Annotated in this window: 55 protein-coding genes and 1 tRNA gene (2 of these 56 running past the window's edge); 25 read left to right on the top strand and 31 right to left on the bottom strand. The window is 70.4% G+C overall.

The genetic code is table 11. The features are described from left to right. Positions 1-925 carry the 3' portion of an MBL fold metallo-hydrolase gene (locus tag ASG51_RS05465; protein WP_056212488.1) on the top strand. 152 nt of this gene lie to the left of the window's left edge, so 925 of the gene's 1,077 nt are visible here — the last part of the coding sequence; its start codon lies off the left edge, out of view; its stop codon occupies positions 923-925. A 212-nt stretch (positions 926-1,137) separates the two neighbouring features. Here the strand turns inward: ASG51_RS05465 and hslU are convergent, their stop codons facing one another. From hslU to ASG51_RS05410, 11 genes are all read right to left on the bottom strand, one after another. After that, positions 1,138-2,451, bottom strand: a complete 1,314-nt coding sequence (hslU, locus tag ASG51_RS05460) for an ATP-dependent protease ATPase subunit HslU (RefSeq protein ID WP_056212486.1) — start codon at positions 2,449-2,451, stop codon at positions 1,138-1,140. Further along, entirely contained in the window at positions 2,451-3,521 is a 1,071-nt protein-coding gene (locus tag ASG51_RS05455) for a hypothetical protein (protein WP_244480069.1), read from the bottom strand. Before ASG51_RS05455 ends, hslU begins: the two co-directional genes overlap by 1 nt. A 129-nt stretch (positions 3,522-3,650) precedes the next feature. Next, positions 3,651-5,321, bottom strand: coding sequence for a methyl-accepting chemotaxis protein (locus tag ASG51_RS05450; protein ID WP_056379588.1), 1,671 nt, complete (start codon positions 5,319-5,321; stop codon positions 3,651-3,653). Positions 5,322-5,400: 79 nt separating this feature from the next. After that, positions 5,401-5,937, bottom strand: coding sequence for an ATP-dependent protease subunit HslV (hslV, locus tag ASG51_RS05445; RefSeq protein ID WP_156389583.1), 537 nt, complete (start codon positions 5,935-5,937; stop codon positions 5,401-5,403). A 112-nt stretch (positions 5,938-6,049) separates the two neighbouring features. Beyond that, complete coding sequence (locus ASG51_RS05440) at positions 6,050-6,445, bottom strand: GFA family protein (protein WP_056379586.1); 396 nt, start codon at positions 6,443-6,445, stop codon at positions 6,050-6,052. Between the two features lie 82 nt (positions 6,446-6,527). Then, positions 6,528-7,649 carry an AAA family ATPase gene (locus ASG51_RS05435; protein WP_056379584.1) on the bottom strand — a complete coding sequence of 374 codons (1,122 nt, stop codon included), beginning with the start codon at positions 7,647-7,649 and terminating at the stop codon, positions 6,528-6,530. After that, entirely contained in the window at positions 7,649-8,239 is a 591-nt protein-coding gene (locus tag ASG51_RS05430; protein WP_056270778.1) for a suppressor of fused domain protein, read from the bottom strand. The genes ASG51_RS05435 and ASG51_RS05430 overlap by 1 nt, the downstream gene beginning before the upstream one ends. Continuing rightward, a complete protein-coding gene (gene hemF, locus ASG51_RS05425; protein ID WP_200927184.1) occupies positions 8,236-9,156 on the bottom strand; it encodes an oxygen-dependent coproporphyrinogen oxidase in 921 nt (306 codons plus the stop codon). Before hemF ends, ASG51_RS05430 begins: the two co-directional genes overlap by 4 nt. Before the next feature lie 67 nt (positions 9,157-9,223). Next, complete coding sequence (locus ASG51_RS05420) at positions 9,224-9,493, bottom strand: YiaA/YiaB family inner membrane protein (RefSeq protein ID WP_055948388.1); 270 nt, start codon at positions 9,491-9,493, stop codon at positions 9,224-9,226. A gap of 232 nt (positions 9,494-9,725) precedes the next feature. Then, positions 9,726-10,415 (bottom strand): PspA/IM30 family protein, encoded by a 690-nt coding sequence (locus tag ASG51_RS05415; protein ID WP_056379581.1) that lies wholly within the window; start codon positions 10,413-10,415, stop codon positions 9,726-9,728. A gap of 85 nt (positions 10,416-10,500) precedes the next feature. Continuing rightward, positions 10,501-10,968, bottom strand: coding sequence for a tRNA (cytidine(34)-2'-O)-methyltransferase (locus tag ASG51_RS05410; RefSeq protein ID WP_056270768.1), 468 nt, complete (start codon positions 10,966-10,968; stop codon positions 10,501-10,503). Between the two features lie 105 nt (positions 10,969-11,073). Here ASG51_RS05410 and ASG51_RS05405 point away from each other — a divergent pair, with 105 nt between their 5' ends. The 4 genes from ASG51_RS05405 to ASG51_RS05385 all read left to right on the top strand — a co-directional run bounded on the left by ASG51_RS05405 (position 11,074) and on the right by ASG51_RS05385 (position 16,822). Next, complete coding sequence (locus tag ASG51_RS05405; protein ID WP_056379579.1) at positions 11,074-12,945, top strand: ABC transporter ATP-binding protein; 1,872 nt, start codon at positions 11,074-11,076, stop codon at positions 12,943-12,945. A 313-nt stretch (positions 12,946-13,258) separates the two neighbouring features. Then, entirely contained in the window at positions 13,259-13,468 is a 210-nt protein-coding gene (locus tag ASG51_RS24730) for a hypothetical protein (protein ID WP_056379577.1), read from the top strand. Positions 13,469-13,660: 192 nt separating this feature from the next. Further along, positions 13,661-15,646 carry a right-handed parallel beta-helix repeat-containing protein gene (locus tag ASG51_RS05390; protein ID WP_056379573.1) on the top strand — a complete coding sequence of 662 codons (1,986 nt, stop codon included), beginning with the start codon at positions 13,661-13,663 and terminating at the stop codon, positions 15,644-15,646. Positions 15,647-15,856: 210 nt separating this feature from the next. Then, entirely contained in the window at positions 15,857-16,822 is a 966-nt protein-coding gene (locus tag ASG51_RS05385) for a UDP-glucuronic acid decarboxylase family protein (RefSeq protein ID WP_056379571.1), read from the top strand. Between the two features lie 18 nt (positions 16,823-16,840). Here the strand turns inward: ASG51_RS05385 and ASG51_RS05380 are convergent, their stop codons facing one another. Then, entirely contained in the window at positions 16,841-18,952 is a 2,112-nt protein-coding gene (locus ASG51_RS05380) for an exopolysaccharide transport family protein (RefSeq protein ID WP_056379569.1), read from the bottom strand. A 155-nt stretch (positions 18,953-19,107) separates the two neighbouring features. Beyond that, on the bottom strand, positions 19,108-20,505 hold the full coding sequence (locus tag ASG51_RS05375) for an O-antigen ligase family protein (protein WP_056270752.1): 1,398 nt from the start codon (positions 20,503-20,505) through the stop codon (positions 19,108-19,110). A gap of 427 nt (positions 20,506-20,932) precedes the next feature. Here ASG51_RS05375 and ASG51_RS05370 point away from each other — a divergent pair, with 427 nt between their 5' ends. Then, on the top strand, positions 20,933-21,220 hold the full coding sequence (locus ASG51_RS05370; protein WP_056379567.1) for a hypothetical protein: 288 nt from the start codon (positions 20,933-20,935) through the stop codon (positions 21,218-21,220). 3 nt (positions 21,221-21,223) lie between these two features. Further along, on the top strand, positions 21,224-21,994 hold the full coding sequence (locus tag ASG51_RS05365; RefSeq protein WP_347379727.1) for a helix-turn-helix domain-containing protein: 771 nt from the start codon (positions 21,224-21,226) through the stop codon (positions 21,992-21,994). Between the two features lie 40 nt (positions 21,995-22,034). Here the strand turns inward: ASG51_RS05365 and ASG51_RS05360 are convergent, their stop codons facing one another. Then, positions 22,035-23,339, bottom strand: coding sequence for a lipopolysaccharide biosynthesis protein (locus ASG51_RS05360; protein WP_056379562.1), 1,305 nt, complete (start codon positions 23,337-23,339; stop codon positions 22,035-22,037). 22 nt (positions 23,340-23,361) lie between these two features. Continuing rightward, on the bottom strand, positions 23,362-24,363 hold the full coding sequence (locus ASG51_RS05355) for a GNAT family N-acetyltransferase (RefSeq protein ID WP_056270742.1): 1,002 nt from the start codon (positions 24,361-24,363) through the stop codon (positions 23,362-23,364). 201 nt (positions 24,364-24,564) lie between these two features. Between ASG51_RS05355 and ASG51_RS05350 the strand changes: the two genes are divergently transcribed. After that, positions 24,565-25,344, top strand: coding sequence for a polysaccharide deacetylase family protein (locus ASG51_RS05350; protein ID WP_056379561.1), 780 nt, complete (start codon positions 24,565-24,567; stop codon positions 25,342-25,344). A gap of 8 nt (positions 25,345-25,352) precedes the next feature. Next, the gene (locus ASG51_RS05345; RefSeq protein ID WP_056379624.1) at positions 25,353-26,477 is read left to right on the top strand and encodes a glycosyltransferase family 4 protein; all 1,125 of its coding nucleotides are present in this window, start codon (positions 25,353-25,355) and stop codon (positions 26,475-26,477) included. Between the two features lie 13 nt (positions 26,478-26,490). Here the strand turns inward: ASG51_RS05345 and ASG51_RS05340 are convergent, their stop codons facing one another. Further along, complete coding sequence (locus ASG51_RS05340) at positions 26,491-27,315, bottom strand: WecB/TagA/CpsF family glycosyltransferase (RefSeq protein WP_056379559.1); 825 nt, start codon at positions 27,313-27,315, stop codon at positions 26,491-26,493. A gap of 56 nt (positions 27,316-27,371) precedes the next feature. Next, the gene (locus ASG51_RS05335; RefSeq protein ID WP_244480068.1) at positions 27,372-28,637 is read right to left on the bottom strand and encodes a glycosyltransferase family 4 protein; all 1,266 of its coding nucleotides are present in this window, start codon (positions 28,635-28,637) and stop codon (positions 27,372-27,374) included. Positions 28,638-29,309: 672 nt separating this feature from the next. On the opposite strand from ASG51_RS05335, the gene dps reads away from it, so the two are divergent. Next, on the top strand, positions 29,310-29,864 hold the full coding sequence (gene dps / locus ASG51_RS05330; RefSeq protein ID WP_056270740.1) for a DNA starvation/stationary phase protection protein Dps: 555 nt from the start codon (positions 29,310-29,312) through the stop codon (positions 29,862-29,864). 188 nt (positions 29,865-30,052) lie between these two features. On the opposite strand, the gene ASG51_RS05325 is transcribed toward dps, so the two are convergent. From ASG51_RS05325 to arsH, 3 genes are all read right to left on the bottom strand, one after another. Then, entirely contained in the window at positions 30,053-30,934 is an 882-nt protein-coding gene (locus tag ASG51_RS05325; protein WP_056379557.1) for a hypothetical protein, read from the bottom strand. Positions 30,935-31,045: 111 nt separating this feature from the next. Continuing rightward, positions 31,046-31,297 (bottom strand): DUF2171 domain-containing protein, encoded by a 252-nt coding sequence (locus ASG51_RS05320; RefSeq protein ID WP_056212438.1) that lies wholly within the window; start codon positions 31,295-31,297, stop codon positions 31,046-31,048. A gap of 84 nt (positions 31,298-31,381) precedes the next feature. Beyond that, entirely contained in the window at positions 31,382-32,179 is a 798-nt protein-coding gene (gene arsH / locus ASG51_RS05315) for an arsenical resistance protein ArsH (RefSeq protein ID WP_056379555.1), read from the bottom strand. A 47-nt stretch (positions 32,180-32,226) separates the two neighbouring features. Here arsH and ASG51_RS05310 point away from each other — a divergent pair, with 47 nt between their 5' ends. The 4 genes from ASG51_RS05310 (at position 32,227) to ASG51_RS05295 (ending at position 34,831) form a co-directional block, all read left to right on the top strand. Next, the gene (locus tag ASG51_RS05310) at positions 32,227-32,574 is read left to right on the top strand and encodes a metalloregulator ArsR/SmtB family transcription factor (protein ID WP_056212433.1); all 348 of its coding nucleotides are present in this window, start codon (positions 32,227-32,229) and stop codon (positions 32,572-32,574) included. Then, complete coding sequence (gene arsC, locus ASG51_RS05305) at positions 32,574-32,999, top strand: arsenate reductase (glutaredoxin) (RefSeq protein ID WP_056353059.1); 426 nt, start codon at positions 32,574-32,576, stop codon at positions 32,997-32,999. The genes ASG51_RS05310 and arsC overlap by 1 nt, the downstream gene beginning before the upstream one ends. Before the next feature lie 129 nt (positions 33,000-33,128). Then, a complete protein-coding gene (locus ASG51_RS05300) occupies positions 33,129-34,424 on the top strand; it encodes an arsenic transporter (RefSeq protein ID WP_056379553.1) in 1,296 nt (431 codons plus the stop codon). A 113-nt stretch (positions 34,425-34,537) separates the two neighbouring features. Next, complete coding sequence (locus tag ASG51_RS05295) at positions 34,538-34,831, top strand: hypothetical protein (protein WP_156389581.1); 294 nt, start codon at positions 34,538-34,540, stop codon at positions 34,829-34,831. A gap of 2 nt (positions 34,832-34,833) precedes the next feature. On the opposite strand, the gene ASG51_RS05290 is transcribed toward ASG51_RS05295, so the two are convergent. Both ASG51_RS05290 and ASG51_RS05285 read right to left on the bottom strand, forming a co-directional pair. Continuing rightward, positions 34,834-35,214, bottom strand: coding sequence for a TonB family protein (locus tag ASG51_RS05290; RefSeq protein ID WP_056379550.1), 381 nt, complete (start codon positions 35,212-35,214; stop codon positions 34,834-34,836). Positions 35,215-35,468: 254 nt separating this feature from the next. Beyond that, positions 35,469-35,894: a DUF3291 domain-containing protein gene (locus tag ASG51_RS05285; RefSeq protein WP_244480067.1), complete on the bottom strand. Its 426-nt coding sequence runs from the start codon at positions 35,892-35,894 to the stop codon at positions 35,469-35,471. A 747-nt stretch (positions 35,895-36,641) separates the two neighbouring features. On the opposite strand from ASG51_RS05285, the gene msrA reads away from it, so the two are divergent. Next, positions 36,642-37,160 (top strand): peptide-methionine (S)-S-oxide reductase MsrA, encoded by a 519-nt coding sequence (gene msrA / locus ASG51_RS05280; protein ID WP_056379546.1) that lies wholly within the window; start codon positions 36,642-36,644, stop codon positions 37,158-37,160. Positions 37,161-37,557: 397 nt separating this feature from the next. Here msrA and ASG51_RS05275 read toward each other — a convergent pair. After that, positions 37,558-37,633: transfer RNA gene (locus ASG51_RS05275), tRNA-Thr, on the bottom strand. A gap of 225 nt (positions 37,634-37,858) precedes the next feature. On the opposite strand from ASG51_RS05275, the gene ASG51_RS05270 reads away from it, so the two are divergent. From ASG51_RS05270 to ASG51_RS05260, 3 genes are read left to right on the top strand one after another with little or no spacing between them, the layout of a single operon-like run. Next, positions 37,859-38,332, top strand: a complete 474-nt coding sequence (locus tag ASG51_RS05270) for a TerB family tellurite resistance protein (protein WP_056218101.1) — start codon at positions 37,859-37,861, stop codon at positions 38,330-38,332. Positions 38,333-38,345: 13 nt separating this feature from the next. After that, entirely contained in the window at positions 38,346-38,744 is a 399-nt protein-coding gene (locus ASG51_RS05265) for a CidA/LrgA family protein (RefSeq protein ID WP_056353085.1), read from the top strand. Beyond that, positions 38,741-39,457: an LrgB family protein gene (locus tag ASG51_RS05260; RefSeq protein ID WP_056353088.1), complete on the top strand. Its 717-nt coding sequence runs from the start codon at positions 38,741-38,743 to the stop codon at positions 39,455-39,457. Before ASG51_RS05265 ends, ASG51_RS05260 begins: the two co-directional genes overlap by 4 nt. A gap of 3 nt (positions 39,458-39,460) precedes the next feature. Here the strand turns inward: ASG51_RS05260 and ASG51_RS05255 are convergent, their stop codons facing one another. Further along, positions 39,461-41,572, bottom strand: coding sequence for an ABC transporter ATP-binding protein/permease (locus tag ASG51_RS05255; protein ID WP_056379544.1), 2,112 nt, complete (start codon positions 41,570-41,572; stop codon positions 39,461-39,463). Positions 41,573-41,709: 137 nt separating this feature from the next. Continuing rightward, a complete protein-coding gene (locus ASG51_RS05250; RefSeq protein ID WP_156389580.1) occupies positions 41,710-42,003 on the bottom strand; it encodes a hypothetical protein in 294 nt (97 codons plus the stop codon). Between the two features lie 195 nt (positions 42,004-42,198). Between ASG51_RS05250 and ASG51_RS05245 the strand changes: the two genes are divergently transcribed. After that, positions 42,199-42,831, top strand: a complete 633-nt coding sequence (locus ASG51_RS05245; RefSeq protein WP_055956504.1) for a 2OG-Fe(II) oxygenase — start codon at positions 42,199-42,201, stop codon at positions 42,829-42,831. 645 nt (positions 42,832-43,476) lie between these two features. Here the strand turns inward: ASG51_RS05245 and groL are convergent. Both groL and groES read right to left on the bottom strand, forming a co-directional pair. Beyond that, entirely contained in the window at positions 43,477-45,120 is a 1,644-nt protein-coding gene (gene groL, locus ASG51_RS05240; RefSeq protein ID WP_056273599.1) for a chaperonin GroEL, read from the bottom strand. Positions 45,121-45,205: 85 nt separating this feature from the next. Beyond that, positions 45,206-45,493 (bottom strand): co-chaperone GroES, encoded by a 288-nt coding sequence (gene groES / locus ASG51_RS05235; RefSeq protein ID WP_018042554.1) that lies wholly within the window; start codon positions 45,491-45,493, stop codon positions 45,206-45,208. Positions 45,494-45,706: 213 nt separating this feature from the next. Here groES and ASG51_RS05230 point away from each other — a divergent pair, with 213 nt between their 5' ends. The 4 genes from ASG51_RS05230 to ASG51_RS05215 all read left to right on the top strand — a co-directional run bounded on the left by ASG51_RS05230 (position 45,707) and on the right by ASG51_RS05215 (position 51,095). Next, complete coding sequence (locus ASG51_RS05230) at positions 45,707-46,717, top strand: magnesium transporter CorA family protein (protein WP_056379542.1); 1,011 nt, start codon at positions 45,707-45,709, stop codon at positions 46,715-46,717. Positions 46,718-46,805: 88 nt separating this feature from the next. Continuing rightward, a complete protein-coding gene (locus tag ASG51_RS05225; RefSeq protein WP_056211496.1) occupies positions 46,806-48,260 on the top strand; it encodes a lipopolysaccharide biosynthesis protein in 1,455 nt (484 codons plus the stop codon). Between the two features lie 101 nt (positions 48,261-48,361). Next, positions 48,362-49,549 (top strand): FAD-binding protein, encoded by a 1,188-nt coding sequence (locus ASG51_RS05220; protein ID WP_056379541.1) that lies wholly within the window; start codon positions 48,362-48,364, stop codon positions 49,547-49,549. Between the two features lie 163 nt (positions 49,550-49,712). After that, positions 49,713-51,095, top strand: a complete 1,383-nt coding sequence (locus ASG51_RS05215) for a heterodisulfide reductase-related iron-sulfur binding cluster (RefSeq protein ID WP_056273589.1) — start codon at positions 49,713-49,715, stop codon at positions 51,093-51,095. Positions 51,096-51,102: 7 nt separating this feature from the next. On the opposite strand, the gene ASG51_RS05210 is transcribed toward ASG51_RS05215, so the two are convergent. After that, a complete protein-coding gene (locus ASG51_RS05210; RefSeq protein WP_082513888.1) occupies positions 51,103-52,086 on the bottom strand; it encodes an MBL fold metallo-hydrolase in 984 nt (327 codons plus the stop codon). Between the two features lie 87 nt (positions 52,087-52,173). Between ASG51_RS05210 and ASG51_RS05205 the strand changes: the two genes are divergently transcribed. Next, positions 52,174-53,013, top strand: a complete 840-nt coding sequence (locus tag ASG51_RS05205; protein ID WP_156389579.1) for a helix-turn-helix domain-containing protein — start codon at positions 52,174-52,176, stop codon at positions 53,011-53,013. On the opposite strand, the gene ASG51_RS05200 is transcribed toward ASG51_RS05205, so the two are convergent. The 3 genes from ASG51_RS05200 to fumC all read right to left on the bottom strand — a co-directional run bounded on the left by ASG51_RS05200 (position 52,963) and on the right by fumC (position 54,954). Then, positions 52,963-53,181: a ribbon-helix-helix domain-containing protein gene (locus ASG51_RS05200; protein ID WP_056211508.1), complete on the bottom strand. Its 219-nt coding sequence runs from the start codon at positions 53,179-53,181 to the stop codon at positions 52,963-52,965. The two genes, ASG51_RS05205 and ASG51_RS05200, sit on opposite strands and share 51 nt — an antisense overlap. A gap of 154 nt (positions 53,182-53,335) precedes the next feature. Further along, positions 53,336-53,527 carry a DUF4169 family protein gene (locus ASG51_RS05195; RefSeq protein ID WP_056273581.1) on the bottom strand — a complete coding sequence of 64 codons (192 nt, stop codon included), beginning with the start codon at positions 53,525-53,527 and terminating at the stop codon, positions 53,336-53,338. Between the two features lie 14 nt (positions 53,528-53,541). Next, a complete protein-coding gene (gene fumC, locus ASG51_RS05190) occupies positions 53,542-54,954 on the bottom strand; it encodes a class II fumarate hydratase (RefSeq protein WP_056379537.1) in 1,413 nt (470 codons plus the stop codon). A 143-nt stretch (positions 54,955-55,097) separates the two neighbouring features. On the opposite strand from fumC, the gene ASG51_RS05185 reads away from it, so the two are divergent. Then, on the top strand, positions 55,098-55,125 hold the 5' portion of the coding sequence (locus ASG51_RS05185) for a cytochrome P450 (protein WP_056273578.1). 1,382 nt of this gene lie beyond the right edge of the window; only the first 28 of its 1,410 coding nucleotides appear in the window; it begins with the start codon at positions 55,098-55,100; the stop codon falls past the right edge of the window.

Raw genomic sequence — 55,125 nt, 5'->3', positions numbered from 1 at the left:
CCAGCCGCCGGACAAGACGCTGGCCGACATCGCCCGCTGGCGCTCCCGGCGCGGGGTCGACAGCCCCCTGCGCCAGGCCTGGCCGGCCTTCCACCCAAGCCCCTACGCCGCCGAGGTGCCGCCGGAGCGGGTCTCGGGCCTGCGCGTCACCCTGATCGGGCATGCGAGCTACCTGTTCCAGGTCGCCGGCCGCAACATCCTGGTGGATCCCGTCTATGCCCGCCGGGCGAGCCCGGTGGCATTCGCCGGCCCCAAGCGGGTGAACCCGCCGGGGATCGCCTTCGCCGACCTGCCCCCGATCGACGCGGTGCTGATCACCCACAACCACTACGACCATCTCGACGGGGCGACGGTCGCACGGATCTGGCAGGCGCATCAGCCGCTGGTCCTGGCGCCGCTCGGCAACGAGGCGATCCTGCGCGCCTACGACGACACCATGCACGTGGAGACCCGCGACTGGGGCGAGTCGGTGGATCTCGGCGGCGGCCTGACCCTCCACGTCACCCCCGCCCATCACTGGTCGGCCCGCGGCCTCAACGACCGGCGCATGGCCCTGTGGTGCTCCTTCGTCCTGACGACCCCGGCGGGCGTGCACTACCATTCGGGCGACACGGGCCTCCGCGACGGGGCGACCTTCCGGGAAGCCCGCGCCCGCTTCGGGCCGCCGCGCCTCGCCACCCTGCCGATCGGGGCCTACGAGCCGCGCTGGTTCATGAAGGACCAGCACATGGACCCGGGCGAGGCCGTCGAGGCGGGGCTGCTCCTCGGAGCCGACCAGATGCTCGGCCACCACTGGGGGACCTTCCAGCTCACCGACGAGGGCATCGAGCAGCCGGTGGACGCCTTGGCGGAAGCCTGCGCCGCGCAGGGCCTCGCCCCGGAGCGCTTCCTCGCCATGCGGCCGGGCCAGGTCTGGGAAGCCTGACGCGGTCCGGGGCCACCGCCGCGGCTGGGCACCCCGTCACGGCGATTCATCCGGGGCCCGCCTTCGGCGCCTCGCGGAGACGAAGGCCGCCGGCCATCCCGTGACGGGCGCCCCACCAGCCGGCCCGGTCCACGGGCGCAACGCACCCCGGGGCAGGTCCGGGACCCTCCGGCGCCGCCGGGCCGCGTCTGCGGTCCGGGCGGCGACCCGACCTACAGAATGAACCGGCTCAGATCCGCGTTCGCCGCCAGGCTCTCCACCCGCGACCGGACGTAGGCGGCGTCGATCGGCACGGTCTCGCCCGACCGGTCGGTGGCCGTGAAGGAGATCTCGTCGATGACGCGCTCCAGCACGGTCTGGAGCCGGCGGGCGCCGATGTTCTCCACCGAGTTGTTCACGTCCACGGCGACGCGGGCCAGGGCGTCCACCGCATCCTCGCTGAATTCGAGGGTGACGCCCTCGGTCTGCATCAGCGCCACGGTCTGCTTCAGCAGGCTCGCCTCCGTCGAGGTCAGGATCTGGCGGAAATCCTCGACGGTGAGCGGCTGCAGCTCGACGCGGATCGGCAGGCGGCCCTGCAGCTCCGGCAGCAGGTCGGAGGGCTTCGAGACGTGGAAGGCGCCGCTGGCGATGAACAGGATGTGGTCGGTCTTCACCGGCCCGTGCTTCGTCGCCACGGTGGTGCCCTCGATCAGGGGCAGCAGGTCGCGCTGCACGCCCTCGCGCGAGACGTCGGCCGAGGAGCGGCCCTCGCGGGCGCAGATCTTGTCGATCTCGTCGAGGAAGACGATGCCGTTGTCCTCGACCTCGCGGATCGCCTCCTGCGTCAGGGATTCGGCGTCGACCAGCTTGTCGGATTCCTCCGCCAGCAGGGGGGCGTAGGCGTCCGTCACCGTCATCCGGCGCGGCTTGCCCTTCTGGCCGCCGAGGGCCTTGCCGAGCATGTCGCCGAGATTGACCGCGCCCATGGACGCGCCCGGCATGCCGGGGATGTCGAACATCGGCAGGCCGCCCGGCGCCCCGCCGGAGAGCTCGAGTTCGACCTCCTTGTCGTCGAGCTCGCCCGCCCGCAGCTTCTTGCGGAAGCTGTCGCGGGTGGCCTGGCCCGCGGTCGGGCCCACCAGGGCGTCGAGGATGCGGGCTTCCGCCGCCGCCTCGGCCTTGGCCTTCACCGAGCGGCGCTTCTCCTCGCGCTTGAGGCCGATGCCGACCTCCACGAGGTCGCGCACGATCTGCTCCACGTCGCGGCCGACATAGCCGACCTCGGTGAACTTGGTGGCCTCGATCTTGAGGAACGGCGCTCCGGCGAGGCGTGCGAGGCGGCGGGCGATCTCCGTCTTCCCGCAGCCCGTCGGCCCGATCATGAGGATGTTCTTCGGCGCGACCTCCTCGCGCAACGGGCCGGTGAGCTGCTGCCGGCGCCAGCGGTTGCGCAGCGCGATGGCGACCGCGCGCTTGGCGTCGGCCTGCCCGACGATGAAGCGGTCGAGTTCCGAGACGATCTCGCGGGGAGAGAAGGTGGTCATCACGCTCCGATCGGATGCGGCAGCCGGGCTGCCAGGGGGCGGGGGATGGCGCGCAGCAGGGCGGCGCGCAACGGGTGCCACCCGGCGCTGAGCGCCAGGATGAAGGCCCCGAGGGTGAGGAGGCTCAGCGGGATCGTGCTGCCGGCGAACCCGGCCTCCCGGACCAGGGACCCGAGGGCGATCCCGGCATAGACGAGGCCCGAGACCAGCAGCGCGCGCCGGTCCACCGCGAGCGCGATGCCCGCGAGGCCGAGCACGATCGCCAGCACGCCGAGGGTCGCGGCCTGTCCGCCGCCGGCCGTCAGGGTGCCGAGGATCGGATGCACGATCAGGGGGGCGGCCAGGAGATGCAGCCAGAAGGCGATGTCGGTGCGCCGGGTGACGCGGGCCGGGTCGGACAGGTCGAAGCGCATCGCCAGGGCGAAGACGCCGAGGCCGGCGGCGATGAACAGGGCGTTGCGCGCCGCCAGGGTCAGGTCCGGCGCCACGACGAGCAGGAGGCCGAGCAGCACGGCGCAGAGGGCGGCCGCGCCCGCCGCCACGGTGATCGGCACGGCGAAGCGTCGGTAATGCAGGGTCACCAGCCCGAGGGTCGCCAGCCCGCTGCCGATCAGCGGGCCTGGGCCCAGGCGGTCGGTCGCCATCAGGTCGAACAGGGTCGGCCAGCTCGCCCCTGTCGTCCCCGCACCGGCGAGTCCGAAGGCCGCCGACGACTGCACCGCGAGGGCGAAGAGGACCAGCAGAACGATGCTGGGCAGAGCCATGCGGCGCCGGCGGGTGAAGAATTCGGCGAGCCCCCAGGCGAGGGCGGCGATCAGGGGGTAGCCGGGCGCAGGGCCGAGGGCCGACAGGCCGAAATGCGCGCAGGCGCCGAGGAATAGGAACAGCCCGAGGGTGACGAAGATGTCGGCGAAGCCCGAGACGAAGCGCAGGCGCTCGTCGTCGCGCGGCGCGTCGAGGCCGGTGTCCGGCCCCGGGTTCGCCCGCGCCAGACGATCGAGGGAGGCGGCCTGGATCTCGGTGATGATGCCCTCGGCCACGGCGCGGCGGAGGTGGTCGGTGGTGATCACGACGGAACCTCGCGGTGGGTCGCCCCGCACAGGGCGAGGGCGATGCCGCGTCGGGCGGGACAGGGGGCTGGGCGACGCACGTCCCCGACTTAAGCGCGCCGCCCCGCCCTTTCCAGACGGTCCCGTGTCTCAGGCGGCGCGGATCGACCCCACGAAGTGCGTGACCTCGTCGTCGAGAGCGCTGGAGCGGCGGGCGAGCTCCGCCGCCGAGGCGAGAACCTGCGCCGCCCCGGCGCCCACCTCCACCGCCGCGCCCTGGACCTCGGCCATCGTCTCGGTGACGTCATGGGTGCCGCGGGCGGCGTCGCTGACGCTGCGGGCGATCTCCTGCGTGGCGACCTGCTGCTCCTCCACCGCCGCCGCGACGCCGAGGGCGATGCTGTGCACGCTGCCGATGGTCGTGCCGATCTCGCGGATCGCCTCGACGGTCTCGCGGGTGGCGGCCTGGATCATGCCGATCTGCGCCGTGATCTCGTCGGTGGCCTTGGCGGTCTGAGCCGCGAGGGTCTTCACCTCGGTGGCGACCACGGCGAAGCCCCGGCCCGCCTCGCCGGCCCGCGCCGCCTCGATCGTGGCGTTGAGCGCCAGCAGGTTGGTCTGGCCGGCGATGTTCGAGATCAGGGCGACGACGTCGCCGATGCGGGCGGCGCCCTCGGCGAGGGCCTCGACGCGGGCGTTGGTCTGGCGGCTGCTCTCGACGGCGTTGGCGGCCGCCGCCGAGGTCTGGCCGACCTGCTGCCCGATCTCGTTGGCGGTGGCGGCGAGTTCCTCCGTGGCGGCGGCCACGGCCTGGACGTTCTGCGTTGTCTCCTGGGCGGCGCGCATCACCGCGGCCGATTGCCGGTTGGTGCGCTCGGCCTGGGCCGACATCGAGCGGGCGGTCTCCTCCATGGCGGCGGCGGCATCGGAGAGGTCGCCCACGAGGGCGCCCACGCTGCCCTGGAAGCGGTCGGCCAGCTCTGTCCGATCGGTGCGGCGGCGGGTCGAGGCGAGCCCGGCGGCCTCGTCCTGCGTCGCCCGCAGGGTCTCGGCCTCCCGCATGGAGCGGGCGAAGACCTGCATGCTGGCCCAGATGGCGCCGATCTCGTCGCGCCCCGGCTTGACGGCCGGCAGGTCGAGCTGGCCCTCCGACAGGCGCCGGATCGCCGCGGCGACCCGGGCGAGGGGCGCGGCGATCTGCCGGTGCCCGATCAGGATGCCGAGCACGAGGCTCGCCAGGGTGCCGCCGGCCGCCAGGGCGATCAGCAGGGTCAGGCGGCTGTCGTAGAGGGCGTCGGTCGCGGCATCGATGGCGGTGACCTGGGCCTGGCCGCCGGCCACCAGGGCGTCGATGGAATCCTGGAAGGCCTGGCGGTTGGCGCGGTTGGCCTCGTTGAAGCCGAGATCCGCCGCCGCCTTCGGGGCGACCGCGGTTCCCGCCCGGGCGATCTCCTGGCGCAGGCTGGTGAAGGTGGCGGCCCCCTGCACGACCCGCTCGAACTGCGCGCGCTCCGCCTCGGGCACCCGCCGGCCCAGGGCGGCGAGGAGGTCGTTCATCGCCGTCAGGTTCTGCCGCATCCGGTTGGCGTATTTCTGCGCGTCGGCCGTGTCCTTGGCGGCGTAGACGCCGCGGGATTCGAGGACGACGTTGCTCACGAGCCGGTTGACGTTGGCCGCGTCGAGGGCCCGGCGGGCCGCCTGCCGGGACTCGACCATCGCGGCGTTGAAGGCCGAAAGGGTACCGATCCCGACGCCAGCGACCACTAGGGTGATCGCCCCGCAGGCCAGGACGAACATCAGTATCTTCGCCTTGATCGTCATGTCCGAGATCCCGTCACGAGCTTTCATTCAAGCTCGTAAGCAGTGTCTCGAAAACTTCGGTTAACGGATCGGAGCTCGGTCAGCTTTCAGACGTTTCCAAGGTCTCGATCACGAGGCTGTCATTCGTGTAGACGCAGATCTCGGCGGCGATCCGCATGGCCCGGCGAACGATCTCTTCTGCGTCATGACTGCTGTCTTCGAGGGCGCGGGCAGCCGACAGGGCGTAGTTCCCGCCCGAGCCGATCGCCATCACGCCGCTTTCCGGCTCCAGCACGTCGCCCGCGCCCGAGAGCAGCAGGCTGACCTCCTTGTCGGCCACCAGCATCATCGCCTCCAGGCGGCGCAGGTAGCGGTCGGTGCGCCAGTCCTTGGTCAGCTCGACGCAGGCCCGGGTCAGCTGCCCCGGATACTGTTCGAGCTTGGCCTCCAGCCGCTCAAACAGCGTGAAGGCGTCGGCGGTGGCTCCCGCGAAGCCGCCGATCACCGTGCCCTTGGCCAGGCGCCGGACCTTGCGGGCATTGCCCTTGACGATGGTCTGGCCGAGGCTGACCTGCCCGTCGCCGCCGATCACCACCCGGCCGCCCTTGCGGACCATGAGGATCGTGGTGGCGTGCATCTGCGGCGGACCGCTCGCTTCGGAATGGGACAAGACAGGCTCCGGTTCGGGTGGGAGAACCGCTCACGTAGGTGCTCGCGGGGTTCGCTCCAAGCGCCGCCGGGGTCTCGGCCTATCCGGGATAGCGCGGAAAGGCCGGCAGCGCGTCGAACCGGCCGAACCATTCGGGCGCGTCCGCGACCTGGATGCGGATCGACGGGGGCAGGGCGTCGGGATCGTCCAGGGTCGCGGTGTGGAGGTCGACCTGGCCCGGGAAGACCGCCGCGTTGCGGTAGAACAGGTTGGTGCCGCAGGTCCCGCAGAATTCGCGGAGCACGCCGGGCGAGGATTCGTAGGCGGTCGGGGTGCCGGTGATCGTGATCCGCTCGTCCGGGAACAGCGCGAACCCCACCGCGGGTGCGCCCGAGGACCGCCGGCAATCGGTGCAGTGGCACAGGGCGCTGTGGCTCGGCTCGCCCGCGGCCACGTATTGGATGGCGCCGCAGCGGCATCGTCCGGTCAAGGCCATGCGAATCTCTCCCCCCGCGCACGCCTTCGTTGTCCCCGAGGGGCCGGCAACGCGCAAGCCGCCGGGGGCCACGCAAGCCCCTCTAGACCACGACGGTGATCCGCTTCGCCGCCCGGGTCAGGCCGGTATAGAGCCAGCGCGCCCGGTGCTCGCGGAAGGCGAAGGACTCGTCGAACAGCACGACGTCGTCCCATTGCGAGCCCTGCGCCTTGTGGACCGTGAGGGCGTAGCCGTAGGTGAACTCGTCGGTCTCGCGCTTCAGGAAGGCCGGGATCTCCTCCTCGGAGCCCGACATCACGGCCTTGAGGACCTTGATGTCCACCGGGCGGCGGCGCAGGGCCGGGTCGTCCTCGGGCACGACGTCGAGGCGCACCGTGTCGGAGCGCGGTGACGAACGCTGCGCATGCACCGTCCAGGTGGAGCCGTTGAGGAGGCCCTTGGTCCGGTCGTTGCGCAGGCAGACGAGCTTCTCGCCCACCGCCGGCATCGGGTCGGAGTGGCCGGCGAGCTCCCGCAGGCGGTTGTTGTAGAGCCGCCGGGTCTTGTTCATGCCCACCAGCACCTGGTCGGCCTGCAGCACCACGGCCGGGTCGATGGACCGGCGCGAGACGATGCGGCTCTCGCCGTAGTCGCCGAGGGTGAGGCGCCCGCCTTCGCGTACCGTCATCGCCATGCGGACGATGGGGTCGTCGGCCGCCTGCCGGTGGACGTCGGTGAGCATCACGTCGGGCTCGGCCTCGGTGAAGAAGCCGCCCCCGCGCACCGGCGGCAGCTGCGCCGGGTCGCCGAGCACCAGCACCGGCCGGTCGAAGGAGAGGAGGTCGTTGCCCAGATCCGAATCGACCATCGAGCACTCGTCGATGACGATGAGCTCGGCCTTCGAGACCGGCCCGGTGCGGTTCAGGGTGAAGGCCGGGCCGCCGTCCTCGGTCTCCTTGGTGCGGTAGATCAGGCTGTGGATCGTCGCGGCGTCGTGGCAGCCCTTCTGGCGCATCACCGAGGCGGCCTTGCCCGTGAAGGCGCCGAACACCACCGTGCCCTCGACGTCGTCGGCGATGCGCCGGGCGAGGGTGGTCTTGCCGGTGCCGGCGTAGCCGAAGAGGCGGAAGACCTGCTGGCCGCCGGACTTGCGCCAGTCGGAAATCGCCTTCAGGGCCGCGTCCTGCTGCGGGGCGAAGCGGGTCGGCAGGGGGGCATCGGCCATCAGAGCACCGAGGGCCGCTGCAGGTCGAAGAGGTCGGTACCGCGCGCGGCGAACAGGTCCTCCAGGGCATCGCCCCCGGATTCCTGCGCGAAGGCGTACTCGGCCTCCGAGATCGGCACCGCCTGGAGGAAGGCCAGCGCCGCGTCTGCGGTGGCCGGTGTCTCCAGCCGGGCCTCGAACAGGGCCGGCGGCACGAACAGGACGTGCGCGAGGCTCGCCGAGAGGCCCGTGAGCAGGCCGGGAAAGACGATGCCGGGGGCCAGGAACCAGCGCCCGTCGATGACCTGGAAGGCGCAGGCCGCCACCATCCGCGCCACGTCCGGGTCGGTGCTCACACCCAGGATCTCGCAGCGCCCGGGGAATTCGACGCCGTCCTGGTAGAGCGGGTGGTTGGCCAGGGTCACCGTGGCGCAGGCGGTGAGGCCGGGGCGCGGGGCGTCGCGGCAGGTCAGGATGTCGACGTGGCTGCGACCCGTCTCGTCGGCGTGCCGGGCGACGGAGGGCACGCCGCCCAGGGCCGCCGCCAGCATGCGCGCCACCGCTCGGTTGGTCTCGGTGATGTCCGCCGGAGGGGCGGCCGGAGCGCTCACGGCCAGCGCACCGTGGGGGGCAGCGACGACAGGATCGAGGCGACGTTGCCGCCGGTCTTCAGGCCGAAGATCGTGCCGCGGTCGTAGAGCAGGTTGAATTCCACGTAGCGCCCGCGCCGGACCTGCTGCTCCAGCCGGTCCGCCTCGGTCCAGGGCGTGGCCAGGTTGGCGCGCACGATGGCCGGGTAGGCCTTGAGGAAGGCCCCGCCCACGTCGCGGGTGAAGGCGAGGTCGGCCTTGGGGTCGCCGGTCCAGTGATAGTCGTAGAAGATCCCGCCGATGCCGCGCGGCTCGTTGCGGTGCTTGAGGTGGAAGTACTCCTCGCACCAGGCCTTGTAGCGGGCGTAGTCGGCGGCGGGCGCGTGGGCGTCGCAGGCCTCCCGCATGGCCGCGTGGAAGGTCAGGGAATCCGGGTCGTCCTGGGTGCGGCGCCGGTCGAGCACGGGGGTCAGGTCGGCGCCGCCGCCGAACCACGTCTTCGTGGTCACCACGAAGCGGGTGTTCATGTGCACGGTCGGCACGTTCGGGTTCCAGGGATGCGCGATCAGCGAGATCCCGGTGGCGAAGAAGCGCGGGTCCTCGGCCGCCCCCGGCATCTGGGCGCGGAACTCCGGCGCGAACTCGCCGTGCACGGCCGAGACGTGGACGCCCGCCTTCTCGAAGACCCGGCCCTTGATCATCGCCATGGTGCCGCCGCCGCCGGGCGCGCCGGTGTGGTCGGTGCGCTGCCAGGGCGTCTTCACGAAGGTGCCGGGCTCGGCCGGGGCGTCGGGATGGAACGGCCCGGTCGCCTCCGCCTCGAGGGTCTCGAAGGCGGCGACGATCCGGTCGCGCAGGGTGGTGAACCAGGCCGTCGCCTCGGCCTTCACGGCGTCGCGCTCGGCCTCGGGCAGCGGGGGGACGGAGGATTCGGGCATAGTCATGCCGGGGGATGTCCCATCCCGCCGCCCGGCCGTCAATTCGCCGGCGGTCGGGGCGAGGCGCTCAATCCTTGACGGACATCAGCAGCCGCTCGGTCTTGGCGTCCTCGATCCGGTTGACCATGCGCCGGCCCTCGTGGACGTCGCGGATGGTCTTGGTGGCGGTGATGCAGGACTGCACGAGCATGATCGTGCCCATGGCGAGGTAGCCCTTGATCCAGATGTCGATGGGCATGAACAGGATACCGAGGCCCACCATGGCGGCGGAGCCGAGGAACGAGGCGTAGGTGAAGGCGACCCAGGCGCCGGAATGCTGCGTGGTCTCGTTGGTCATGGGGATTCTCCTCGGGTTGGGGTGATTTCGGAAGGTGGGCCTGGCGATGAAGCGCGCCGCGCATTCCCTCTCCCCCTTGCGGGAGAGGGTGGCCCGTGAAGCGGGTCGGGCCGGGACGAAGTCCCGCGAGAGGGGAGCGCGCTGTTCGGAGAGGTCGCCCCTCTCCCGCCTGCTCCGCAGGCACCCTCCCCCAGAGGGGGGAGGGGCCGCTTGCGCAGCCGCTGCGCGGCAATCAGGCGGCCGGCTGGCGGGGCGCCTCGGCCCGGGCGCGCAGGCGGTCGAGGATCGCGGACGGGGCCGGGCGGGGGCTCGGGCCGAAGCCGGCGCGCGCCATCCGCTCGGCGAGGTCGGCGCCGGGCTCGGCCTCGCGCAGGGCCTCCTCGGTGTCGTCGGCCTCGGCCTGGAGACTGCGCAGTCGCGCCAGCGTCGCCTCGGCCTCCTTCAGCGTGGCCCGGTCCTCCGGGGTGGCACGCACCCGCAGGCGCCGGGCCGTCTCGGCGGCCGCGGCGAGGCGCCGGCCCCGTTCGAGGTCCGCCTGGCGCCGGGTGGCGTCGGCGACCGCCGCGCGGATGCGGACGAGTTCGGCGGCGAAGCGGCCGCGGGCGGCGCGGATGGCGTCGCGCTCGGCCTCCAGTTCGGCGATCGCCTCGGCGGCCTCCGACGCCAGGTCGTCGCGCCCGGACTGGAGTGCCGCCACGGCGCGAGTCTCGAGGTCGGTGGCGCGGGCCTCGACCTCGGCGAGGCGGCGCTCCTCGGCCCGGTCGCCGGCCACCGAAGCCGCCAGCGCCTGGCGGCTGCGCTCCAGGGCGGCGCGGGTCTCGCGGATCTGCTGGTCGAGGATGAGGAGGGCGTTGCGGTCGAACAGGTCTTCTTCGGCGCGGGCGGCGGCGCCGCGGGCGAGGGTGCGAAACAGTCTGAGCATAGTCGGGCTCCGGGTCGGTGGTTGCGGTCCACCCCCCGGTTGTCGCAGCTTTTGAACACTGTTCAAGTGCGCGATTGCACAGCGTTCAATCCGACCGTGGGAAGCCGCCGGTCTGGCGCAGGGCCTCGCCCAGGATCATCGCGGCGCAGACCGCGACGTTGAGGGAGCGCAGGTCGGCCCGGATCGGCACCACCACCCGGGCATCCGCCGCGGCGTGGACGGCCTCGGGTACGCCGGCCGATTCCCGGCCCATCAGCAGGCAGTCGCCGTCCCGGTAGGCGAAGTCGGTGTAGGGCAGGGCGCCCTGCGTGGTGGCAAGGACGAGGCGGATGGTCTCCGCCCGGCGCCACTCCGAGAACGCGTCCCAGGAGCGGTGGCGGGTGACGGCGACGCGGTCGAGGTAGTCGAGGCCCGCGCGGCGCAGGTGCCGGTCGGAGACGTCGAAGCCGGCGGGCTCGATGATCTCGACGGCGGCTCCGAGGCAGGCGGCGAGACGCAGGAGGGTGCCGGTGTTCTGCGGGATGTCGGGCTGGTAGAGGGCGAGGCGGAGCATCGGCGGCGTCTCAGGATGGGGGCGGGTCCGTGCGGCATCGCCCCCCGGTTGGCAGGCGGTCAAGGCGGCATAGTTAAGCGTGCGCTGCAGCAACCGGATGGTCTCATGTTTCTCGATTGGCTCGAGCGCCGGATCGACACCTTCGCGCCGTTCGACGACGGCCGCATGCCGCCGAAATCCGTCCTCGGCTTCGCGGGCTTCTACCTCCGGCCGATCCGCGGCGCCCTGGCGATCCTGTTCGTGGTGGCGGTGCTGGCCGGGTCGGTGGAGGCCTCCCTCTACCTGCTCATGGGCTGGTTCATCGACCTCCTGAACAAGGCCGACCGCGCCACCCTGTGGCAGGAGCACGGCACCGGCCTGATGCTGGCGGCCGGCCTCCTGCTGGTGGTGCGCCCCATCACGATCTGGCTGCACGAGATCCTCTCGAACCAGCTCATCGTGCCGCAGGCGACGAACCAGATCCGCTGGCGCACGCACCTCTACACCCTCGGTCACTCGCTCTCGTACTTCCAGGCGGATTTCGCCGGGCGCCTCGCCAACCGGGTGGTGCAGGTGGGCCCGGCGGTACGCGAGCTCGCCGTCGTCTTCATCGACACGCTGCTCTACGTCGCGATCTACGCGGTCACGGCGGTCGGCCTGTTCGGCTCGATCTCCCTGTGGCTCGCCCTGCCGGTGGTGCTCTGGATCGCGGCCTACGCCGCCCTGACCCGCTGGTTCGTGCCCCGGGCCCGGTCCCGCTCGCTGCTCACCGCCGACACCCGCTCGGCCCTGATCGGGCGCATCGTCGACAGCTACACCAACATCCTGACGGTGAAGCTCTTCGCCCGCGACCGCGAGGAGCGTGCGGCGGTGCGCGACGCCGTCGACGTCCACACCAAGGCCTACCTGCACCAGTTCCGCCTGGTGAGCAGCACCACGACCCTGCTCGGCCTCCTCAACAGCCTGCTGATCCTCGCCACCGCCAGCGTCTGCGTGATCCTGTGGCAGCGCGGCGGCATGACCACCGGCGAGGCCTCGGCCGGGCTCGCCCTGGTCCTGCGCCTGATGGCGATGTCGGGCTGGGTGATGCAGACCGTGCGGGGCATCTTCGAGAATGTCGGCGTCATCCAGGAGAGCATGCAGACGATCGCCCGTCCGCACGCCATCACCGACCGGCCCGATGCCGGGACCCTGGCGGTGACGGGCGGTGACATCCGCTTCGAGAACGTCAGCTTCCATTACGGCCGCGACGACGCCGCGATCATCGAGGGCCTGAACCTGCACATCCGGCCGGGCGAGAAGGTCGGCCTCGTCGGCGTCAGCGGCGCCGGCAAGACCACGATCACCGCCCTCCTGCTGCGCCTGCACGACCTCGAAAGTGGGCGTATCCTGGTGGACGGTCAGGACATCGCCGGCGTGACCCAGGGGTCCCTGCGCAGCGCCGTCGCCATGGTGACCCAGGACACCTCGCTGCTGCACCGCTCCATCCGCGACAACATCGCGTATGGCCGCCCCGACGCCACCCAGGCCGAGGTCGAGCGCGCCGCGCGGCTGGCCCAGGCCGACACGTTCATCCGCGATCTCGTCGACCACAAGGGCCGCACCGGCTACGACGCCCAGGTGGGCGAGCGCGGCGTGAAGCTCTCGGGCGGCCAGCGCCAGCGCATCGCCATCGCGCGGGTGATCCTCAAGGATGCGCCGATCCTGATCCTCGACGAGGCGACCTCGGCCCTCGACAGCCAGGTGGAGGCGGCGATCCAGGAGAGCCTCGACACCCTGATGGAGGGCAAGACGGTGCTGGCCATCGCCCACCGGCTCTCGACCATCGCGGCCCTCGACCGCCTCATCGTCCTCGATGCCGGACGGGTCATCGAGGAGGGCACCCATGCCGAGCTGATCGCCGGTGGGGGACTCTATGCGCGCCTGTGGCAGCGCCAGTCCGGCGGCTTCCTCGCCGACGGCCTGGCCGCGCAGCCCTACGAGGCGGCCGCCGAGTAGGGGGGCTCGCCGGCAGACGGTGTCCGGTTCCGGGACATCTGTGCTGCACCGCACACGGGCGGTGCTGGCTTTGCCGGAGCCTTGGGCAGGGGGCGTTGGACGGGTTTGGCGTCAGGCCGAAGAAACCCAGCGTCAAGAGGGATTTAGGATCGGTTTGCCCAGGGCTTAGGCAATCCCTGTCCTTTTCATGTCCATCCTGCATAGCAGACCGGCCGCCTCAGCCCTCGTGCTGCGCTGCGGCGACGCCTACATCAGGGCCATGGCGATGGGGCGACAGACCCCGTGGCACGAACCGTTTCGGACCCAGACTCCCATGGTACACGCGATCCTCAACCACATCCGTTCCTCCTGGAAGGAGAACGCCTCGGCGCGCCAGATCGCCGATCTGACCGACCAGCAGTTCGCCGATATCGGCGGCGACCGCCTGGACAGCCGCATGCTCGACAAGGCCCGCCGCCACCGGGTGCGCGAGACCGTGCAGTTCCACAAGTCGGTGGGTGTGTTCTCCTACCCGACCGCCTAAGATCACCGAGGCGCCCTGACCGACATCCCGTCGTCGGGGTGCCGGTGAATCAAGGGGCGCCGCTTGGAGCGAGGCAACCGGACTTCGGCCAAGTGCACGTGGACCCGTCGGAATGCGGGCAAGCGACGGAACGCCGTCGCGTCCCGTCTCCGGGCCGGCCTCGCGGCTATCCTCCTCTCCGCGACCCCGGGCGTGGCCCTCGCGGCCGAGCCCGTCGTCATCACGGTCGATCCCCAGTCCGGCGCAGCCGCTCCGAAGCGCGCCGTCGGTCACGCCGTCGTCGCCACCCTGCCGGAAGCCCTGGCCCTGCGCCGCACTTGGCAGGAGGCTTGGCGCCGATCCGATCCGCGTCGCGCGATCGAGATCGCCTTCGCACCGGGCCTGCACCGTCTCGCCGAGCCTGTCCGGTTCGGTCCCGAGGATGGCGGCACGGCCGCCGCCCCTCTGGTGGTGCGCGGCAGCCCGGACGGCACCAGCCGCCTCGTCGGCTCCATTCCCCTGCAGCCCGCCCCCGGCGGCATTCCCGCCGATCTCCTCGCGCGCCTGCCCCCATCCGCCCGGGCCCAGGTCCGCGCCTATCGGCTGCCGGCGGCGGCCGGCCTCGAATCCCGTATCCAGGAACCCCGCACCCTCGCGCAGCGCGACGCCCGGGTGAACCTCGCCGTCTTCGACGGGGCCGGGGCGCTCTGGCCGGCGCGCTGGCCGAATGCCGGCTGGGCGAAGGTGGCGGCCGCCTCCGACGACGCGGCCGGCTTCACCATCTCGGACGGCCGCGCGGCCGGCTGGCGCGGCGAGCCCGACCTGTGGGCCGAGGGCTACTGGCACTGGGACTGGCTGCTCGAGGCCTTTCCGGTGGTCGGCCTCGATGGAGCCGCCAAGCGCCTGACCCTCGGGGATCGGCCCTATGAGGGCATCGCCCGGGGCGCCCGCTACCGCATCGTCCACGCGCTCGCCGAACTCGATGCGCCCGGCGAATGGTGGCGGGACGTGGGCTGGGGCGTCCTCCTGATCTGGCCGCGCGATCCCGCCGCTGCGCCGGAGGTGGCGGTGACCGACACCCTGCTGGCGGTGGAGGGCGCGTCGCACCTGCGTCTCGAAGGGCTGACCCTCGAACAGGCGCGCGGCGACCTCGTCCGAATCGCGGACGCGACCGACGTCGTCCTGTCCGGCGTGAATCTGCGCCGGACCCCCGGCCGGGCCCTGTCGATCGCGCGCGCGACCGCCAGCGGCCTCGAGCGCAGCAACGTGGCGGAAACGGGCATCGGCGCCCTGCGCCTGTCGGGCGGGGACCGGGCCAGCCTGACCCCGGCCGGGCTCTTCGTGCGGGACTGCCGGATCCGCGACTACGCCCAGGTGGCACGGACCCAGAGCCCGGCGATCACCCTCGAGGGCGTGGGCCAGATGGTGGAGGGCAACTACATCCACGACACCGACGAGTACGCCATCCACTTGCGCGGCAACGACCACCGGGTCGCCTGGAACGAGATCGCCCGGGTCCTGTCCGGCTCGACGGACAGCGGCGCGATCTATTCCGGCCGGGACTGGACCGCCCGCGGCACGGTGATCGAACACAACTACCTGCACGACATCCGCGCCGCGCCGGGCTTCGAGATCAAGGGCGTCTATCTCGACGACATGGCGAGCGGCGTCACCGTGCGGGACAACCTGTTCGTCCGCGTCGACCAGCCCGTCTTCCTCGGCGGCGGCCGCGACAACCGCGTCGTCGACAACCTGTTCGTGGACTCGAGCCCGGCCATCCACGTCGATGCCCGCGGTCGGACCTGGGCCCGGGATGCGATCGCCGACCCGCAATCGGAGCTGCGGGCGGCCTTCGCGGCGATGCCGGTCGGCTCCAAGCTCTGGCGCGCCCGCTATCCCGGCCTGGCCACGATCCTCCAGGACGATCCGGCGGCGGCGCGCAACAGCCTGACCGGGAACGTCTTCCTGGACAGCGACCCGTTCCGGTTCGGCGACGGCGCCCGGGCCGACGAGCAGGTCCGGTCCGGCAATCGCGGCCCGGACGGCCTGCGCCTGCCCGCCGACGCCCCCGCACAGGGCGCGGCGCGCTTCGGCACGGTGCTCGACGCGGCGGGCGCGGTGGTGCGGCAGGCGGATCTCACGCGGCTGGACCGCGACGCGCGGCTCGCCCCCTCACCTCCGTCCCCGGCGGAACGATAGCCCCGAACCGCGGGCGGCCCCCGGTCGGTCTCCGGCCGGGACGCATCGGGTCCTGCGCGGCCGCGTTCGCCGCGGAGACATCGGTCCCGCGGGTCGATACGGTGGCGGACGCCCCATGATCGCGGCCCCGCTGCGCCTTCGGGTCGCGCGCGCCGGACCCCGGCGACCACGACGGCATCATCCTGCAATGCGAGGCGGTTCGGATCCGGCATGCGATACGGCGAGACGAAGACGGTGCTGGTCACCGGCGGGGCGGGCTTCCTGGGCTCCCACCTCTGCGAGCGCCTGCTGGAGCAGGGCCACGAGGTGCTCTGCGTCGACAACCTCTTCACCGGGTCCCGCCGCAACATCGCGCCGCTGCTCGACAATCCCCGCTTCGAGTTCATGCGCCACGACGTGACCTTTCCGCTCTACGTCGAGGTGGACGAGATCTACAATCTCGCCTGTCCCGCCTCGCCAGTGCACTACCAGTTCGATCCGGTGCAGACGGCCAAGACCAGCGTCATCGGGGCGATCAACATGCTGGGGCTGGCCAAGCGCCTGAAGATCAAGATCTTCCAGGCCTCGACCAGCGAGGTCTACGGCGACCCCGAGGTGCATCCGCAGCCGGAGGAGTATTGGGGCCGGGTCAACCCGATCGGGCATCGCTCCTGCTACGACGAGGGCAAGCGCTGCGCCGAGACGCTGTTCTTCGACTACCACCGACAGCACAAGCTCTCGATCAAGGTGGCGCGGATCTTCAACACCTACGGCCCGCGCATGCACCCGAACGACGGGCGGGTGGTGTCGAACCTCGTGGTCCAGGCCCTGCGCAACGAGGACATCACGCTCTACGGCGACGGCTCGCAGACCCGGGCCTTCTGCTACGTCGACGACCTCATCGACGGCGTCCTGCGCCTGATGGCGACCGGCCCCGCCGTGACGGGCCCGATCAACCTCGGCAATCCGGGCGAGTTCTCGATCCGCGCGCTCGCCGAGCTGGTGATCGCGCTGACGGGCTCGCGCTCGCGCATCGTCGCCCGCCCGCTGCCCGCCGACGATCCGCGCCAGCGCCGGCCCGACATCGCCCAGGCCAAGGCGCTCCTCGACTGGGAGCCGACCGTGTCGCTGCGCGAGGGGCTGATGCACACGATCGGCTATTTCGACCGGCACCTCGGCGCCGACACCCCCGCCTGACGGGGGCGTTCCGGCGCCTCAGTCGAGCGCCTCGGCCCCGGTGAGCACGAGGCCCACGAAGGGGCGCGGGCCGATGGCCGCGAGCGCCCGGTCGAGGGTGGAATAGCGGCTCTGTCCGTGCCGGACGGTGACGAGCACCGCCGTGACCCGGGGATCGGCCGCCAGGCGCTCGGCGATGGCGTCGGCCCCGATCAGGCCCACATGGATCACCACGAGGTCGTAGGCGTCCTGGGTGCCCAGGATGCTGTCGACGTAGTGGCGCAGGTCGCTGCGCGCGGTCTGGCCGTCCTGCGGGATGAGGGCGAGGCCCGAGCGGTGGCGCACCAGCACGTCGGAGAGGTCGGATCGGCCCGGAACCGGGGCCCCGCCCCGCCGGGGCGGCAGCCCGACCTCGCGGGTCACGGTGCCGTCGGCGGAGGCGTCGACCAGGAGCACGCGCTCGTTCTCCTGGGCGGCCGAGGCGGCGTAGTCGAGGGCGAGCATCGAGCGGCCGGCGACGTCGTCGGCGGAGGTGACCACGATCACGTGCGGGCGCTTGGCCGGCAGGTCGCGCCGCAGGCGGTTGCGCAGGCGGGTGATGGCGACCTCGTAGGGCCCGCTGCCCAGGCGGTCCGTCCCGTTGCGGGCCCCGCGCGGCAGGGTCGGCAGGAGCCCGAGGACGAGGCGCTGGGTCCGGGCTTCGAGGCGGGTGCGCGACCGGATGCGCCCGCTGAACTGCTCGGCCATCAGGCTGCCGCCGATCCCGAGACCGAGGCCCGCCACGAGGGCGGCCGCGAGGACGAGGGCGGCGGGCGGCCCCTGGCGCCGGGTCGGCGGCAGGGCCGGCGAGATGATGCGCGAGGTGGAGGTGTCGAGCTGCTGCTGCTCCTGCAATTCGCGGGTGCGCACCAGGAAGGCCTCGTAGACCCCGCGCCGGGCCTCGACCTGGCGCTCCAGCTCGCGCAGCTTCACGAAGCTGTCGCCGACCTTCAGGGCCTCGGCCTTGCGCTTCTCCAGGGCCTGCGAGAGCTCGGTGACGTTGGCGAGGCTGGCGCGGTACTCGTTGCGGATAGCGGCGCCGATGCGCTTCACCTCGGCGTCGATCTGGTTGCGGGCGCTGCGCACCTGCACGTCGGAGGCGTTCATCGCCGGGTGACGCTCGCCGAGGCTGAGGGCCGCGTCGGCGCGCTGGCGCTCGGCCTGGGCGAGCTGGCTCCGCAGCTGCCCGATGGTCTGGGACTGCAGCACCTCCTGGATCGAGTCGAGCTTGGCCGGGTCGCCGCCGGCGGCGCCCTCGATCTGGCGCAGCTTCGCCTGCTGCTCGGCGGCCTTGGCGCGGGCGGCGCCGAGCTGGTCGCTGAGCTGGCCGAGCTGCTGCTCGCTGACGAGCTGGGTGCGCGTGCCCACGAGGTTGTTCTTCGTGCGGAAGGCCTGGGCCGCGGTCTCGGCCTGCTGGACGCCGTCGCGCAATTCGCCGAGGCGGCTGTTCAGCCCCTCCCGCGCCCGGCGGATCGCCTCGGAGCGGGTGCCGATCTCGGTGGCGAGGTAGGTCTCGGCGATGCTCTGGGCGAGGCGGGCGGATTTCTCGCGGTCGTTGGACGAGACCGAGACGTCGACCGCGAAGCTGCGCTCCAGGCGCCGGGCCGACATCCGGTCGCGCAGGGCCCGCAGGGCGGTCAGGGCGGGGTCGGCCTCGGGCTCGGCGGGGCGCCCGAGGAGGTGCCCCACCCAGGCGCGGAAGCGGTCGAGGGCGCCGGGCTCCACGAAGTCCGGGTCGGTGGCGAGGTGCTGCGTGGCCACGACCTTGCGCAGGACGTCGTCCGACTGCAGCACCCGGAGCTGGCTGTCCACGAGGAGCAAGGTGGATTCGTTGGCCTGGCCCTGCGGGTTGGCCTCGTCCTTCAGCACGGCGAGGCCGCGCGGGTCGATGAGGAGCTGGACCGTCGCGGCGTACTGGGCGGGCAGGGCGAGGTAGCCCGCCGCCAGGCCCAGGAGGACGAGGATCGGCAGGATCACGGTCGGCCAGCGCCGGCGCAGGATGCGGCCGACCTCGCCCATGTCCAGGAACCAGGGCAGCGACTCGCGCGACGGCTCGGTGCCGGCACCGAGGTGCTGCAGGATCGCCGGGGGGGCGCGTTCGATGACAGCCATGGACGCTTTCCGTTACGCAATCGGCGAGGGCTGGGGCCCGGGGCCGTCCGTGTCCCGCCCTGGGACACCGCGGTCCGCCGAGTCCCGGCCCGGTCGGTCGATCCGGCTGATTTCGGCACGTCGCGCGCCGAAGGCCGCCGGGTGGAGGGCGCGTTTCATGAAATGCGCCACGTGCTCGGGAGGCCGGCCTCGGGGGCGGGCGGGCGCGCAACCGGCGCGGGCGCCGGGGCGCGGGGATAGGCCGGCACGCGCCCGTCCGGCGGCAGCTGGACGCGGATGAAGGCGAGCAGGCCCGCGAGCGCCAGGACGTTGACGTTCCAGTCCTGGAAGATCCCCGGCGTCGTCATGCCGTTGAGCACCAGCATCAGCACGGAGGCGGCCACGAAGCGGCGCCCGCCGAGGTCGAGCTTCATGCCCCAGGACAGGGTGGTGAGCAGGACCACGAGGGCGAAGCCGAGGCCGATCAGCCCGGTGCCGGCCCAGGCGCTGAGGAACATGTTGTGCGAGCTGGTGATGAAGACGTCCTCCCGCCCCAGGGTCTCGGCCAGGGCGGTGGTGGGGATCAGGAGCTGGATGAAGCGGTCGCCCGCCGAGAAGCCCGATCCGGCCAGCCGGTCCTGGGTCGCCGCGATGAAGGTCGGCCAGAAGGTCGAGCGCCCGGTGCCGTTGGCGAGCTCGATGGCGGGCTTTTGGAGGATCGTGGCCAGGAGGTCGAGGAGCGCCGGGAAGGCCGCGAGGTCGAGCATCAGCAGGACGAAGCCCACGATGGCCAGGAGGGCGCCCGCGATGCCGAGGCGGCGCAGGACGGCGTGGCGCGAGGACATCAGCAGGGCCGGGCCCACCGCGACGAGGGCGCCGGTGCTGGCCGCCGAGCCCGCGATGACGAAGCCCGCGAGGGCGAGGGCGAGGTAGGTCCGGCGCCGGCGCTCGGGCGGCCGGAAGATCACCAGGAAGCCCAGCATCGCGCAGACGAAGGGCATCATGTTGTTCTTGGCGGCCGAGAACACGATGCCGTGCGCCAGGCTGTCCAGGATGATCGGCAGCACGGCGACGAGCCAGGCCACGGTGATGATCGCCAGGAGGTCGGCAAAGCGCCGCTCGATGTCGGTCCGGTCGAAGATCACGATCGAGGCGTGATAGAAGATGAACAGTTCGGCGCTGCGATAGAGGGTGTAGGGCGGCACGATCGACCAGGCGGCGCTCAGCGTGTTCACGCCGATCATCAGGGTGAAGGGCAGGTAGGGCATCGCGAAGGGCAGCAGCGCCACCCGCCGGTCGAGGGCGATCTTTCCGAACAGGTAGAGGCCGGTCAGTCCGGTGAGCACCAGGGTGATGATGTTGGAGGCGCTCAGTCCTTCCTCCAGCACCGCGTTTCCGTCTTCCCGCGGCACCGTGAAGACCAGGGGCATGAACGCGAAGGTGCAGACCAGGACCATCGGCAGCACGAGCCGGGCATCCAGCGGGCGAACCGCCGCCGCGAGCCTGCGCCGGACCACGGGATAGAGCATCGTGAACCAGGCGGGGATCGCCAGGACGAGAAACAGGTTCAGCACGCGTGTTCCTCCCTGGTGGCCTGCGGGTCCGACGCTGACGACACTTCCGGTGTGAAGCGTTTCATCGATGTGAATTGCTCCCGAAACGCGACCGGACTTCGACAATATCGTAAATGCCGGCCGAACGGTCTCGACGACTCTCGGTCGCAGAAGACACAGGCGGGGAAAAGCTTGTGGACGACCGGCCCCGGCTCGCTTGCCCGGCATCGACCTCGACACGGAGGGCCCGGCCGGCCGGCGAATCCTAGCAAAGAGGCCATGTCCTCCAATGGCGACGCGACGAGCCGGGCCTCTCGACGAACTTGTGCTTGTCTAAGCCTGCCCTTTGAAAGTACGGACACAACATAGGCCGGGGCTGGGCGAGTCCGGCGGGCGTCCCCAGTCCACGACGGCCCTCGACGCGGCGCCGACCCTCGAACGAGATGCGATGTCCGAGAATTCCGCTCCGGGAGATCCCGCATCCGAAAATCCCGCGTCCGACGATCAGGCCGCCGCGATCCCGTGCGACCGGTTCCGCTTTCCCGCCGATCCGGACCGGTGGGCGCGCGCCTGGGAGGAGCATCTGGCGTCGATCTACGCGGTGACGGTCGCCCGCGATGCCGACCTGTCGGCGGGCTTCGGCCTGACGACCTACCATTTCGGGTCCGTGCTGCTCGGCAGCGTCTCGGCGCCGGTCCAGCGCCTGGAGCGCAACGCCCGCATGATCGCGCAATAGGGCATCGACCACATCCTCCTGCAGTTCTACACGGTCGGGCAGAGCAGGGTGGCGAATGGGCGCCGGGCCGCCGCGGTGAAGCCGTGGCAGCTGGTCGTCTTCGACATGGCCCAGCCGGTGGTGACCGAGGCGGAGGCCGTCTGCGCCACCAACATCATGCTGCCCCGCGCGCTCCTGGCCGAGCACGGCGCGACGATCGAGGGCCTGCACGGCCAGTCCCTCGATTACGGCGGCACGCCGGTGCGCCGGCTGTTCCACACCTTCCTGTCCGGGCTCGCCGCCTGTGCCGGGGGTTTGAGCGCCCACGAGGCCCACCACCTCGCCCGTTCGGCCGCGCACCTGTGCAGCGCCTGCTTCCAGCCGGAGGAGGGCGCCGCCCGTGCCGCGGACCAGCTCACCGGCATCGCGATCCGGCGCTTCATCGAGGCGGAATTGGGCTCGGAGGCCCTGGATGCCCAGGCGATCCTCGCCCGGTTCGGCCTCTCCCGCTCGAAGCTCTACCGCCTGTTCGAGGCCGAGGGCGGGGTCGCCGCCTACATCCGCGAGCGGCGCCTGTTGCGCGCCATGCGCCTGCTCACTGCCCCCGGCGGGACGCCGCGCGTCTCGTCCGTGGCCTACGCCACCGGGTTCTCCAGCCAGAGCGCGTTCAGCCGCGCCTTCAGCCGGCGCTTCGGCGTCCTGCCGCGGGAGACGGGCCTGGGCGAGGCCTTGTCCGGCATGGGCCGCGAGGCCCAGCCGCCCCTGTTCTCCTGGATGAAGACCCTGGCGGCCTGACGCCGACGGATGCTGGTCTCCGACGGGTCCGGCCAGGGGCTCAGCCGCCCCGGGCCGAGCGTCGGCGCAGGGTCAGGATCAGGTGGGTCGCCGACACCGCGTGCCCGATCGTGATGACGAGGGCCGCGCCGGTAATGCCGTCATAGGCGATGAGCGGCACCATGATCGCCAGGGAGACGACCAGGCTGACGACGAAGGCGCGGAAGACCGGGCCGGTCTCCTGGATCGCCCGGAAATACTGGGTCACCATATCGCGCAGGAAGATGCAGGCGACCGCCAGCGCCAGGATCCGCACGCTGGCGGCGTAGTCCGCAAAGGCCGGTCCGAAGACGAGGGTGAGCCAGGTCCCCGCCGGAAGCGCGATGGCGAGGAGGAGGAGGGCGACGACCGGGCCGAGGGTCAGCGTCGCCTTCTCGAGATAGGCGCGCAGGGCGCCCTCGCCGCCGGTCTCGTAGGCCCGCGCCGCCGCCGTGGGCAGGATGTTCTCCGTGGCGGTGAGCAAAATGATGACGAAGCCCACGAGGTACTGCGCCGCGCGCAGGCCGCCGATCGCCTCGTCGCCGAGCATGATCCCGGCGAGGATCCAGGCCATCTGCTCCTGCCCGAAGGTGACGAAGACCAGGGGGAACATCCAGCGGCCGATGCCCCAGTGCCGGCGCGCCACCGGCCCAAGGCGCAGGGCGCGCCGGGGGGCGCGCCAGATCCCGTAGGCGAGGGGGGCGGCGGTGACGAGGGCGGTCCCCGCCAGGGCCGCGGTGGCGAGGGCGGCGTCGAGGGGCAGGCCCGCCCCCCAGGCCGCCCCGAGCACCAGGGGGAAGGTGACGGCGCGGGCGGTGTCCATCGCCACGGCGACGAGGCCGCGCCCCCGGGCGAACAGCGTCCGGCGGACGGTGAGCTGGAGGTTCTGCGCCAGCGCGAGCCCGGCACCGGCGAGGACCACGCCCCACTCCACGGCGTGGTGGCGCAGGGCGAAGATGCCCACGAGGGCGAGGGCCACCCCGGCGGCGGCGGCGAGGGCGGCCAGGAGGGCCGCGGCCAGGACGGTGGCGTCGTAGGTCGGGGCCGACCGGCGCCCCTGCGCCGCGAGCGTCATCATCGGGGCGGTCACCAGGGCGTTGTGCAGCCCCTGCGCGAAGGCGGTGACGATCAGGATCAGGACGAAGAGCCCGAATTCCTCGATGCCGACCAGGCGTGCGGTGACGATGCCGCTGACGAAGCCGAAGCCGCTGACGACGGCCTGGTCGAGCAGGGAGGCCAGGGCCGGACGCCGGGCGAAGCGCCGCGCGCGGGCGACGAGCCCGGCCTCGTCGCCGAGGGGCTGGATCACGGGAGCTTGCGGGACCATCGACCTCCGGGGGATGCCTCGCTCAGCGATAGGACAGGAACGCCGCCGCGGCATCCCGCAGGCGGGGGGTGCGGCCATAGATCCAGCGCGGGCCGCTCAGGGCCGGCCGCTTGCTCAGGCCGTGCTTGAACTCGAACACGCCGCGGTTGCCCGCCGGGTCGATGCCGCCGAAGTCGAAGGTCTCGCGGCCCTCCGCATGGGCCTGCTCGACGAAGCGCCAGACCGCCAGGGTGGGCGCGGCGCAGGCCCGGGCCCGGTCGTTCGAGGCCGTGTAGAAATCGGTGAAGCGCCGGCCCGAGACGTGGGCGATCCGCACCAGGACGCGCTCGCCCTTCTCCCGCACCTCCAGGATGCGGTGATGGGGATCGCGCGCGACGAGGTCGCGGAAGAGCGGTCCGTCGAGGCTGTCGCGGAATCCCTTCTGGGCCTGCAGCGCGCCGTACATCGTCCAGAACGCGTCGAAGGCCGCGAGGCGCTCGTCGAGGTCGGTGAGGAAGCGGGTGGTGAGATCCGGGTTGCGCTCGGCCTTGCGCAGGGCCTTGCGCCAGCGCTGGTCCATCGCCTGCAGGAGCGGCGCGGTGCCCCCCGTGAGGTCGAGTTCCAGGGTGAAGTATTTGGCCGACTGCGCCGGCACGAAGCCGTGGCCCAGCAGGGCGAGGAGGATGGCGTCGGACTGGAAGTGCTCGAAGCTCACCGCCAGGAGATCGAGGCGCCCGAGGGCGAGGTGCTCCAGCAGGAGGGCGACCACCGCCTCGGCGTGCTTCTCGCCCTTCTCGGTGAGGAGCGGGCAGCCCTGGAGCAGGACGAACCGCACGAAGCCCCGGCGCTTCACCTGAACCTGGATCAGCCCCACCGGCGCCTCGCTGGCGTCGCGCACGATAAGACGCGTCACGGCCCAGCCGACCTGAGACTTGTACGCGCCCCACATCCACGAGGCGAAGACGTTGCCGTTCGGCAGAGCCCAGATCGCTTCGTCCCAGACGGCCGGATCCAGGCAGGGACGGATGCTCAGTGCCGCGCTCATTGGAGCTTCATGCCTCGTGTCCTCGACGCATCCCTCGCGGGGACGGGCCTTCCTACGGCGAAACGCTTGTCATCCCTTCCTGCCGACCGGAGATCTCCCGCCCAGACTGCGAAGATCCTTAATTTAACGCTGTTGGCGAATGCTGCCGGGGATCGGTGTCCCATCCGTGCCGCCCGGCCGCGAAGCTGCTAACGTCCCGGGATGCCGAGGACGCTCGAACACTTCATCCGCGACACGCCCGTCCTGCGCGAGGCGGCCCTGCGGGTGCGGGCGCTGTCCCGGTCGATGGCCGCGGCGCCGGCGGGTCTCTACACCCTGTGCTACCATCATGTCGCGCCGGGCGAGCAGGCAGGCTTCGCCCGGCAGATGCGCTTCCTCGGCCGCCACGGCACGTTCGTCACGGCGGACCGGGCCGCAGACCTCGTCGCGAGCGGCACGGCCGGGCAGGGCCGCCACTTCCTCGTCAGCTTCGACGACGGCTACGCCGACACCCACGGGGTGGCGCTCCCCGTGCTGCGGGCGCTGTCGATCCCCGCGATCGTGTTCCTGGTCAGCGACTGGGTCGACGCGCCCCCCGGCGGGGACCGGGCCGGCTACATGGACCGCGCCGCCGTGGCCGACTGGCTCGCCGCCGGGCTCGACGTCGGGTCGCATTCGGCGAGCCACCGCAACCTCGGGCGTCTCGCGGCGACGGAGGTCGCCGGGGAACTGGGTCGGTCGCGCCGGGACCTGGAGGCGATGACCGGCCGTCCGGTCCGGCACTTCGCCTGCCCCTGGGGCGTGGCCGGCACCGACTTCGACCCGGGCCGCGACCCGGCCCTCGCCCGCGACGCCGGCTACCACAGCTTCCACACCACCCGCCGGGGCGTGGCCCGGGGCCCGGAGGATCTGCTGCTGATGCCCCGCCACGTCCTCGAACCCGCCTGGGGGCTCTACCAGATCGATGCCCTCGTGGGCGGGCCGACGCGCGCCGCCCGATGATCCACGCGATGAGCCGCCGCGCATCCGGGCGCCGCGACGGACCCGTCGTCATCGTGATCGGCGCCCGCGCGCCCTACATGCACCGCCTCTACGAGCGCCTGGGAGCGACCCTGGACCGGCCGCTCCACGTCCTCGCCTGCAGCGCCCGGGAGGCGGCCCGGCACTGGGAGATGCCCGAGCCCGAGGCCTATCGCTTCGCCGTGGTGCCGGGGCTGCGCTGGTACCGCAGCGCCGTGAGCAACCTCTACATCAACCCCGCCATCGTGCCGCGTCTCGCGGCCCTGCGGCCCAGCCTCGTCGTCGTCAACGACTTCGCCCCCACCATGCTGATGGCCGTCGCCGCGGCGCGGTGGCTCGGGGTGCCCTACGGCCTGCGCACCGACGGGGTGCCGGAGACCGATCCGGGCCGGCGCTCGCGGCCGCACCGTGCGATGCGGCGCCTGTTGGTGCCGGGGGCGCGCTTCGGCCTCGGAGCGAGCGCCGGCAGCCTCGCGCTCCTCGAAGGCTACGGCCTCCCCGCCCACCGCCTCGCCCTGGCGCCGCTTTTCCCCGCCTGGGAGCCCGGCCCGGCCGCCACGACGCCGGAGACGGAGCGCCCCTACGACCTCCTGTTCTGCGGCATCCTGAACGAGGACGTGAAGGGCGCGCGCTTCTTCACCGACGTCGTCCTTGCCTGCCAGGCCCGGGGCCGGACCCTGCGGGTCCGGGTCGCGGGCGACGGCCCCCTGCGGGCGGAGATGGAGTCGCGGCTGGCGGCGGCCGGGATCGCGGCCCAGTTCGACGGCTTCGTGCAGCAGGCCGACCTCGGGGCCGTCTACGCCTCGGCGCGCCTCTTCCTGTTCCCGAGCCGCGGCGACGTCTGGGGCATCGTGCTGCAGGAGGCCCTGCAGAGCGGCGCGGCGGTGCTGGCCTCGCCGCATTCGGGCGCGGCGCGCGAGCTCGTGGCAGCCTGGGATTGCGGCGAGGTCCGCCCCCTGACGGTGGCGGGCTGGGCCGAGGCGGCCCTGGCGCTCCTCGACGATCCCGCCCGGCGCGCGACCTATCGCACCCGGGCCGTCCCGGCCCTGGCGCGGTTCTCCCTCGAGGCCGCGACGGGGGCCTATCGCGCGGCTTTGGCCCCTGTCGTCGGCTGAGGGGCGCCCGGTCTCAGACCGGCCGGACCCCGCCCGGGCGCGGGGCGCGCTTGGCGCAGCGGGCCCGGTCGAGGGCCACGATGGCGAGGAAGCGCGGCACCACCTGGGCGTAGCGGGCGCGCAGGCGCCGGGGCTCCTGGATCAGCCGGTAGAGCCATTCGAGGCCGCACCAGGTCATCAGCCGGGGCGCGCGCGGGATCGTGCCGATGTTCACGTCGAAGGCGGCCCCGACCCCCATGGCGATGACGCCGGGCAGGGCGGGCGTGTGCGCCTGCATGAAGAGTTCCTGCTTGGGCGTGCTCAGGCCGATCCAGAGGATCTGGGTGCCGTTGGCGCGCAGGCGCGCGTAGAGGTCCTGGGCCTCGGGCTCCGTGAGCGGCCGGTAGGGCAGGGTCTCGGCCCCCGCCACGGCGAGACCCGGCGCGCGCCGGGCCATCTCGGCGGCGAGCTTCTCGGCGACCCCCGGCCCGCCGCCGAGGAAGTAGTGGCGCCAACCCGCCTCGAGTCCCGCGCGGCACACCGCCTCGACGGATTCGATGCCCGGCACCTGCGCGATGGCCGTGTGGCCGCGCAGGCGCCCGACCCAGGCGAGGGGCCGCCCGTCGGCGCAGACCAGCAGGGCGGCGTCGTGGGCGGCGCGCACCTCCGGCTCGTCCTGCGCCCGCACGATGCCGTGGGCGTCGCGGAAGACCACGAAGGTCCCGGGTGCCGGAGCCTGCCGGCTCAGGCGGCGCCGGAGCGCGTCGACCAGGCCGGCCATGTCGGTGATCGAGATCGGAACGCCGCCGAGGAGGAAGTGGGGGACGTCCGGGTCGTGGCCCCAGGCGCGCACGGGCATGTCATGGTCCGGTGTGAGAGGGCGCGAAGTCAGAGGGCGCGAAGTCAAAGGGCGCGTCATGCGGCAGCCCGGGGCATGGCGGCGGAACGGGTGGCGATGGCTTCGCGGTAGATCGCGAGGGCGCGCGCGGTGACGGCGTCCTCGGTCCAGTCGCGCTCGTAGGCGAGGCGGGCGTGGCGCCCCATCGCCCGTGCGGCGTCGGGGTCGTCGACGATGCGGTCGAGGGCCTGGGCGAGGGCGTGGGGATCGCGGGGCGGGACGAGGAGGCCGGTGCGGCCCTCCGTCACGAGGTCGGCGAGGGCGCCGATGCGCGCGGCGACCACCGGCGTGCCGAGGCTGAACGCCTCGGCGATCACCATCGGCAGGCCCTCGTACCAGTGCGAGGGCACCACCAGGGCGGCCGCCCGCGCCATCGCGGCCTGCACGGCCGTGGGGTCCTGTGGGCCGAGCAGGGTCAGGCCGGGCTCGCGGGCGAGGGCGTCCGCCTCGGGCCCTTCGCCGATGACGGTGATCGGGGCCCGGGTCAGGCGCGCGGCCGCCCTCAGGGTGCCGACGCCCTTCTCGGGCACGAGCCGTCCGACGAACAGGATGCCGGCCCGGGGGCCGCGCGCGTCGAGGCCCGGATCGGCCAAACCGTTGGGCTTGATGCGGATGCGGCTCTCCGGCAGCCCGGCGGCGAGGAAGCGGGTGCGGGCGAAGGGCGTCAGCGCGATGAAGCGGTCGACGTCCCGTTCCCAGGTGCCGGCGCGCCGGTGCACGTCGATCATCCGCGCCACGGCCAGGGACCCCAGGCGGGACCCGCGATAGCAGGCGTGACGCACCGCCTGGTAGGGCGAGCCGGTCACGCAATCCTCGCAGGGGCGGGACTCGCGCATGAGGATGCCGTTGGCGCAGGTCACGCGGAAGTTGTGCAGGGTCTGGACGGTGGCGACCCCCTCGGCCCGGACCGCGGCGTGCATGCCCGGCGACACCTGCGGGAAGACGTTGTGCGCGTGCACCACGTCGGGGCGGAAGGCGCGGACGGCCTCCACCACGGCGGCGATCCCGCGCGGGGCGTGCGGCGCTTCGTAGGCGGTGCGCAGCCGGTCCCAGCCCGTCCGGATCGCGGCATTGTCGAAGAACAGGGTCTCCACGACCTGCCCGGCGCGGCGCAGGCTCGCCACCTCCTGGGCCACCACCGAATCCTCGCCACCGCGCACCTGATAGCGGTTGTGAACCACGAGGATGCGCAGGGGCGCGGCCGTGACGGGGCCCGCGGGCGTATCCCGCCGGTCCGGAAGCGCTGTGGTCGGACGACGCTGTGCGACTTCTGGTTCCATCATCGCAGGATGCCAAGCCACGGAGAATGGCAGCGGGGCTGCCGGCGAAGAGCGAGACGATCGTGACGTGATCGTCGGTGTTTTGCAAGAATAACAGCGTGTCCTTTAAGATTTCACACCGCGGAACGACAAGCATTGTAAACTACCGTTCACCAAGATCTTACCAAGTTTGATTGCGTTGCGGCAGAACCCGTCGACCACCATGCATCGCCCCGAATTGTGGGCCCATCGGCGAGTCGTTTCGCGGTCGGGCCAGCGACAAAGAGTCGTCGTTCAAGATCAGGGGAGCGCCTTGGACTGTCAGTCCGGCTTCTCCGGGGCCAACGCCGTTTCAGCGTGGCCGTTCGCGCCGGCGGCGCGAAAGCCAATTTATGGTTGACGATCGCCCGCCCGTGCCGCGCCGGCCCGGTCGTGCGGGATTCGGGCCGGATCGGATCGGCCGGCCCATGCGGGAATCGCATGCCGCGGGGTGTGATCCCCGCAGATCAGGGATGCGCGACCACAGGGCCAGGAACATGGGCCGGGGCCTGTCGTTGATGGGGCAGACTGATCGCACGGGCGGCGCATCCCGCCTGCCCGAGATCATGTTCCGCCGACATCGGAGGCTCGGCGTCGCGACCGCGCAGGCTGCGGGATGAGCGACGCGCCTTCCATGAGACTTGAAGGACGAACCGAATGGCCGATTCCAAGACCCAAGCCGGAAACCAGCGTCTCCACGAGACCCAGAACGGTACGAAGTCCAACGCGAAGAAGGTTTCGATCGAGGTGCTCAACGCGCGCCTGTCGGACGGGATCGACCTCGCCCTCGACGTGAAGCAGGCGCACTGGAACCTGAAGGGACCGCAGTTCATCGGCATCCACGAGATGCTCGACGGATTCCGGACCGAGCTCGACGACTACAACGACAAGGTCGCGGAGCGCATCACCCAGCTCGGCGGCACCGCCCGCGGCACCGCCCAGGCGGTCGCATCGGCCTCGCAGCTGAAGGCCTACCCCCTCGACGCCTACGCGATCGCTGACCACCTGGCCGCACTGATCGACCGCTACGGCGTCTACGCCAACGCGGTGCGTCAGAACATCGACGACACCGACGAGGCCGGTGACGCCGGCACCGCCGACCTCCTCACCGAGGTGTCGCGCGGCGTCGACAAGCAGCTCTGGTTCCTCGAGGCCCACGTGCAGGAGCCGACCGGCGCCCTGCGCGACGGCGACCACGCCGGCCAGCGCTGAGCGCCAGCCAAGAACCGACGGATCGGGGGACGCCACGCGGCGTCCCCTTTTTCAAGGACGGAGTGCCGTGAACGGACGACCGATTCCCTTCGGTGGTCGCGAGACCTCCCAACCACCGTCCGGCGTCCTGTGCGGGTCTCGTCTCCTTCTGGGAGAGGGAGCTCGTTGCGTCTCGCAGGGGCGGCCGGTCACCGACGCCGTCCGACCGCCCCAGTCTCCAGAAACCCGCTCGCGATCCGCGAAAACTCCGGCGTGCGCAGGTAGCCGTAGGATTTGTGGTGGTTCGCCTCGCCCGTGGGCCGCCGGTAATCGTTCACCACCCGGTGATCGGCGATGGCGACCCCGGTGTCGCTGGGAGCGTAATCCTCCGCTAGGGTGCCGGTGACGGTGGCGATGTCGTTGCCGTCGGCGAGGTTGGTCCAATGCTTCAGGTTGTTCGGCACCCGGGTGGCGCCGAATTCGCTCGCGATCTTCATCTTCACCTTCGCGAGACCGAGGGGCGAGCCGACCGTGATCAGGTGGTCGACGCGCAGGTCCGGCGCGTCGCGCTCCAGCTGCCGCAGGACGTCGTAGGCGATCACCGAGCCCATGGAATGGGCGACCAGCAGGATGCGGTGGTCGTGAAATGCGGCGAGGCGCTCGCTCAGGCGGGTCCGGACCTCCGCCGCGAAGGCGCGTTCGCCGTGGTAGTGCCAGAGATCGTCGAAGCGGTGCTCTAGGATGACGTCGTCGACGAGGGTGACCCCCGTCAGCCCCTCGATGCGGTCGATCCCGGCATACAGGGTGGCCAGCACGTCCTGACCCGTCAGCCTCGGTGCATCCTCCTCGGCGGGGAGGGGGTCGGAGGTCGCCTGAGGGCGGTAGGGCTCGGCGAGGGCGTCGCTGGCCAGCGGCGTCTCGTAGCGCAGGTCGGCCCAGTAGACGAAGGCGAAGGTGAATGCGGCGCCGTCGACGCCTTCGTTGCGCGCCAGGCCCTCGGCGATGGCGTCCCGCCACCAGCGCGTCTTCTCATCGACCGGCGGCTTGTTGGCCAAGCCGTGGATGCCGACGATGACGCTGGGCCGTTCCATGATGTCCGAGGGCGTCCTGATCGTGGGGGGCGGTTCTGCCGCGCTCACCGGGGAACTAGGGTCGATGGCGCGGCCGGCGACCGGGCGAAAGGTCGCCCGGCGGGAGGGCGCTCAGCCGGCATCTTCCCAGTAGCCCCGGACATCGGCCGCCGTGGCGGTGAGGTGGACCTGCTCGTCAACCCGCTCGACCCAGGACAGCGGCAGCAGGTGGTGGCGGCCATGGGCCGCCGGATCGGACCGCGTCAGCTTGATGAGGGTATCGCCCTCCATGTGGTCGACCGTCCCGACATGCAGTCCGTCCGACGACCGCACCTCCATGTGCGCCGCGATCGCCTGCGCCGTGATCTCCGATGGCTCTGCCATGTCGCCTTTCCGCCTTGGACCCTTCGTGCCACAACGGCCAAGCGCCGCCCTGGTTCGACCCCGCGGGCGCTTCGCCACGGGGCCTCAGGCGGGCCGCTTCGTGAAGCCGATATCCGCCGCCACCGCCCGGAGCCGCTCCGGCTCCCGCTCCTTGCGCTCCGAGTAGCGGTCGACGAGGTAATCGGCCCGCTCGCGGGTCAGGAGCGTGAACTTCACGAGTTCTTCGCAGACATCGACCACCCGGTCGTAGAGCGGCCCCGGATTCATCCGGCCGGCGGCGTCGAACTCCCGGTAGGCCATCGGCACCGAGGACTGGTTCGGGATGGTGATCATCCGCATCCAGCGCCCCAGGACGCGCAGGCCGTTGACCGCGTTGAAGGATTGCGAGCCGCCGGACACCTGCATCACCGCCAGGGTCCGCCCCTGGGTCGGGCGCACCGAGCCCTCCGACAGGGGTAGCCAGTCGACCTGGGCCTTCATCACGCCGGTCATGGCCCCGTGGCGCTCGGGGCTGACCCAGACCTGGCCCTCGGACCAGATCGAGAGGGCGCGCAGTTCCTGCACCTTGGGATGGTCGGCGGTTGCGTCGTCCGGCAGCGGCAGGCCGTGCGCGTGGTAGATCCGCACCTCGCCGCCCATGGCCTCCAGGAGGCGCGCCGCCTCGTAGGCCAGGAACCGGCTGAACGAGCGCTCCCGCAGGGACCCGTAGAGGATGAGGAAGCGCGGCGCGTGGGTGAAGGCTTGGCGGATCCCGAGGTCGGCGGAGGTTGGGACCGCGAAATGCGCCGCGCTCAGGGCCGGCAGGCCATCGGCGAAGGGCCGCGGGGGCCCGGCGCGATCGGTCTCGTCCCCATCGGTCGTGTTCGGATCGGTCTTGTCCAAGGGCTCGGCATCCTCTACGTTTCAATGATGTTTGAAACATTGACATCATGATGGACGAGGGGCAAGCCGTCGCCGCCTTCGCGGCCCTCGGCCAGGAGCACCGCCTGCGCATCGTGCGCCGCCTCGTCACCGCCGGGCCGGACGGCCTGGCGGCGGGGCTGCTCGCTGAGGCGGTCGGGGTCTCTGCGACCAACCTGTCGTTCCACCTCAAGGAACTGAGCCGCGCCGGCCTCGTCACCGCGCAGCGCGAAGGCCGATCGATCCGCTACCGCGCCGCCTACCCGGACTTGTCGGCGCTGATCCAGTTCCTGATGCGCGATTGCTGTCAGGGCCGCCCCGAGGTCTGCGCCCCCGCCGTCGCCGCCCTCTCGACCTGCTGCCCGGAGCCCGCCTGATGGACGTCGTCATCTACCACAACCCGGCCTGCGGCACGTCCCGCAACACCCTCGGCCTCATCCGCAACGCCGGCCTCGAGCCGCACGTCGTCGAGTACCTCAAATCGCCCCCGACCGGCGCGCTGCTGCGCCGCCTCGCGGAGCGGGCGGGCCTCACCCTCCGCGATCTCCTGCGCGAGAAGGGGACGCCCTATGCCGAACTCGGCCTCGACGACCCGACCCTCAGCGACGACCAACTCCTCGACGCCATCGCGGCGCACCCGATCCTCCTCAACCGGCCCCTGGTGGTGAGCCCCCTGGGCGTCGCCCTGTGCCGACCCTCCGAGACCGTGCTCGCCCTGCTTCCGCCGCAGCGGGGGGCCTTCGCCAAGGAGGATGGCGCCCCCGTCGTCGATGCCCAGGGGCGGCCGGCCACGAGCCTCTGATCCCGCTCGGGAGCAAGACCTCGCCGGGGAGCAAGACTTCGCCCCGGTGAAAGAACTCGCCCGGCTGAAAGAACTCGCCCGGGTGAAAGAACTCGCAAGATTTCGTCGCGACACCAACAAGAAACGCCGATGCTCGCCCTCGCCATCTTCGTCGTCACCCTGGTCCTCGTCATCGTCCAGCCGCGAGGGCTCGGGATCGGATGGAGCGCCCTCGCGGGGGCCGCCGTCGCCCTGGCCACCGGCGTGATCCAGCCCGGCGACATCCCGGTGGTCTGGCACATCGTCTGGGACGCCACCTTCACCTTCGTGGCGCTGATCGTGATCTCCCTCCTCCTCGACGCGGCGGGCTTCTTCCAATGGGCCGCCCTGCACGTCGCCCGCTGGGGCGGCGGTCGCGGTCGCCGGCTGTTCCCCCTGGTGATCCTGCTCGGCGCCGCCATCGCGGCGGTCTTCGCCAATGACGGGGCCGCCCTGCTGCTCACCCCGATCGTGCTGGCGATCCTGCTCCGGCTGGATTTCCCGCCGGCGGCCGCGATGGCCTTCATCGTCGGCTGCGGGTTCGTCGCCGATTCGACCAGCCTGCCGCTGGTCATCTCGAATCTCGTCAACATCGTTTCGGCGAATGTCTTCGGCATTTCCTTCGGCCGCTACGCCGCCGTGATGGGGCCGGTGAACCTCGTGTCCCTGGCCGCGACCCTCGCGGTGCTGTGGCTGTTCTACCGGCGCGACCTCGACACGACCTACGCGGTATACCGTCTGGACCCGCCGGCCTCCGCCATCCGCGACGCCCGCGTGTTCCGGGCGGCCTTCCCGCTTCTCGCCGTGCTCCTCGGCGCCTACTTCGTCACCGCCCCGTTCGGCGTCCCGGTCTCCGCCGTCACCGGTGCCGGCGCGCTCCTTCTGCTCGCCCTCGCGAATCGCAGCGGCGTGATTCCCCTGCGGAAGGTCCTCGCCGGGGCCCCTTGGCAGATCGTGCTGTTCAGCCTCGGCATGTACCTCGTGGTCTACGGCCTGAAGAATGCCGGCCTCACCGAACTCCTCGCCCAGGGCCTGGTCCGGCTCGCCCAGGCGGGCCCGGTGGTCGCCACCCTCGGCACGGGCGTCGCCGCCGCCCTGCTGTCCTCCGTGATGAACAACATGCCGAGCGTCCTGGTGGGGGCGCTGGCGATCCAGCAGGCCCCCGACCTGTCGCCCCTGACCCGCGATTTGATGATCTACGCCAACGTCATAGGCTGCGATCTCGGCCCGAAATTCACGCCGATCGGCAGTCTCGCGACCCTGCTGTGGCTGCACGTCCTCGACGCCAAGGGCCACCGCATCACCTGGGGCCAGTACATGCGGGTTGGCCTCCTCATCACGCCGCCGGTCCTGCTGGCGAGCCTCCTCGCCCTGGCCCTCTGGCTCCCGCATCTCGGGACGCCGTGAGCCGCCCGCGGCCTGCGCCGCGGCGCGAAATCGCTCGGCGACCAACAATCGTGAATGCGCGCTCCGGCCCGATGCCGGACCCTGTCCGCTCACCGAGGCTCCGAGGGGGTCCCATGAGAGCGGCGTTGGAGGAGGGGCTGGCGGCCCTGGAGCGGATCATCGCCACGGCCGAGGAGCGCCGGGTCGACCAGATGATCCGGATCGCCGTTCTCCTTGCCGAGGAGCAGGATCCGACCGACGCGCAGGACGCATTGCGCCGGACCGAGCGCCTCCTCAAGATCATGCGGACGCAACGGACCCTGCTGATCGGCGTCCATCCAAGGCCAACCTACCCCGTCGGGCAAGTCGATGCCTCCCTCGCGGCGGTCCTGTCCGGTCCGGCGCCGGACCGCGCCGCACGCCTGTAATCTCACCGCTGCACCTGGAGCGGGAAGCTGAGTTCCGTGGTGCCGGCCGGGGTCAGAAGCGGCGCAGGCGGTGGGCCGAACGGCCCGGCTGCCCGGACCCGGCTCCGTGCCCGTTCATCGAGATCCGGCACGCCGGAACTCCGCTCGACCTCCACCCGATTGACGAAGCCGTCGGCCGCGATCTGGACCCGCACCCCCACCGTTCGGCGCCCGCGCTTGCGCCCGGCGGGGGCTGGGCCCCGCTCGACCATATCGATCTTCGCGAGGACCGCCGACACCCAGCCCGTCACCTCCGACGAGGGGCGCTCCCGTGCCTCAAGCCCCGCGCCGCCCAAGAGCGTCGCGCCAACGCTGATCCATCCGACGACCGAGCGCAGTCTCATCGTGGGTACTCCAGCACGCTGCCGTCAGAACGTTCGACCGGTCCGGCCCGCCGGGCCATCCACCCCGCGGCGCCGATGAAACACAAACGGCGCAGGGCCTTGAGGCCGCTGCGCCGCTGGTTCTGGCCGCCGAGGGGGCGAAGGCGGCCGCAGGTGTGATGCGCCCGGATCGCCCGCGCGGATGTGCGCCGAAACACGCCCAATGCGACGTGGCCGGTTGCGGTTGCATCCACGGCGGCTTGCGGGCCTGTCCCTCACGGTGCCGAAAGTTTGATCGGCCCGCTCCGCGTCAGGCGCGGTGGACGATAGTCCAGAGTTGCGTGATGCGGACTGGGGTGCCGCACCTGGGACGGGCGTCCGTCCGCGCGCATCCGCTGATCCGCTTCGGCCCAGGATGGTGGGCCGGCCCCGGGCTGCGTCCAGTGGGCCAAGGAAGCTTCGTCACACCAATGGATCAGCTTCGGCATCGCCTGCCGATGCGGGCCGGCCATCATGTAACGGCGCATGGCAGCCTCGTCGTCCCACACCGTCATGGTCCAGAAGGTCCAGGCATGATCGGCCAGGATTGATCCCGCCCGGAACCCGGCCGCCTTCCGCGCCTGTCTCTGCGTGCGGAGGGCGTGGACGGCAAAGCCCGGCAGGAACCGAACCGAGCGGATTCTCAAGCGCGTGATACTCACGAAGGGCACGTCATGCAGTCCCCGGTCACCTCTCGTTGCGACGGTTCTTCAGGCAGATTAGACCATCAGCCGACCGAGCGGGAATTCGTCCGCCGCATGGTCCCTTCCTGTGGTTGCGGACCGATCCGGGCTTCTACGCCGTTCTCGCTTCCGACATGCCAATGATCAAGCGCTGGCAACGTGCCGAACGGCACGGTTTTTCCGGTTGTGAGATGCCGGTTCGACATCGCGTTACAAGCCGCATCTAGCCGCAACTTGATGGAGACCATGCAAACCCGGTTGGACGGCGCTACGGATCTGCGTGTTGCTTCGTTTTGGCTGCACTTGTTATGCGCGTCGAAGCCGTTGCTTCGCCTACGGTTACGCGGTGCGTTAAGGCATTTGGCGGGCGTCGCTGCCGACGCGGTACCCTGTGGACATCAACCCCCCGGCGGCGACATCACCCGCGTCTCCAGCGGGTATGGCCGCCAACCCCCTTTGCACCGGAGGACAATGCCGAGCAGGACAGCTTCCCGGTCTGGCAGTCCGGCCGTACCTCTGGGGGGACGTCTCGGTCACCCCGCACATCGGTGTAGGGGATATCGAAACACCCTGACTGCACCTACCCGCCGCACCGCGCGACGCGGCGGCAGGCCACAAACTCATCGCGACGGTGTCCCGCGACATCATCGAACGGCGGCAAAAGGCGCTGCGGCACCCTATCTATTCGCCAGCGACGTCAGGCGTCGATCCGGGAGAGAGGCAACCATGAGCCATGAACGCGCAGTCCTCGCAGGAGGATGCTTCTGGGGGATGCAGGACCTGATCCGGCGGCAGGAGGGCGTCGTGTCGACCCGTGTCGGCTATACGGGGGGCGATGTTCCGAATGCGACCTACCCGAACCACGGTACACATGCAGAGGCGATCGAGATCATCTTCGATCCCGAGCGGACGAGCTTTCGCCGGGTGCTGGAATTTTTCTTTCAGATCCACGATCCGACAACCCCGAATCGGCAGGGAAACGATCGTGGCCTGAGCTATCGCTCGGCGATCTATTACACCGATGACGCCCAACGCCGGGTCGCCGCGGAGACCATCGCCGATGTCGATGCATCGGGTCTCTGGCCCGGGAAGGTCGTTACCGAACTGGCTCCCGTCGGGCCTTTCTGGGAGGCCGAGTCTGAGCACCAGGATTACCTCGAGCGCCGCCCCGACGGCTATACGTGTCACTTCATCCGCCCGAATTGGCGGCTTCCTGTGAGGACGCCCGCTTCGCAGAATGCCTGACCGTCGGGGATCCCGCGAAGTGCCTTGTCCGAGGCGGTTGGATCGGTTGGTGGACCGGCTGGACGTCTGTCCGACCGCGAGGTTCTGGAATCACTCGGCCGGATTGGCTACGTCAGCACGGGTATCGGTCTAATTGCTGCCGTTCGCGAACGCTCCGGCGCTGCGAAGACGGGCCAACCGGACCTCCAGACCGCAAGACAGCCCCGCTGCCGCGCAGACGATCCCGTCGACCTCCGGACGAGGATCGCTCGGCGCGGTGGTTCGGTTTCGGGTCGATCGCGTCGTGACCGAGAGGGGCCTTCCCTTGCCGATGCGCTTTTCGAGGCACGCTGCGAGCCGAGACTTCGCGATGCCGATCGACCGACCGGCATGATTGTGGTGCTGCGAAAGGAGGAAGTGGTGCCGCAAGAGGGATTCGAACCCCCGACCCCCTCATTACGAATGAGGTGCTCTACCAGCTGAGCTATTGCGGCGCGGTTCCTGATCGGACGCTGATGTCCAACGGGACCGTTCGGGGGAGGGTCATATCGGTCGTGGCGTGGAATGGCAAGCTTTGACCGGCATTGTGGGCGGTGGAATGCGCGGCGAAAAGCGGTGCAGCACGGCCACGGTGCCGGGGCATCGTGACGGCGACACCGCCGGTTGCTTGACGGCCCGGTGGTCGACCTCGAAGGATTCGCGGCGTTCCGAGGATCTCCATGTCCCTGATTGCCCGACTCCGCGCCTATGCCGCCGAATCCTTCGGTCTCGGAAGCCATGCCACGGCGGCTGAGGAGGCCGATGAGCGCTTGGCAGCGATCGCGCTCCTCGTGCATGTGGCGCGGGCCGACGGTATCCTCGCCCCCGAAGAGACCGAGCGCCTCGGCCGTCTGGTCGAGGGCCGGTTCACAGAGACCAGGGCGGAGGCTGAGGCGCTAATCGCGCGGGCCGCCGCGTTCGACGCCCAGACCCGCGACATGGCACAACTCGTCGAGATGATTGGGCACGAGGTCGGGCCGGATCGGCGGGCCCGCCTCCTTGCCATGGCTTGGTCTGTGGCCGGAGCGGACGGCAGCGTTCACGAGTTTGAGGAGGCCCTGGTCTGGCGTCTCGGCGGCCTTCTCGGCCTCGATGAGGCTGCCATCGGTGAGGCCCGGCGCAGTGCCGCGGAAGGGCAGGTCTCGCTCAGTTGAGCGCGCTGCCACGATGATTCTCAGCCTCACTCTGATCCTCCTGGTACAGCTCATCGGCGAGGCGCTGGCGCGGTCGAGCCACCTGCCTGTGCCCGGACCCCTGATCGGCATGGCGTTGCTGCTGCTATTCCTGGTTATGCGGGATCGAGCCACCCACCTGGCCCCCCGAATGTTGGCGCCCCCCCTGGTGGACGGCCGCCTGGAAAGTACCGGCAAAGGGCTTCTCGCCAATCTGTCGCTGATGTTCGTGCCGGCCGGAGCCGGTATCGTCGGCCGCCTCGACGTTCTGGCGGTGCACGGCATCGCGTTGGCGGTGGTGGTCGTGGTCTCGACAGTCACCACTCTGGCCGCCACGGCCTTGACGTTCGTCGCAGTCTCGCGCTGGCTCGCCAAGCCGAAGGCGCGGCCGTGACCGGCGACTTCGCCGTTTGGGTCTATCTCTCGCGGACGCCGCTTCTGTGGCTGACCGTGACGCTGCTCGCTTACGTGATGGCCGACCGGATTGCTCTGGCGACCCGCCGCCATCCGCTCGCGAACCCAGTCCTCATCGCCATCGCGCTCACCGCTGCCGTCTTGGAGCTCACGAAGACGCCCTACGCCACCTATTTCGAGGGCGCCCAGTTCGTGCATTTTCTGCTGGGGCCGGCCACCGTGGCACTGGCGATCCCCCTCTATGAGTATCGTGCCACGGTGCTGCGCTCTCTCGCGCCGATGCTGGCAGCCCTCGTTGTTGGTTCTGTGGTCGCGCTGAGCTCGGCCTTGCTGTTGGGCCAAGCTTTCGGTATTCCCCGTGACGTCATCGTCTCACTGGCGCCGAAATCCGTGACAACCGGCGTCGCGATGGGCATCGCTCAGACACTGGGCGGAGACCCGACGCTCGCCGCCGTCATCGTCATGCTCACCGGTATGACCGGCGGCATCCTCGTCACACCGCTGATGAACGTCCTGCGCATCCGGGACATGCGGGCCCGCGGCTTCGCGGCCGGTCTCGCCGCCCACGGCGTGGGCACCGCACGCGCCTTCCAGGTGAACGAGGTGGCGGGCGCCTTCGCGGGCATCGCCCTTGGGTTCAACGCGTTCCTCACCGCGATCCTGGCACCCATCGCGGTGACGTTCCTGCGCTGAACCTTACTCGGCGGCGACGGGCGATGGCACGTCGCGGGGCACGAACCGGCCATCATTGGCAGGCTGCATGTCGAGGCGGCGTTCGTGCAGGGCGTGCAGGGTCGACCGATGGCCGATGGAGACGATGGTGGTGCCGGGCAGGCGCTCGCGCAGCATCCGGTAGATCGCAGCCTCGCTCGGCTCGTCCAGGGCGGCGGTTGATTCGTCGAGAAACAGCCAGTCGGGCTTGGCAAGGACAGCGCGGGCCACCGCCAGCCGCTGCTGCTCGCCGCCGGAGAGGCGCTGATCCCAGGCATCGACCTCGTCGAGACGGTCGACGAGTGCCGGCAACTGGGCAGCCACAAGGGCGTCGCGGATCGCCTCGTCCGGGAACATGTCCGTGGTGTTCGGGTAGACGACGGCGCCGCGCAGGGTCCCCAGGGGGATGTAGGGTCGTTGCGGCAGGACCAGGGCCGACTGTCCCTTGGGCAGGTCGATCCGGCCCTTGGCGAAGGGCCAGATGCCCGCGATGGCACGGAACAGGGTCGACTTGCCGGAACCTGAGGGACCCGTGAGAAGCGTGGCGCTGCCCTTGGTGATGGTCAAAGCGTCCGCGGCCACGATCTCCCGTCCGTCCGGCAGGCCGAGGCTGAGCTTCGAAGCCGTGACGTCGCCCTTGGTGTCGTTGCCCTGGAACAGGCCTTCGCCGGTCCCTCCGATCGCCTCCGCCTTGGTCATCGCCTGCCGGAACGAGGAGAGGCGGTTGGTGTTGGCGCGATAGGCCGCGATGGTGACGTAGGAATTGATGAAGAACGACAGCGAAGACTGCACGCTGCTGAAGGCATCGCCGGTCTGTTGGAACTGCCCTAGGGTGATCTTCTTCAGGAAGTAGGATGGCGCGGCGAGGATGTAGGGAAACACCACGCTGATCTGGCTGTAGGACAGCGTGAAGCTGCCGAGCTTGATCCGCCGGACGATGATGTCGAGGTAGTTGTCGACGATCGCGTGGAACAGGCTACCCAGGCGCACCGTTTCGGCACGCTCGCCGCGCAGGAGGGCGATCTGCTCGCCGTAGATGCGGGTCCGGGCCAGGGAAAAGCGGAAATCCGCCTCCACCTTCTCCTGGCGGAAGTCGAGGCCGATGAGGGGGCGTCCGATGACGTGCGTCAGCCAGGTTCCGACTACCGCGTAACCGACCACCAGCCAGACGAGGAAGCCCGGCACCACCGTATCGGTGAAGGGCAGCACGAAGTCGCGCGACAGGCCCCACAGGATGACCATGAAGGACACCAGGGTCGCCGCCTGAGACAGGAGCCGGATGGACAGCGTGGTGGTCTGGGAGATGAAGAGGTTGATGTCGCTCTGGATGCGCTGATCCGGGTTGTCCGCACTCTCCCCGGTGAAAGGGACCCGGTAATGCGTCCCGGCATCCAGCCAGCGACCGTAGAAGCTGCGGGTCAGCCAGGTGCGCCAGCGGATGTGAAGCGTAGCATCCACGAAGGTGTCGAACATGCCGACCACGACCCAGATGGTGGCGAGCGGCGTGAACACCCAGACCAACTGGTACCAGAAGGCGTCGGCGTTGTATTCCTGGAGGGCGTTGAACAGGTCGCGGAACCAGAAGTTCAGCCGCAGCTGCAGGGCGACCTGTGCGAAGGTGATGAAGATCGACAGGGCGACGAGGCGCTGGCCAACCTTCCCCTCCGTGCTGCCGAACAGGCGGAAGGGTCCGATCTCCCGTGTCGGCTTGTCGGTGGTGGCGAAATAGGGATCCGCGATCAGCGTGATCGCCCGGATCGGCTCGAGGTACGAGATCGCCAAGACGATGCCGGCGAACACCACGGCCCCGGTTGCGGCGAAGCTCGGCGGCAGGAGGGCGGCGAGCGTCGGGGGCAGGAAACCCATGACCGCCAGTTGCTTGGCTCCGGCCAGGAACAGGTAGCCGACGCCGTAGACCGAGACGAAGACCTTTAGGTATGACGAGAGGCGCCCCGATGCGAGCAGGATGCCTGCCATGGCAAGGCCGCTGAGACTGACGTAGAGCGGTGCGGATACGCCGGGTGAAACCAGGAGCGCGAGGGCGAAGAGCGCCGTGACGGCGGCTTGCAGGCCGAGGCCTGTCCTCAATACGGCCACGCGCGTCTCCCCTCAGTTCTTGTCATCGTCCGGCGCCGTGCCCCGGGGGGACTGCCCATGCATCGGCATTGCAGGCGGGTCGTGGCGAGATCGTGGCGCACCGCTGCGGCGGACTATCCTCGTACCGCCGGTCCGTCTCACCAGTCCCAGTCGCCGAATTCCGGCTCGCGGCAGCGATAGCCGATCGGGCATTCCGGGTTGTCCCGAGTGGGCACGAAGCGGAGTTCGGCGATTTCGGTGAGATTACATTGGCTACGGTCCCGTACGAAGCGCTCGGGCGCTCCGCCGGAACTGATCGCGACGGAACCTCGGGTCTTCACCAGAGCCATTGCGTCGGCACAGATCATGCGCTGGGTCGTCGAGAGGGGGCTCTGGGCACTGGCCGGCGTCGCCAGGGCGACGCAGAAGGCGAGTGCGAGGCGTCTCGTCACGATACTCGGCGCCACTTTTCAGTTTCGATACGGTCAAGCATGGCAGTTTCCATGTTGCGCGGAAAGGGCTTGCCGTCCGCTTGCCGCAATCAGGCGCTCTATCCACCGGGATTGCGCCCTCGCAGCGGCGCTCCAACCCAGCGTGCACCCGCTCAAACCGGGCCTGGTGCGCCCGAACGGACGAACGTCGAAGCCATGACGGGATTGTCGATCCTCAACCTTGATGCCGTGCGGGCCGCCCCTGTCTCGCGCGAGCCCTACAGTTTCTTTCTCGGCAATGACGTGCTCAAGCCCGAGGCCGTCGACGAGATCCGCCAGGATTTCCCCGCGATCGCCAAGCCCGGATATCTCACGGTCGACGAAGTCGCCCTCAAGGGTCGCTTCAAGGCGCTGATCGACGAGCTTGAGAGCGATGCGTTCTCCCGCATCATGGGCGAGAAGTTCGGCATCGACCTGGTCTCTTGCCCGCGCCTCACCACCATCATGAAGCGCAGCCAGCTGAAATACGGCTCGATCCACACCGACGGCCCGTCGAAAGTGATGACGATGCTGATCTACATGAACGATGCCTGGGACGCTCCGGCCGCCGGCCGCCTGCGGGTGCTCTACGACGGCAAGAACTACGAACCCTTCGCGGTCGAGGTGCCGCCCACCATGGGCACGATGTTCGCCTTCCTGCGCGCCGACAATTCCTGGCACGGCCACGAGCCCTTCGAGGGCGAGCGCCGCGTCGTGCAGGTGGCATGGGTCAAAGACGCCAACGAACTCGAGCGCAAGAAGAAGCGCAACCGCACCGCCCAATTCCTGAAGGGCATCTTCGGACGGTAGGTCCGCGCCAAAGGCCTGTTTGACTCCGGTTTCAAGGGACTGGGGCCACCCCCCCCGATCGGCAGCGCATCGTTTCCGCGCGATCCCAGCAGCAAGCCTGACCGTTCCCGCTTCGGAGATTCCTTAGGTCCCGGTCGGCTTCCCCTCACTGACACCCCTCTCTGTCGACCCGGTTTCCGCCGAAGCGGGGCTGGATTTCTGCGCGCGCCGTCGGCCGCCCCGACATGTGCGGCGAAGATCGCGGGTGGTACGCGCGTGAGCCTGACGATAGCGGGATCGGAGACTCTCTCCACTCGGCTCTGCAGACATTGCTCAGCCCTGACAATCGCGTGTTGCCGTGTCCGCCAGGGGATGCCTTCCGGACGCCGACGCGCGACGCATCGATCTGCGTCGCTCGCATGTTTCGCGTGTCCGGTTCGCCTGGACCCCCCGGTCCGCGGCTCGCCGCCCCAACCGACAGCGACGGGAAACGACTTTGGGGGGAGAACCGCATACAGCTACGGCGAAGGCGGTACGGGAAAAGAAAAACCCGCCTGACGCGCCTGCTGCTGTCCCGACCATTAGGCCGCCGATGGCTGTGCCGCGGATAAAAAAAGGGGCCGCCTCGCGGCGACCCCCATTCTAATAAGGTGCAGTTCGGACGCCTTAGAAGTCCATGCCGCCCATGCCGCCGCCGCCCGGCATCGCCGGGGCGCCGCTGTCCTTCTTCGGAGCATCGGCGATCATGGCTTCGGTGGTGACGAGGAGGCCGGCGATGGAGGCGGCGTCCTGCAGGGCGGTGCGCACGACCTTGGCCGGGTCGACGATGCCGGCCTGGATCATGTCGACGTACTCTTCGGTCTGGGCGTTGAAGCCGAAGGTGATCGAGGACGTGTTGTCGGTGATCTTGCCGACCACGATCGAGCCCTCGACGCCGGAATTTGCGGCGATCTGGCGGATCGGAGCCTCGAGGGCCTTCAGCACGATCTTGATGCCGGCCTGGACGTCCGGGTTGTCGCTCTTGAGAGCACGGACGGCCTCACGGGCACGGAGGAGGGCGGTGCCGCCGCCGGGGACGATGCCCTCTTCCACCGCAGCGCGGGTGGCGTTGAGCGCGTCATCGACGCGGTCCTTCTTCTCCTTGACCTCGACCTCGGTCGCGCCGCCGACGCGGATGACCGCGACGCCGCCGGCGAGCTTGGCCAGACGCTCCTGGAGCTTCTCACGGTCGTAGTCCGAGGTGGTCTCCTCGATCTGCGCCTTGATCTGGCCGACGCGGGCTTCGATATCCGCCTTCTCGCCAAGACCGTCGATGATCGTGGTGGTCTCCTTCTCGATGCGGATGCGCTTGGCGCGGCCGAGCATCGGGAGGGTGACGTTCTCGAGCTTGATGCCGAGATCCTCGGCGATCATCTGACCCTGGGTCAGGATCGCGATGTCCTCGAGCATGGCCTTGCGGCGATCGCCGAAGCCCGGAGCCTTGACAGCCGCGACCTTCAGGCCGCCGCGCAGCTTGTTGACCACGAGCGTAGCGAGCGCCTCGCCCTCGATGTCCTCGGCGATGATGACGAGCGGCTTGCCGGTCTGCACCACGGCCTCGAGAACCGGCAGCATCGCCTGGAGCGAAGACAGCTTCTTCTCGTGGATGAGGATGTAGGGGTCCTCGAGCTCGGCGACCATCTTCTCCGCATTCGTGATGAAGTACGGGGAGAGGTAGCCGCGGTCGAACTGCATGCCCTCGACGACGTCGAGTTCGGTCTCGGCCGTCTTGGCCTCCTCGACGGTGATGACACCCTCGTTGCCGACCTTCTGCATGGCGTGGGCGATCATCTCGCCGATTTCCTTGTCGCCGTTGGCCGAGATGGTGCCGACCTGGGCAACTTCCTCGGACGAGGCGACCTTCTTGGCGCGGCTCGTGATGTCCTTCACGGCGGCGGTGGTAGCGAGGTCGATGCCGCGCTTCAGGTCCATCGGGTTCATGCCGGCGGCGACGTACTTGGCGCCTTCGCGGACGATGGCCTGCGCCAGAACGGTGGCCGTGGTGGTGCCGTCACCCGCGATGTCGTTGGTCTTCGAGGCCACTTCGCGCACCATCTGGGCGCCCATGTTCTCGAACTTGTCGGCGAGCTCGATCTCCTTGGCGACGGTGACGCCGTCCTTGGTGATGCGCGGGGCGCCGAAGGACTTCTCGATGACGACGTTGCGGCCCTTGGGGCCGAGCGTGACCTTCACCGCGTCGGCGAGGATGTCGACGCCACGGAGCATCTTCTCGCGGGCGTCGGAGGCGAAGCGGACTTCTTTCGCTGCCATGTCAGATCCTTGTCAGTGATGGGCCCCGAGGCGCCGGATGGCACCCTCGAAGGGCTCGTGAACGGGAGGAGAACCGAAACCCGACTTAGGCGACGACGCCCATGATGTCGGATTCCTTCATGATCAGGAGGTCCTGACCGTCTATCTTGACCTCGGTGCCGGACCACTTGCCGAACAGGACGCGGTCGCCGGCCTTGACGTCGAGCGGGTTCACCCGGCCGGCCTCATCGCGGGCGCCGGGACCGACGGCGACGATCTCGCCCTCTTGCGGCTTCTCCTTGGCGGTATCCGGGATGATGATGCCGCCCTTGGTCTTCTCTTCGCCTTCGATGCGGCGGACGACGACACGGTCGTGCAGCGGACGGAACTTCATGAGCTGCCCTCTTGCTTCAAATTCGTGGATGGCGTTGATGCGGCGCGGCAGCGCGCTCAACCCAGGCCGTTAGCACTCGCCTTGGGTGAGTGCTAACGATGGCGTCGAGTTAGGCGCGGAAGCCGTTCGAGTCAAGACTGTCGCAGGCTCCGACGACGATCCGGCGACAGGATCATCCCCCGATCCCACAAGCCGCCGGAAAGTCCTTCGCGGATGATCAAGCTTCATGGTCCGCAGGGCGCGGTCGAGCCCGAGGCACAGGCGCCCGCGACAGCCTATCCGTCGGAGGTCGTATGGATCGATCTCAATGATCCGAGCGCCGAGGAGGCCGAGCAGGTCGAGGCCTGCACCGGCATCCGGGTCCCTTCGCGCAAGGCCCTTAGCGAAGTGGAGAATTCGAGCCGCCTGAGGCGTTTGAAGACCGGGTTCTCACTCTCAACCCCGATGGTCACCTTCGACAAGCTCGATACGCAGTTGAAGCCCTTGGGCTTCGTGCTGACCCGGGACCGCCTCGTCACCGTGCGCTTCCACGAATTGCGGGCTTTCGCGGAGGTCAAGAAGCGCATCGACACCGGTGATGGGCCGGGCACCACCTCCACCGAGATCTTCCTTCTCCTGATAGAAGAGCTCGTCGACAGCCTCGCCGATTCCCTCGAGGACATGGGCGCCGACCTCGACGAGTTGTCCACGCGGATCTTCGATTTCGACGTCCGCAGCGGTGCGCCTGCCGGGGACACCAAGCTGCGCAACCACACGCCGCGCCGGCGCGACCTGGCGCTGCGCCGAATCCTGCGCGGCATCGGACGCCGCGGGAAGACCCTCGGCAAGATCCGGTCGAGCCTCCTCGGCCTGGAGCGGATCGTGCCCTTCGTGGCCAACGAGTGCGAGCATATCCTCGGCGAGGAACAGGTGCCGCGCTTCGAGGCCGTGCGGCGCGACATTGCCTCCCTCGACGAGTTCGAGATCCGGCTCTCCGAGAACGTTCAGTTCCTTCTCGACGCGACCCTCGGCTTGATCAGCATCGAGCAGAACAACACCTTCCGGGTGCTCACTGTGGCATCGGTGGTCGGCATTCCGCCGACCCTGATCGCTTCGATGTACGGAATGAACTTCAAGCACATGCCCGAACTCGAATGGGCCTACGGCTATCCCTACGGCCTCGCGCTCATCCTCGTAAGCGCCATCATTCCGATCGTTTTCTTCCGCATCCGGGGTTGGTTGTAACCGGTTAATGGACTGTCAGGCCTCCTGCGCTAGAGCTGTGCGCGGCGATGCCCCGTCCAGCCGGCCTCCGAGGATGACCCGTCGCGCCATGGCCGTGATCGCTGCCTTCGTCCTCAATGCCGGCCTGAACTTCGTCCTCGGCCTCCTCATCGCCAAGCTGCTGGGACCAGCGGAGTTCGGTCTGTTCGCTCTGGCGACCGCCGGTGCGATCGTGGCCAACACCGTCCTGTTCGAGTGGCTGCGTCTGTCCGCGACACGATTCTATTCAGCCCGGGTCCGCATCGACGAGCCCTGGATCCGGCAGGGTTTGGACCGGGCCTACATGGCCCTCACGCTCAGTCTCTTCGTGGCGGCCTTGATCTGCGCGGGACTGGGTTTCACGCTCGAGCCCAACGCGGGAAGCCGCCTGGCGATCACAGCGGGCGCCGCGGTCGCCGCATTGGGCATCGGCGTGTTCGATTATCACGCAGCGCTCGCCCGGGCGCGCTTCGACGGCCGGCTGTACTTCAATCTCGTCGCGGTGAAGAACGGCCTCGCCTTCGTGCTGATGGCGGGTGCCGCCTGGTTCTTCCCCCAACCTGTCTGGGTTCTGACGGCGGCCGGGATCAGCCAAGCCTTCGCGATCCTGCTGCTGTATCGACCGCTACGCGATCCGATCGTTCCACGCGTACGGCTGAAGCTGCGGGAAGCTTGGCGGCTCTTCGTCGCCTACGGCCTTCCCCTCATCGCCGCCAACGCGATCTACCAGCTGCTGCCGTTCCTCAATCGGGGCAGCATCGCGTCCCATGCGGGCCTCGCCGAGGCGGGCTACTTCGCCCTCGCCGCCGATGTCACCACCCGGAGCATCGGCACCCTCGGGACCGCCCTCGATCTGCTGCTCTTCCAGCTCGCGGTCCGGGTCGAGGAGGAACAGGGGCGTGCCGCGGCCGAGCGCCAGGTCGGGCTCAATATCGGCGTGGTGGTTGCGCTGCTTCTGCCCTGCGCGGTCGGGTTCTGGGCCGTGCTCCCGGCCCTCGAGGCGCTGGTGGTACCGGAGGCCTACCGCGGCCCCTTCGCTGCTTATGCGGGGCTGATGGTTCCGGGCTTCTTCTGCCTCGCGATGACCAACTTCGCCCTCAATCCGATCTTCCAGATTCGTCGGCGCACGCGCCCGGTCATCGCCGCCGCTCTGGTTGGGCTCGCCCTCAACGGGCTCGGGCTGTGGCTCCTGCCGTCCCGGTACGGTCCCGAGGGCGTCGCGATCGCGCAGACCGCCGGCCTCGGGGCCGCCACCCTCATCCTGGCCTGGCGTGCGCTCACGGGACCCCAGCGCCTGCACCTGCCCTGGTGGGAGATCCTGGCTGCCAGCATCGCCTCCCTCGCCATGGCACTCTGCCTGTTACCCCTGCGCCATATCGAGCCGACACGGGCGCTGCTGCTTTCCGTGCCTCTCGGCATGGCGATCTACGGTGCGCTCGTCTGGCTCTTCGACATCGCCGGCCTGCGCGGTCACGTGGCGGCGCGGTTGACCCGTTCACCACCCGAGACCGCACCGGCCGAATAGCCGTTCCTGACCGGATGCCATCGGCGTGAACCTCCTCTAAGGTGGCTCCACAGGAACAGGATCGAGGGTGCCGCAGAGTGCCCCGGATCGGGTGGGATTCGATGCGTACATATGAGCCTCACGACGAGGGCGCCGCGGCCGAGATCGTCCGCGGGGCGGTCGGGAGCCCGGAGCGGCTTCGCCTCGTTGGCGGAGCGACCAAGGCCGGGATCGGCCGACCGGCCCAGGACGAAGCGACGCTCTCCAGCGTGGCTCTGACCGGCATCACGCTCTATGAGCCCGCCGAGATGGTCGTCGCCGCCCGGGCCGGGACGCCCCTGGCCGAGGTTCAGGCCCTCCTCGCGGCGCGCGGTCAGATGCTGCCCTTCGAGCCCATGGACCACCGCTCCCTGATGGGCACGACCGGCGAACCGACCTTCGGCGCCGTCGCGGCGGCCAACAATTCCGGACCACGCCGGATCAACGCGGGCGCCGCCCGCGACAGCCTGATCGGCGTGCGCTTCATCAACGGACGGGGCCAGGCGATCAAGTCGGGCGGGCGGGTGATGAAGAACGTCACCGGGCTCGACCTGGTGAAGCTGATGGCCGGCTCCTGGGGCACCCTGGGTCTGCTGACGGAAGTGACGTTCAAGGTGCTCCCCGTTCAGGAACGGGTCGCCACACTCGCGTTCCCGGACCTCGACGATGCCCGCGCCATCGCGGCCTTGAGCGCGGCCCTCGGCTCGCCCTTCGAGCTGACCGGAGCCGCTCACCTGCCGGCCGGGATCGAAGGCGGGGCGGCGCGGACGCTGATGCGGATCGAGGGTTTCTCGGAGTCGATCGATTATCGTCTCGGCGAATTGCGTCGCCTGCTCAAGCGCTTCGGCCAGCCCGAGATCGTCGAGGGCGAGGCGGGGACAGCGCTTTGGGCCCGCATCCGCGACGCTGCGAGCTTCGCCGAGCCGCGGAGTGCCGCGGTCTGGCGCATCTCCACTGCGCCGACCCGCGGCCCCGCCGTCACCGCCGCGATCGGCGCCCAGCGCGACGCCCGCTGGTTCTACGACTGGGGCGGTGGGCTGGTCTGGCTCGCCACGGATGCCGGGGGCGATGCCGGCGCCGAGGTCGTCCGGGCGGCCGTGCGCGCACAGGGTGGGCATGCGACCCTGGTGCGGGCACCCGATGCCGTCCGGGCGGCCGTGCCGGTCTTCGAGCCATTGGCCGAGCCCCTCATGCGGATCACCGCGGGCATCAAGGCGGCGCATGATCCCCATGGCCTGTTCAATCCGGGGCGGATGTACGCCGGTCTGTGAGCGAGGGGCGGTGCGGGACGAGGTCGCGTCGATCGCGCTCTTCGGAGCGATTCCAAGGCTCGGCAACTGGCGCGAGACCCTCTAAACAGCAGGGACCAAGAACGACGATGCCGACGCGGGCCGGACCCGATGGACGGCACGAGGGTGGACCCGAGGACGCACCGTGCAGACCAATTTCAGCCTGACGCAGCTCGCCGATCCGGCCATGGCGGCGTCCGAGAAGATCCTCCGGACCTGCGTGCATTGCGGGTTCTGCACCGCGACCTGCCCGACCTATCTCCTGCTCGGCGATGAACTCGATTCCCCGCGCGGGCGGATCTACCTGATCAAGGACATGCTGGAAGGCGGAAAACCGGCGGTGCCGGAAGTCGTCAAGCATGTCGACCGCTGCCTGTCCTGCCTGTCCTGCATGACGACCTGCCCCTCGGGCGTGCATTACATGCACCTCGTCGACCATGCGCGGACCTATATCGAGGAAACCTATCGGCGTCCGTTGAGCGACCGGCTGCTCCGCAGCGTGCTGGCCTTCGTGCTGCCCTACCCGAACCGCTTCCGCCTGGCGCTGCTGGGGGCGAAGATCGGTGCTCCCTTCCGGCCCCTGGTGGCGCGCCTGCCGCGGGTCGGCAACCGCCTCGCGGCGATGCTCGACCTCGCCCCGGCCCATCTGCCGAACCGCAATCCCACTGACCGGCCCGGCACCTTCCCGGCCGAGACGCGGGCCCTGGAGGCGAGCGCGGCGTTGCATGGGTATACCGCGCCGTCGCGTCGAGGTCGCGTGGCTTTGCTGCGCGGGTGCGCTCAGAGCGTGCTGCGTCCCGATTTCAACGAGGCGGCGATCCGGCTCCTGACCCGTCACGGGGTCGAGGTGGTGCAGGCCGCGGGGGAGGGCTGCTGCGGCGCCCTGACCCACCACATGGGCAAGGCGGATTCGTCGCATGCCCAGGCTCAGCGCACCATCGACGCCTGGATCGCCGAAATGGACGGCGCCGGGCTCGACGCGATTCTCGTCACCGCCTCCGGCTGCGGCACGACGATCAAGGATTACGGCTTCATGTTCCGCGAGGACCCGGCCTACGCGGAGAAGGCGAAGCGCGTGTCCGCCATCGCCAAGGACGTCACCGAGTACATGGCCACCATCGGGTTGATGCCGCCGATCGTCGAGACCGACCTCGTGGTCGCCTACCACTCGGCCTGCTCGATGCAGCACGGCCAGGGCATCCGCACCGAGCCGAAGAACCTCCTGAAGACGGCGGGCTTCACCGTGAAGGACGTGCCCGAGGGCCACATCTGCTGCGGCTCGGCCGGCACCTACAACATCCTCCAGCCCGAGATCGCCAACCGCCTGCGGGACCGCAAGGTCGCCAACATCGAGCGGATGCGCCCCGACGTCATCGCCACCGGCAATATCGGCTGCGCCACCCAGATCGGGAAGGGCACGGCGATCCCGATCGTCCACACGGCGGAGCTCTTGGACTGGGCGACCGGCGGCCCGAAGCCGGCGGCCCTGGAGGGGCTGCCGGAGCGGACGATGGCGGCGGCGGAGTAGAGGCGCGTCAGCGCTCGCTCCGGTCCGCCATCGGGATCCAGCGGTACCCGAGCCCGTCGCGGACGACGTATCCGAGCGACGGGAAGGCGGTGTGGTAGCCGGCGACGAGGACGCGGTCGGTGGCGGCCATGTCGTAGATCGTCCGTCGGGTCGCGGCGCCGGCCGCCTTGTCCATGTCGAACAGGGCGTGCCAGTCGGGCCGGGCCAGCGAGGCAACCTCGTGATGGGCGCAGTCGCCCCAGACCAGCAGGCGCTGGCCCTCGCTTTCCACGTTGAAGGCGAGGTGGCCCGGCGTGTGGCCGAAGGCCGCCACGGCGTCGATGCCCGGCACCACCGTCTGGCCCGGCGACACGAAGCGGATGTGCTCGGCGAGGGGAAGCAGGTGGCTGCGGAAGACGCGGGCCGACTTGTACGCGTTGCCGTCCGGCGGGCCTGCCAGGCGATCGTCGTCCCTCCAGAAGGCGAATTCCCGGTCGCCCATGACGTAGCTGGCCCTGGGGAAGAGCGGGCGCCCATCCTCCAAGAGTCCGCCGATATGGTCGGTGTGGCAATGCGTCAGGACCACGAGGTCGATCGCGTCCGGCGACAGGCCGGCCTGCCGCACCCGCTGCGCCAGCTGCCCGCCGGCCGGGCGCGGGATGAAGCCCACCGCCCCGTTCCCGGTGTCGAACAGGACGGTCTCGCGGCCGGTCTGGACCAGGATCGGCGTGAAGCCGGGCTCGAAGCGGTCCGGCGGAAGCCGATTCTCCCGCATCAGGGCCTCGACCTCCGCCTTCGGACGGTCCTCGCCCACGATCGGCCAGGGGCCGTCGATGACCGCGTCGGCGTCGCACAGGGCGGTGACGGTGAAGGCACCGAGGCGGATCCGCCGCAGGCCGGCGGGCGGGCTCGGGGGCGGGGCTTGCGTCGGTATGCCCGCCCGTGCGGCTCTCGGAAGGGCGAGGCCGGCGACCAGGGTCGCGGCGAGATGACGGCGGGTGAGTTCGGTCATCGCTGGACGTTTCCCGAGAGGGCCGGTTCCGTCAGGATGTGTGCGGGACCGGTCGCGAACGGTCTATCGCGGTGGGAGGGGGCCAGCTTGAACGAACGTGCTGCGCCGTCCGGCGCGTCGCCCCTCCCGATCTGGCATGTCGAGGGGGCGCACACGCTCTTCGCGGGGCCGCTCGCGTACAATGCCAGCCACCAGCACGGCGCCCCGGTCTATCTCGCGGGGCTCTACGACGCCTTCCGCATCCGCTTCGCGCCGGGGGCGTGGATCACCTGTCGCACGGCCTTCGTTCCGGCGGGGATGCCGCACGAGCTGGATTGCGGCGGCGCTCCCCTCGGCGTCCTCTATCGCGAGCCCGATGCCGGGGCGTGGGCCCTGACGGGCCTGATGGGTCCGGCCGAGGCGGTCGGCAGCGCCCTGGTGGGCAGGGGCGGGGAGGTCGGCCCGTTGCGGTCGCTCTTCGAGCGACGCGACGCCTGCGATTGGGCGGGCGAGGCCATCGCCGACCTTTCCGGCTTCGCGGCACGGCGGTTCGATCGGCCGGTCGATCCCCGGATCGCGAAGGTCCTCGTCGACCTGCGGGCCCGGCCGGAAGCGTGGATGAGCGCGGGACGGCTGGCCACGGCGGCATCCCTGTCCTCGTCGCGGATGCAGCACCTCTTCAGCGCGACCATGGGTGTCCCGTTCCGGCGCTATCGCGGCTGGCTGCGCATGCGCCGCGCCATCGCGGCCGTCGTCCGCGGCGCCAACTTCACCGGGGCCGCCCATGAGGCGGCGTTCGCCGACCAGGCGCATTTCGCCAACGCCTTCCGCCGGACCTTCGGCGCGCCGGCCTCCTACAGCCTGCGGGACATTCGCCGCCCGAGCCCGTCGCGGCCGTCAGGCACGATCACGCACGCTCGCCAGCACGAACACCCGGAGGGCGGATGAGAGGTTCTGACCCTCCCGACCGGCATCGACGGCGCCGATCAGGGCCTGGACGGACTGGCCGCGCGCGCCTGCGATCTCCCGCAGGGCGTCCCAGAACGGGTCCTCCAGGGACACGCTGGTCCGGTGGCCGGCGATCATCACGGAGCGCTTGGTGATGCCGGTGGTCATTCCGGCACCCGACCCTCCCCCCTCTGCGGGGGAGGGTGGTCGCGGAGCGACCGGGAGAGGGGAGCGCCATATCCGGAAAGGTCGCTCCCTCTCCCGCCTGCTCCGCAGGCACCCTCTCCCGCAGAGGGGAGAGGGTCACGTGCCGCGTCCCCCATCACCCCTCCGACTCGGGCCCCACGAGCTTGTGGCCCTCGTGGCGCGAGACCTCGATGGCCTTCTTGGCCTCCGCCAGGGTCCTGGCCTTCTTCGGGCGGCCGAAGGCGATGCGGTTGTCCGCGGCCTTCGCCTCCCGCTCCACCCGCGCCCGGTCCTTGCGGGCCTGACGCAGGTTGATGATCTCCGCCATGCCGGTGGGCTCCTCTAGGCGGCGCCGGGCACCAGCATCGTCTCGGGGCGCACCACGCGCTCGAACTCCTCGGCCGTGACGTAGCCGAGGCGCAGGGCCTCCTCCTTGAGGGTGGTGCCGTTCTTGTGCGCGGTCTTGGCGATCTCGGCGGCCTTGTCGTAGCCGATCGAGGGGGCGAGCGCGGTCACCAGCATGAGCGAGCGGCTCATCAGGTCGGCGATCTTGTCCTCGTTGGCCTTGATGCCGACGACGCAGTTGTCGGTGAAGCTCACCGCCGCGTCGGCGAGGATGCGGATCGACTGCAGCACCGCGTTGGCGATGACGGGCTTGAACACGTTCAGCTCGAAATTGCCCTGGCTGCCGGCAAAGCTCACCGTGGTGCCGTTGCCGATCACCTGGGCGCAGACCATCGTCAGCGCCTCGCACTGGGTCGGGTTGACCTTGCCGGGCATGATCGACGAGCCGGGCTCGTTCTCCGGCAGCGAGAGCTCGCCGAGGCCCGAGCGCGGGCCCGAGCCGAGGAAGCGGATGTCCTGGGCGATCTTGAACAGGCCGGAGGCCAGCGCCGTGAGCGCGCCCTGCGTGAAGACCAGGGCATCGTGGGTGGCCAGGGCCTCGAACTTGTTGGCGGCCGAGGTGAAGGGCAGGCCGGTCAGCTCCGCGACCTTCGCGGCGAATTTTTCGGCGAAGTCCGGATGGGCGTTGAGGCCGGTGCCCACCGCCGTGCCGCCCTGGGCCAGCGCCAGCACGCCGGGCAGCGTCGCCTTCACGCGTTCGGTGCCGAGCGCCACCTGCGCCACGTAGCCGGAGAATTCCTGGCCGAGGGAGACCGGGGTGGCGTCCTGCAGGTGGGTGCGGCCGATCTTCACGATGGCGGCGAACGCCTCGGACTTCGCCTGGAGCGCGTCGTGCAGGTGCTGCAGGGCCGGCAGCAGCCGATCGTTGATCTCGCGCGAGACCGCGATGTGCATCGCCGTCGGGAAGACGTCGTTCGAGGACTGGCCGCGATTGACGTGGTCGTTGGGGTGGACCGGAGACTTGCCGCCGCGCTTGCCGCCGAGCAGCTCGTTGGCGAGGCTGGCGATCACCTCGTTGGCGTTCATGTTCGACTGGGTGCCGGAGCCCGTCTGCCACACCGCCAGGGGGAATTCCTGGTCGTGCTCGCCGGAGACCACCTCGGCCGCCGAAGCCGCGATGGCCTGGGCCACCTTCGGGTCGAGGGCGCCGAGGTCCTGGTTCACCAGGGCGGCGGCCTGCTTGACCATGCCGAGGGCGTGGACGAGAGGCGCGGGCATCTTCTCGGTGCCGATCTTGAAGTTCTGGATCGAGCGCTGCGTCTGCGCGCCCCAGTAGCGATGCGCCGGGACCTCGATCGGGCCGAAGGTGTCGGACTCGGTGCGGGTGGCGGGCGTCTCGGTGGGCGACATCGTGGCCTCTTCGTCTGGTCAATCCGGACCCTACTTAAACTGCACGCCAGCAAACCGCGATGCCGCATCGCGAGAGGGCCGTGTGCCCGGCGCTGAATTGTCATGGCTTGTCAGCCCTCAGCCCGGGCCCGGAGTTGTCGTTTATGTCGAGTGCCGCCGCCCGCGTCGAAG

Source organism: Methylobacterium sp. Leaf465, from assembly GCF_001424705.1.
Classification (GTDB): domain Bacteria; phylum Pseudomonadota; class Alphaproteobacteria; order Rhizobiales; family Beijerinckiaceae; genus Methylobacterium.
This window is presented reverse-complemented; position numbering and strand designations above follow the sequence as displayed.

Bases quoted from the DNA above. Each gene is read 5' to 3' on its own strand.
- hslU (WP_056212486.1), bottom strand. From the start codon at position 2,451: ATGACCACCTTCTCTCCCCGCGAGATCGTCTCGGAACTCGACCGCTTC.
- ASG51_RS05450 (WP_056379588.1), bottom strand. From the start codon at position 5,321: ATGACGATCAAGGCGAAGATACTGATGTTCGTCCTGGCCTGCGGGGCG.
- hslV (WP_156389583.1), bottom strand. From the start codon at position 5,937: ATGCACGCCACCACGATCCTCATGGTCCGCAAGGGCGGCCGGGTGGTG.
- ASG51_RS05440 (WP_056379586.1), bottom strand. From the start codon at position 6,445: ATGGCCTTGACCGGACGATGCCGCTGCGGCGCCATCCAATACGTGGCC.
- ASG51_RS05435 (WP_056379584.1), bottom strand. From the start codon at position 7,649: ATGGCCGATGCCCCCCTGCCGACCCGCTTCGCCCCGCAGCAGGACGCG.
- hemF (WP_200927184.1), bottom strand. From the start codon at position 9,156: ATGCCCGAATCCTCCGTCCCCCCGCTGCCCGAGGCCGAGCGCGACGCC.
- ASG51_RS05420 (WP_055948388.1), bottom strand. From the start codon at position 9,493: ATGACCAACGAGACCACGCAGCATTCCGGCGCCTGGGTCGCCTTCACC.
- ASG51_RS05415 (WP_056379581.1), bottom strand. From the start codon at position 10,415: ATGCTCAGACTGTTTCGCACCCTCGCCCGCGGCGCCGCCGCCCGCGCC.
- ASG51_RS05410 (WP_056270768.1), bottom strand. From the start codon at position 10,968: ATGCTCCGCCTCGCCCTCTACCAGCCCGACATCCCGCAGAACACCGGC.
- ASG51_RS05405 (WP_056379579.1), top strand. From the start codon at position 11,074: ATGTTTCTCGATTGGCTCGAGCGCCGGATCGACACCTTCGCGCCGTTC.
- ASG51_RS24730 (WP_056379577.1), top strand. From the start codon at position 13,259: ATGGTACACGCGATCCTCAACCACATCCGTTCCTCCTGGAAGGAGAAC.
- ASG51_RS05385 (WP_056379571.1), top strand. From the start codon at position 15,857: ATGCGATACGGCGAGACGAAGACGGTGCTGGTCACCGGCGGGGCGGGC.
- ASG51_RS05380 (WP_056379569.1), bottom strand. From the start codon at position 18,952: ATGGCTGTCATCGAACGCGCCCCCCCGGCGATCCTGCAGCACCTCGGT.
- ASG51_RS05370 (WP_056379567.1), top strand. From the start codon at position 20,933: ATGTCCGAGAATTCCGCTCCGGGAGATCCCGCATCCGAAAATCCCGCG.
- ASG51_RS05360 (WP_056379562.1), bottom strand. From the start codon at position 23,339: ATGGTCCCGCAAGCTCCCGTGATCCAGCCCCTCGGCGACGAGGCCGGG.
- ASG51_RS05355 (WP_056270742.1), bottom strand. From the start codon at position 24,363: ATGAGCGCGGCACTGAGCATCCGTCCCTGCCTGGATCCGGCCGTCTGG.
- ASG51_RS05350 (WP_056379561.1), top strand. From the start codon at position 24,565: ATGCCGAGGACGCTCGAACACTTCATCCGCGACACGCCCGTCCTGCGC.
- ASG51_RS05345 (WP_056379624.1), top strand. From the start codon at position 25,353: ATGAGCCGCCGCGCATCCGGGCGCCGCGACGGACCCGTCGTCATCGTG.
- ASG51_RS05340 (WP_056379559.1), bottom strand. From the start codon at position 27,315: ATGCCCGTGCGCGCCTGGGGCCACGACCCGGACGTCCCCCACTTCCTC.
- ASG51_RS05335 (WP_244480068.1), bottom strand. From the start codon at position 28,637: ATGATGGAACCAGAAGTCGCACAGCGTCGTCCGACCACAGCGCTTCCG.
- dps (WP_056270740.1), top strand. From the start codon at position 29,310: ATGGCCGATTCCAAGACCCAAGCCGGAAACCAGCGTCTCCACGAGACC.
- ASG51_RS05325 (WP_056379557.1), bottom strand. From the start codon at position 30,934: ATGGAACGGCCCAGCGTCATCGTCGGCATCCACGGCTTGGCCAACAAG.
- ASG51_RS05320 (WP_056212438.1), bottom strand. From the start codon at position 31,297: ATGGCAGAGCCATCGGAGATCACGGCGCAGGCGATCGCGGCGCACATG.
- ASG51_RS05310 (WP_056212433.1), top strand. From the start codon at position 32,227: ATGATGGACGAGGGGCAAGCCGTCGCCGCCTTCGCGGCCCTCGGCCAG.
- arsC (WP_056353059.1), top strand. From the start codon at position 32,574: ATGGACGTCGTCATCTACCACAACCCGGCCTGCGGCACGTCCCGCAAC.
- ASG51_RS05300 (WP_056379553.1), top strand. From the start codon at position 33,129: ATGCTCGCCCTCGCCATCTTCGTCGTCACCCTGGTCCTCGTCATCGTC.
- ASG51_RS05295 (WP_156389581.1), top strand. From the start codon at position 34,538: ATGAGAGCGGCGTTGGAGGAGGGGCTGGCGGCCCTGGAGCGGATCATC.
- ASG51_RS05290 (WP_056379550.1), bottom strand. From the start codon at position 35,214: ATGAGACTGCGCTCGGTCGTCGGATGGATCAGCGTTGGCGCGACGCTC.
- msrA (WP_056379546.1), top strand. From the start codon at position 36,642: ATGAGCCATGAACGCGCAGTCCTCGCAGGAGGATGCTTCTGGGGGATG.
- ASG51_RS05270 (WP_056218101.1), top strand. From the start codon at position 37,859: ATGTCCCTGATTGCCCGACTCCGCGCCTATGCCGCCGAATCCTTCGGT.
- ASG51_RS05265 (WP_056353085.1), top strand. From the start codon at position 38,346: ATGATTCTCAGCCTCACTCTGATCCTCCTGGTACAGCTCATCGGCGAG.
- ASG51_RS05245 (WP_055956504.1), top strand. From the start codon at position 42,199: ATGACGGGATTGTCGATCCTCAACCTTGATGCCGTGCGGGCCGCCCCT.
- groL (WP_056273599.1), bottom strand. From the start codon at position 45,120: ATGGCAGCGAAAGAAGTCCGCTTCGCCTCCGACGCCCGCGAGAAGATG.
- groES (WP_018042554.1), bottom strand. From the start codon at position 45,493: ATGAAGTTCCGTCCGCTGCACGACCGTGTCGTCGTCCGCCGCATCGAA.
- ASG51_RS05230 (WP_056379542.1), top strand. From the start codon at position 45,707: ATGATCAAGCTTCATGGTCCGCAGGGCGCGGTCGAGCCCGAGGCACAG.
- ASG51_RS05225 (WP_056211496.1), top strand. From the start codon at position 46,806: ATGGCCGTGATCGCTGCCTTCGTCCTCAATGCCGGCCTGAACTTCGTC.
- ASG51_RS05220 (WP_056379541.1), top strand. From the start codon at position 48,362: ATGCGTACATATGAGCCTCACGACGAGGGCGCCGCGGCCGAGATCGTC.
- ASG51_RS05210 (WP_082513888.1), bottom strand. From the start codon at position 52,086: ATGACCGAACTCACCCGCCGTCATCTCGCCGCGACCCTGGTCGCCGGC.
- ASG51_RS05200 (WP_056211508.1), bottom strand. From the start codon at position 53,181: ATGACCACCGGCATCACCAAGCGCTCCGTGATGATCGCCGGCCACCGG.
- ASG51_RS05195 (WP_056273581.1), bottom strand. From the start codon at position 53,527: ATGGCGGAGATCATCAACCTGCGTCAGGCCCGCAAGGACCGGGCGCGG.
- fumC (WP_056379537.1), bottom strand. From the start codon at position 54,954: ATGTCGCCCACCGAGACGCCCGCCACCCGCACCGAGTCCGACACCTTC.